This is a genomic window from Paenarthrobacter sp. AMU7, from assembly GCF_041200195.1.
Lineage (GTDB): Bacteria > Actinomycetota > Actinomycetes > Actinomycetales > Micrococcaceae > Arthrobacter.
The window spans coordinates 397,728-454,529 of the sequence record NZ_CP165735.1 but is presented as its reverse complement, the minus strand read 5'-3'; the positions used below and the strand labels follow the sequence as shown (position 1 = coordinate 454,529).

Annotated in this window: 50 protein-coding genes and 2 pseudogenes (2 of these 52 running past the window's edge); 26 read left to right on the top strand and 26 right to left on the bottom strand. The window is 62.8% G+C overall.

Annotated features, from left to right (window positions below; translation table 11 throughout):
• A protein-coding gene (locus ABQM86_RS02185) for a hypothetical protein (protein WP_369745829.1) crosses the window boundary here: on the top strand, window positions 1-423 show its 3' portion. The gene continues 54 nt to the left of window position 1, outside the view; only the last 423 of its 477 coding nucleotides appear in the window; the start codon falls outside the window, past its left edge; the stop codon is at window positions 421-423.
• Between the two features lie 1,136 nt (window positions 424-1,559).
• Window positions 1,560-1,862, top strand: coding sequence for a hypothetical protein (locus tag ABQM86_RS02180; protein WP_280625990.1), 303 nt, complete (start codon window positions 1,560-1,562; stop codon window positions 1,860-1,862).
• Between the two features lie 190 nt (window positions 1,863-2,052).
• Here ABQM86_RS02180 and ABQM86_RS02175 read toward each other — a convergent pair whose 3' ends face one another.
• The 7 genes and pseudogenes from ABQM86_RS02175 to ABQM86_RS02145 all read right to left on the bottom strand — a co-directional run bounded on the left by ABQM86_RS02175 (window position 2,053) and on the right by ABQM86_RS02145 (window position 8,042).
• Window positions 2,053-2,166: a hypothetical protein gene (locus tag ABQM86_RS02175; RefSeq protein ID WP_369745828.1), complete on the bottom strand. Its 114-nt coding sequence runs from the start codon at window positions 2,164-2,166 to the stop codon at window positions 2,053-2,055.
• A 133-nt stretch (window positions 2,167-2,299) separates the two neighbouring features.
• Window positions 2,300-2,563, bottom strand: a pseudogene (locus tag ABQM86_RS02170) (single-stranded DNA-binding protein); the annotation flags it as partial.
• Complete coding sequence (locus ABQM86_RS02165) at window positions 2,529-3,068, bottom strand: DNA-processing protein DprA (RefSeq protein WP_369746615.1); 540 nt, start codon at window positions 3,066-3,068, stop codon at window positions 2,529-2,531. The pseudogene ABQM86_RS02170 and the gene ABQM86_RS02165, both read right to left, overlap by 35 nt.
• Window positions 3,025-3,426: a hypothetical protein gene (locus ABQM86_RS02160; RefSeq protein WP_369745827.1), complete on the bottom strand. Its 402-nt coding sequence runs from the start codon at window positions 3,424-3,426 to the stop codon at window positions 3,025-3,027. Before ABQM86_RS02160 ends, ABQM86_RS02165 begins: the two co-directional genes overlap by 44 nt.
• 865 nt (window positions 3,427-4,291) lie before the next feature.
• Window positions 4,292-5,023, bottom strand: a complete 732-nt coding sequence (locus tag ABQM86_RS02155) for a DEAD/DEAH box helicase family protein (protein WP_369745826.1) — start codon at window positions 5,021-5,023, stop codon at window positions 4,292-4,294.
• Between the two features lie 328 nt (window positions 5,024-5,351).
• Window positions 5,352-7,094 (bottom strand): sigma-70 family RNA polymerase sigma factor, encoded by a 1,743-nt coding sequence (locus ABQM86_RS02150; protein WP_369745825.1) that lies wholly within the window; start codon window positions 7,092-7,094, stop codon window positions 5,352-5,354.
• A 168-nt stretch (window positions 7,095-7,262) separates the two neighbouring features.
• Window positions 7,263-8,042, bottom strand: coding sequence for an SDR family oxidoreductase (locus ABQM86_RS02145; protein ID WP_207595882.1), 780 nt, complete (start codon window positions 8,040-8,042; stop codon window positions 7,263-7,265).
• Between the two features lie 58 nt (window positions 8,043-8,100).
• On the opposite strand from ABQM86_RS02145, the gene ABQM86_RS02140 reads away from it, so the two are divergent.
• The gene (locus ABQM86_RS02140; protein WP_369745824.1) at window positions 8,101-9,426 is read left to right on the top strand and encodes a BNR-4 repeat-containing protein; all 1,326 of its coding nucleotides are present in this window, start codon (window positions 8,101-8,103) and stop codon (window positions 9,424-9,426) included.
• 56 nt (window positions 9,427-9,482) lie between these two features.
• On the opposite strand, the gene ABQM86_RS02135 is transcribed toward ABQM86_RS02140, so the two are convergent.
• From ABQM86_RS02135 to ABQM86_RS02120, 4 genes are read right to left on the bottom strand one after another with little or no spacing between them, the layout of a single operon-like run.
• Window positions 9,483-11,321: an IucA/IucC family siderophore biosynthesis protein gene (locus ABQM86_RS02135; RefSeq protein WP_369745823.1), complete on the bottom strand. Its 1,839-nt coding sequence runs from the start codon at window positions 11,319-11,321 to the stop codon at window positions 9,483-9,485.
• Entirely contained in the window at window positions 11,318-11,908 is a 591-nt protein-coding gene (locus ABQM86_RS02130; protein ID WP_369745822.1) for a GNAT family N-acetyltransferase, read from the bottom strand. The genes ABQM86_RS02135 and ABQM86_RS02130 overlap by 4 nt, the downstream gene beginning before the upstream one ends.
• Complete coding sequence (locus ABQM86_RS02125) at window positions 11,905-13,260, bottom strand: lysine N(6)-hydroxylase/L-ornithine N(5)-oxygenase family protein (RefSeq protein WP_369745821.1); 1,356 nt, start codon at window positions 13,258-13,260, stop codon at window positions 11,905-11,907. The genes ABQM86_RS02130 and ABQM86_RS02125 overlap by 4 nt, the downstream gene beginning before the upstream one ends.
• Window positions 13,257-14,819, bottom strand: coding sequence for an aspartate aminotransferase family protein (locus ABQM86_RS02120; RefSeq protein ID WP_369745820.1), 1,563 nt, complete (start codon window positions 14,817-14,819; stop codon window positions 13,257-13,259). The genes ABQM86_RS02125 and ABQM86_RS02120 overlap by 4 nt, the downstream gene beginning before the upstream one ends.
• 296 nt (window positions 14,820-15,115) lie before the next feature.
• Here ABQM86_RS02120 and ABQM86_RS02115 point away from each other — a divergent pair, with 296 nt between their 5' ends.
• Window positions 15,116-15,493: a hypothetical protein gene (locus ABQM86_RS02115; protein ID WP_207595877.1), complete on the top strand. Its 378-nt coding sequence runs from the start codon at window positions 15,116-15,118 to the stop codon at window positions 15,491-15,493.
• A 49-nt stretch (window positions 15,494-15,542) separates the two neighbouring features.
• On the opposite strand, the gene ABQM86_RS02110 is transcribed toward ABQM86_RS02115, so the two are convergent.
• The 3 genes from ABQM86_RS02110 to ABQM86_RS02100 form a co-directional block, all read right to left on the bottom strand.
• The gene (locus ABQM86_RS02110) at window positions 15,543-15,971 is read right to left on the bottom strand and encodes a hypothetical protein (protein WP_026541746.1); all 429 of its coding nucleotides are present in this window, start codon (window positions 15,969-15,971) and stop codon (window positions 15,543-15,545) included.
• A 90-nt stretch (window positions 15,972-16,061) separates the two neighbouring features.
• On the bottom strand, window positions 16,062-24,794 hold the full coding sequence (locus tag ABQM86_RS02105; RefSeq protein WP_369746614.1) for a hypothetical protein: 8,733 nt from the start codon (window positions 24,792-24,794) through the stop codon (window positions 16,062-16,064).
• Window positions 24,795-25,092: 298 nt separating this feature from the next.
• Window positions 25,093-26,745, bottom strand: a complete 1,653-nt coding sequence (locus ABQM86_RS02100) for a sigma-70 family RNA polymerase sigma factor (RefSeq protein WP_369745819.1) — start codon at window positions 26,743-26,745, stop codon at window positions 25,093-25,095.
• Between the two features lie 108 nt (window positions 26,746-26,853).
• Here ABQM86_RS02100 and ABQM86_RS02095 point away from each other — a divergent pair, with 108 nt between their 5' ends.
• Window positions 26,854-27,471 (top strand): hypothetical protein, encoded by a 618-nt coding sequence (locus tag ABQM86_RS02095; protein ID WP_369745818.1) that lies wholly within the window; start codon window positions 26,854-26,856, stop codon window positions 27,469-27,471.
• A 3-nt stretch (window positions 27,472-27,474) separates the two neighbouring features.
• Here ABQM86_RS02095 and ABQM86_RS02090 read toward each other — a convergent pair whose 3' ends face one another.
• Window positions 27,475-27,831 (bottom strand): GNAT family N-acetyltransferase, encoded by a 357-nt coding sequence (locus ABQM86_RS02090; RefSeq protein ID WP_369745817.1) that lies wholly within the window; start codon window positions 27,829-27,831, stop codon window positions 27,475-27,477.
• Window positions 27,828-29,192: an acyltransferase gene (locus tag ABQM86_RS02085; RefSeq protein ID WP_369745816.1), complete on the bottom strand. Its 1,365-nt coding sequence runs from the start codon at window positions 29,190-29,192 to the stop codon at window positions 27,828-27,830. Before ABQM86_RS02085 ends, ABQM86_RS02090 begins: the two co-directional genes overlap by 4 nt.
• Before the next feature lie 159 nt (window positions 29,193-29,351).
• Here ABQM86_RS02085 and ABQM86_RS02080 point away from each other — a divergent pair, with 159 nt between their 5' ends.
• Window positions 29,352-29,771, top strand: coding sequence for a VOC family protein (locus tag ABQM86_RS02080; protein ID WP_207595872.1), 420 nt, complete (start codon window positions 29,352-29,354; stop codon window positions 29,769-29,771).
• Window positions 29,772-29,786: 15 nt separating this feature from the next.
• Here ABQM86_RS02080 and ABQM86_RS02075 read toward each other — a convergent pair whose 3' ends face one another.
• From ABQM86_RS02075 to ABQM86_RS02055, 5 genes and pseudogenes are all read right to left on the bottom strand, one after another.
• On the bottom strand, window positions 29,787-30,179 hold the full coding sequence (locus ABQM86_RS02075; RefSeq protein WP_207595871.1) for a DUF1304 domain-containing protein: 393 nt from the start codon (window positions 30,177-30,179) through the stop codon (window positions 29,787-29,789).
• A 51-nt stretch (window positions 30,180-30,230) separates the two neighbouring features.
• Window positions 30,231-31,105: pseudogene (locus tag ABQM86_RS02070) on the bottom strand (class II fructose-bisphosphate aldolase).
• Entirely contained in the window at window positions 31,105-32,571 is a 1,467-nt protein-coding gene (locus ABQM86_RS02065) for a GntP family transporter (RefSeq protein WP_280625941.1), read from the bottom strand. Before ABQM86_RS02065 ends, ABQM86_RS02070 begins: the two are co-directional and overlap by 1 nt.
• 102 nt (window positions 32,572-32,673) lie before the next feature.
• Window positions 32,674-33,576, bottom strand: a complete 903-nt coding sequence (locus ABQM86_RS02060) for an NAD(P)-dependent oxidoreductase (protein ID WP_207595868.1) — start codon at window positions 33,574-33,576, stop codon at window positions 32,674-32,676.
• Window positions 33,577-33,602: 26 nt separating this feature from the next.
• Window positions 33,603-35,126, bottom strand: a complete 1,524-nt coding sequence (locus ABQM86_RS02055; RefSeq protein WP_369745815.1) for a four-carbon acid sugar kinase family protein — start codon at window positions 35,124-35,126, stop codon at window positions 33,603-33,605.
• Between the two features lie 129 nt (window positions 35,127-35,255).
• Here ABQM86_RS02055 and ABQM86_RS02050 point away from each other — a divergent pair, with 129 nt between their 5' ends.
• The 5 genes from ABQM86_RS02050 (at window position 35,256) to ABQM86_RS02030 (ending at window position 37,981) form a co-directional block, all read left to right on the top strand.
• Window positions 35,256-36,059 carry an alpha/beta fold hydrolase gene (locus ABQM86_RS02050; RefSeq protein WP_369745814.1) on the top strand — a complete coding sequence of 268 codons (804 nt, stop codon included), beginning with the start codon at window positions 35,256-35,258 and terminating at the stop codon, window positions 36,057-36,059.
• A 72-nt stretch (window positions 36,060-36,131) separates the two neighbouring features.
• Entirely contained in the window at window positions 36,132-36,833 is a 702-nt protein-coding gene (locus ABQM86_RS02045) for a FadR/GntR family transcriptional regulator (RefSeq protein ID WP_207595865.1), read from the top strand.
• A 136-nt stretch (window positions 36,834-36,969) separates the two neighbouring features.
• Window positions 36,970-37,158: a hypothetical protein gene (locus ABQM86_RS02040; RefSeq protein WP_369745813.1), complete on the top strand. Its 189-nt coding sequence runs from the start codon at window positions 36,970-36,972 to the stop codon at window positions 37,156-37,158.
• Window positions 37,159-37,193: 35 nt separating this feature from the next.
• On the top strand, window positions 37,194-37,499 hold the full coding sequence (locus ABQM86_RS02035) for a Fic family protein (protein WP_369745812.1): 306 nt from the start codon (window positions 37,194-37,196) through the stop codon (window positions 37,497-37,499).
• On the top strand, window positions 37,454-37,981 hold the full coding sequence (locus ABQM86_RS02030; protein ID WP_369745811.1) for a hypothetical protein: 528 nt from the start codon (window positions 37,454-37,456) through the stop codon (window positions 37,979-37,981). Before ABQM86_RS02035 ends, ABQM86_RS02030 begins: the two co-directional genes overlap by 46 nt.
• 14 nt (window positions 37,982-37,995) lie before the next feature.
• On the opposite strand, the gene ABQM86_RS02025 is transcribed toward ABQM86_RS02030, so the two are convergent.
• Entirely contained in the window at window positions 37,996-38,919 is a 924-nt protein-coding gene (locus ABQM86_RS02025; protein WP_369745810.1) for an AraC family transcriptional regulator, read from the bottom strand.
• 212 nt (window positions 38,920-39,131) lie between these two features.
• Here ABQM86_RS02025 and ABQM86_RS02020 point away from each other — a divergent pair, with 212 nt between their 5' ends.
• The 7 genes from ABQM86_RS02020 to ABQM86_RS01990 all read left to right on the top strand — a co-directional run bounded on the left by ABQM86_RS02020 (window position 39,132) and on the right by ABQM86_RS01990 (window position 47,402).
• Window positions 39,132-39,281 (top strand): hypothetical protein, encoded by a 150-nt coding sequence (locus ABQM86_RS02020; protein WP_207595862.1) that lies wholly within the window; start codon window positions 39,132-39,134, stop codon window positions 39,279-39,281.
• A 124-nt stretch (window positions 39,282-39,405) separates the two neighbouring features.
• Entirely contained in the window at window positions 39,406-40,194 is a 789-nt protein-coding gene (locus ABQM86_RS02015; RefSeq protein WP_369745809.1) for an SDR family oxidoreductase, read from the top strand.
• Window positions 40,195-40,233: 39 nt separating this feature from the next.
• Window positions 40,234-41,472 (top strand): styrene monooxygenase/indole monooxygenase family protein, encoded by a 1,239-nt coding sequence (locus ABQM86_RS02010; RefSeq protein WP_369745808.1) that lies wholly within the window; start codon window positions 40,234-40,236, stop codon window positions 41,470-41,472.
• Window positions 41,473-41,502: 30 nt separating this feature from the next.
• Window positions 41,503-43,260 carry a flavin reductase gene (locus ABQM86_RS02005; protein ID WP_369745807.1) on the top strand — a complete coding sequence of 586 codons (1,758 nt, stop codon included), beginning with the start codon at window positions 41,503-41,505 and terminating at the stop codon, window positions 43,258-43,260.
• 32 nt (window positions 43,261-43,292) lie between these two features.
• A complete protein-coding gene (locus ABQM86_RS02000; protein ID WP_337340703.1) occupies window positions 43,293-44,930 on the top strand; it encodes an NAD(P)/FAD-dependent oxidoreductase in 1,638 nt (545 codons plus the stop codon).
• 7 nt (window positions 44,931-44,937) lie between these two features.
• Window positions 44,938-45,729, top strand: a complete 792-nt coding sequence (locus ABQM86_RS01995) for a cyclase family protein (RefSeq protein WP_369745806.1) — start codon at window positions 44,938-44,940, stop codon at window positions 45,727-45,729.
• On the top strand, window positions 45,726-47,402 hold the full coding sequence (locus ABQM86_RS01990) for a thiamine pyrophosphate-binding protein (protein ID WP_369745805.1): 1,677 nt from the start codon (window positions 45,726-45,728) through the stop codon (window positions 47,400-47,402). The genes ABQM86_RS01995 and ABQM86_RS01990 overlap by 4 nt, the downstream gene beginning before the upstream one ends.
• Window positions 47,403-47,482: 80 nt before the next feature.
• Here the strand turns inward: ABQM86_RS01990 and ABQM86_RS01985 are convergent, their stop codons facing one another.
• Window positions 47,483-47,914 carry a universal stress protein gene (locus tag ABQM86_RS01985; protein WP_024819067.1) on the bottom strand — a complete coding sequence of 144 codons (432 nt, stop codon included), beginning with the start codon at window positions 47,912-47,914 and terminating at the stop codon, window positions 47,483-47,485.
• Between the two features lie 160 nt (window positions 47,915-48,074).
• Between ABQM86_RS01985 and ABQM86_RS01980 the strand changes: the two genes are divergently transcribed.
• Window positions 48,075-48,881 (top strand): SDR family oxidoreductase, encoded by an 807-nt coding sequence (locus ABQM86_RS01980; protein WP_207595855.1) that lies wholly within the window; start codon window positions 48,075-48,077, stop codon window positions 48,879-48,881.
• Window positions 48,882-48,989: 108 nt separating this feature from the next.
• A complete protein-coding gene (locus ABQM86_RS01975) occupies window positions 48,990-49,199 on the top strand; it encodes a dodecin (RefSeq protein ID WP_011773002.1) in 210 nt (69 codons plus the stop codon).
• A 59-nt stretch (window positions 49,200-49,258) separates the two neighbouring features.
• Here the strand turns inward: ABQM86_RS01975 and ABQM86_RS01970 are convergent, their stop codons facing one another.
• On the bottom strand, window positions 49,259-50,143 hold the full coding sequence (locus tag ABQM86_RS01970; protein ID WP_369745804.1) for a helix-turn-helix domain-containing protein: 885 nt from the start codon (window positions 50,141-50,143) through the stop codon (window positions 49,259-49,261).
• Window positions 50,144-50,358: 215 nt separating this feature from the next.
• Here ABQM86_RS01970 and ABQM86_RS01965 point away from each other — a divergent pair, with 215 nt between their 5' ends.
• From ABQM86_RS01965 to ABQM86_RS01945, 5 genes are read left to right on the top strand one after another with little or no spacing between them, the layout of a single operon-like run.
• The gene (locus ABQM86_RS01965; RefSeq protein WP_207595853.1) at window positions 50,359-51,180 is read left to right on the top strand and encodes an aldo/keto reductase; all 822 of its coding nucleotides are present in this window, start codon (window positions 50,359-50,361) and stop codon (window positions 51,178-51,180) included.
• Between the two features lie 35 nt (window positions 51,181-51,215).
• Complete coding sequence (locus ABQM86_RS01960) at window positions 51,216-52,187, top strand: aldo/keto reductase (RefSeq protein ID WP_207595852.1); 972 nt, start codon at window positions 51,216-51,218, stop codon at window positions 52,185-52,187.
• A complete protein-coding gene (locus tag ABQM86_RS01955) occupies window positions 52,184-53,263 on the top strand; it encodes an NAD-dependent epimerase/dehydratase family protein (protein WP_207595851.1) in 1,080 nt (359 codons plus the stop codon). Before ABQM86_RS01960 ends, ABQM86_RS01955 begins: the two co-directional genes overlap by 4 nt.
• A gap of 30 nt (window positions 53,264-53,293) precedes the next feature.
• Entirely contained in the window at window positions 53,294-54,124 is an 831-nt protein-coding gene (locus ABQM86_RS01950) for an aldo/keto reductase (protein WP_369745803.1), read from the top strand.
• Between the two features lie 2 nt (window positions 54,125-54,126).
• Window positions 54,127-55,176: a lactonase family protein gene (locus ABQM86_RS01945; RefSeq protein ID WP_369745802.1), complete on the top strand. Its 1,050-nt coding sequence runs from the start codon at window positions 54,127-54,129 to the stop codon at window positions 55,174-55,176.
• Between the two features lie 74 nt (window positions 55,177-55,250).
• Here the strand turns inward: ABQM86_RS01945 and ABQM86_RS01940 are convergent, their stop codons facing one another.
• Window positions 55,251-55,481, bottom strand: coding sequence for a hypothetical protein (locus ABQM86_RS01940; RefSeq protein ID WP_207595848.1), 231 nt, complete (start codon window positions 55,479-55,481; stop codon window positions 55,251-55,253).
• A complete protein-coding gene (locus tag ABQM86_RS01935; RefSeq protein WP_207595847.1) occupies window positions 55,478-55,675 on the bottom strand; it encodes a hypothetical protein in 198 nt (65 codons plus the stop codon). Before ABQM86_RS01935 ends, ABQM86_RS01940 begins: the two co-directional genes overlap by 4 nt.
• 355 nt (window positions 55,676-56,030) lie before the next feature.
• Here ABQM86_RS01935 and ABQM86_RS01930 point away from each other — a divergent pair, with 355 nt between their 5' ends.
• Window positions 56,031-56,802, top strand: partial view of an alpha-amylase family glycosyl hydrolase gene (locus tag ABQM86_RS01930; protein ID WP_369745801.1) — the 5' portion only. It continues 1,973 nt past the right edge of the window; 772 of the gene's 2,745 nt are visible here — the first part of the coding sequence; the start codon lies at window positions 56,031-56,033; the stop codon falls past the right edge of the window.

Below are 56,802 nucleotides of genomic sequence, written 5' to 3'. Positions count from 1 at the left end.
GTGGCATCGCTTGCAGCTTGTGGCGGGGAGGTAAAACCGGCTTCAAATAGTCAGGCCTCCGATGCTTCAACCGCCACCGAATTCGCGTCTCTCGAGGCAGCCCGCCAGGCCGTTCATAAGGTCATAGGCTGCGATGAGACACCAACGACTGAACCTATCGTCAACCCTGATCTGGCCGGCCACACGGCTGAATACAGCGTCTGCGCTGACAGGGTGCAGGTCGAGTGGTTCCAGACTGAAGATGCGCGAAACGCTGAGCAGCAACTGTACGCGGACAGCTCGCAACCGTTAGCCCTGGTCGAGGGCAAGAATTGGATGGTTGTAGACCTGTCCAAGGCCCTTCAAGAACCAGCCAGCGGCAGGGACCTAAAGAACCTCGCGGAACAACTCGGCGGCCAATACAGGTCCATCAACGGCGCATAAGAGGCAGCGCGTCTATTCCCCAGAGACTTAAACTCGTGCAGCCGCGTAATATGCGGCTGTCCCGCTCTGTAGCGGCCATATCGGCAGACACTTAAGCATGCTCGGAGCCTCCGCACTCGAATCGACTGCGGTGTTACCAGCACGCCAAGATGCCGCGCGCCACTGCGTTGGGTCTGCCATCGACTTCGCTCAGGTCTCCAGAGCAGCCTAGTGGAGCACTATGGTGCCCATGAACCGCAAATAGTGACCCATAGAAAACCAGAACATAACAATGTAGTAAAAATAGTTTGTCGTTTTGTATGAGTGCTTCTTAAAGTTGTGTTGTATGTCGATGAGTTGCCTTGCAAAGATCCATCTGCGTCTTTAGGATGGCCCCAGAGGTACAGGGTTTCGCAATGATGCGCCTGCCTCTTCAAACCAATCTGGGGGGATTGAGTGAAAATCAGAACCATCATTTCAGCTGTATCAGCTACCCTTGTGCTCGTTTCAGGGGTGGCTCTTCCGGCTTCCGCTACTTCTTCGGCGAACGAGGACGCACCACCCGCTTCGGGCCAAGGAATTTACGTCTTGGGTGCGCCATCCGACACCACAGATGCCGGCAACGAGTTCTTCGCCGTGCCGGAGGAATATCGGGACGCGTTGCTTGTCACTCCTGAGGTCGCTGCTGATCTGGACCTGCCGCCAGGGCCTGTGGCGGCAGCAGATGTTCAAGAGGTGTCGGCGAAGGTCGCCCAAACAGAAGTAGCCGGGCGGGAGGAATCGTCGAGGAGCGCGGACGGCGGTTTCACAACGATGGGCGTAAACGACACAAGATTTACGTACGGACCGGGCCTTGCATGGTTTGGCCCATTTCAGCGACTCACCTCGCTGTCAGGATGCTGCAGCCACACCTACACCTGGTATGTCGATGGGGCATTTAGTACCCAAGCGTGCCTGCAAGGCCAAGGCTATTACACCGGATACAACGGTGGCTCATTTGGCCTATGGGCGGCTTGGTATTCGTTAGGATGCGGCGCAACCGGCGGCTACACAGTCCCGTGGGACAACGTTTCCGCCTACCCTAAAGTCCTGTCACGGTCCCAGTATGGGTACTACGGTGGGGGGATATATAGCTAGCCATAGGAAGGGTCTCGGCAATGGATAACCGCGCGAAGAAATTCATTCTTACGGGAATCATTGTTAGTCTCATCGGTTCGGTAATCGCGGTTTCAGCCGTCTACGTCACTGGATGGGTTGAAGCCTCGATCGATCGAAACCTAGTTTCTGGAGTTTGGTTTGCAAAAGTTATTATCTCGATGGTGCAGTTCGGAATTGCGCCTTTTGGGGCAGCATTGACAGCGATTGGCTTTGCACTCCATTGGATGGGCAACGGTACGTCGCCAGAGCGCACAGCCAGTACCCTCCAGCATGAGGCTGACTTGGGCCGAGACGTCGATTGAAGTGGTGGAGCGCCGGGACCGTCGACAATGGTCCTGGCGCTTTGCCGTCCGGCGGTGTCCTGTTGTACGACTCCGTGCGGGGAAGCACGCCGTTGCTGTGAACGAATACCGGAGCAGCGCACTCACGAACTACGACCGTCCTCATAGCGAGCCGTTTCCTCCCTGGTTCGGCGTCCGGGCCGCAGCCCACCTAAAGGCACGCCAGCCATTTCTTTCCGCCGTTATATTTTCGTTGGACTCTCCGAAGCTCCCGCCTGACGGCTGCTTCGACGAAGTCGTTGACCGAGGCGTATCCCTCCTCCATACCGACAGCCTTTAGGGCCGCACGTATCTGCTCCGCATCATCGCGGGTGAATTTAGCACTGATGGAGCTGTCATCACGTTTAGCCCGCAACACGAGAGTCTTCCGGCTGCGCGTAAGGAGCATCTTGACTGCCTCGCTGCGTCCTGCTGATTCTGGCTTCGGCGAAGCGCAGGCTGGCGCCGATCTCATCCACCTCGAGCTCGATCACGGTGCGTTTCTCACCTTCCTTAGTCTCGAAGGAACGGGACTTCAGCCGCCCTGAGGCGATAACCCTGGACCCCTTGGTCAGGGAGGCAGCGACGTTCTCGGCCATCTCCCGCCACGCGGTAGCCCGAAGGAACAATGTCTCACCGTCTTTCCACTCATTTGAGGCGGAATCGAAGGCTCGGGGAGTCGACTTTCAGGAGCCGGTGGCAGCCTGCGGAGTTCGCGCTGTGCACGCTTCCGGGTACTGCCGCGACGTGCCGGGCGATGGTTTCGGCGTGGTGCGCGGTGTTCAGCGCACCTGAGCGCCACCGGGCTTCGACGACACAAGTCACTCCGGCCAGAGCGGCGATGATCCGGTTCCGGTCCAGGAAGCGTGCCCGCGTGGGTGCGGTACCGATGGGCTGTTCGGAGACGATCAGGCCGGTGGTTTTGATCGCTGCCGCGAGGTCGGCGTTACCGGACGGGTAAACCCGGTCAAGGCCGCCAGCGGCGACGGCGATCGTCGCCGGTCCCGTCCCGGTGCTGCCAGCAAGTGCGCCACGGTGGGCGTGGGCGTCGATGCCGTAGGCAAGACCGGAGATTACGCAGATGCCACGCCGTGCCAGTCCATGGGCCATTTCGGCGGTGACGGCAGCACCGTAGCTGGTGGAATCACGGGATCCGGTCAATGCCGCTGTGCGCTGCGGGGCCGGGATTCCCTGGGCGATGTTCCCGACGTACCAGAGCCCGTGGGGGGGTGGGCAGGTCGTCCAACCCCTCGGGCCAGTGCTCGTCACCGGGGACCAGGAACCCGCCGCCAAGGCGTTCAATGGTCTCCAGCTCGGCCTCGATTGTGTCGGTGTCGAGGTCGCGGGGTGCCGGTGCCCAGCAGTCCAGCCCTTTCGAAAGTTCATCAGCGGTGACGTCCCAGAACGGAAACAGGGGCCGGGCACGGAGGGCCATGCGGTAGGCGGGGTGTGCGCCGTGACGGGCTACGAGCTTACGGGCTACGTCATCGCCCGGGGTGAACATGCGGGTCAGGGCCGCGCGTGCAATGCGGTTTTCGTCGTTCATGGTGTTGCTCCTTCTTGTCCGAGAAGTTGGGTGGGTGGGGCGACCAATGGTGACAGGCCAACGTCCCCGCTCCCCCGATGCTTCTATGTCTTGTCAAGCGTCGGAAAAGGGTGTGGCTGACCGACGGATTGCCCGTCGCCTCGTTGTTTTGTCGGTGGGTGGGGCGCTCGTGGTGAGTGGCCAGCTCCCCTCTCCCCCGCCGTTGTTTTGGCTGCTGGCGAAGCTTGCGGAGCTGTGCCCGACGGAGGCCTGTCTACCCATGGGGCAAGGGACGGGAAATTCCCGAAGGAAATCAGCGCCGCAGGGAAATTCCCGGCACGCAGGCCCCGACGAAGGAGGGGCTAGACCGGGTGGAGCGGGCACGTACAATCCGAAGGACAGCAGCCAAAACGTCGCAGACGAGGACAGGGCCAGGGCGTGCAGGAGCTCTGCGACGGCATGCCCTGGCCCCAACAGCCGACCACGGAGCGAAGCGGAGTGGACGCCCAGACGGGTGCGAGCTCTTCGAGCATGCACTAAGTTCTAGGGCCGTGATGGCCCAGGAACCTGGGTCAGCCGACGAGGGGAATCTATAGTTGTGCTCATAAAAGGGGGAGCCATGGAGTTGTTAGGTGTAGTCATTGCGGCAGGATTGTTGATCGTTGCGTCAATCGCGCTTTACCTGTTGAGGCGGACGGAGCAGAGGCCAGCAGATTCAGATCCGGAGTCGGAACGTGCACTCCGGGATTTCCACCGTGGAAAGACCCTCGGTCACTCCCATTACGTCGGGCTGGACAACACGGGCCACTGGAGGTAGCGGGGCCGGGTATAAACCGGGAAACTGAGGCATGACTGATCCGGCACCTCTGCCCGGAACCGGCCGGGCTCATCGCGGTCTAAGGTGGTTCCGCTTCCTGGCGGTGCGCAGGAACTCGGTCTTCATGTGCAGATCCGACGCCCTGTTGGAGCCCTGGATTGCCGCTCCCAGGATGTTTGACGGCGTGCGGAGGTTCTTGTAGTCGTGCAGCTCGTCCACAACGAGGTAGTCGATGCCGGTTTCCTCGAAGCTGATCCCGGGGTCGGCCGGGGTGTCGAGTTTGGCTTTGAGCGTTTCTTCCTGGGCCAACACTGCCTTTTCCAGCCGTTTGATGATGCTGGCGTTGGCTCGTCCGTTGTCCTCGCCGCTGTCCTTGACCGCTTCAAGCTCGGCCCGCATCTGAATGACTTCAGCATTGATGTAGGCGGCTTCGGCTTCCGGGCTGAGGCTGACGCGTTGGAAGGCGGTGCGGGTCATGATCACGGCGTCCCACTGGTTTGCTGCCGCACGGGCAACGAACTGCCGGCGTTTGTCACCTGCGAGGTCGGCCGATGAGGCGGCGAGGATGCGCGCCTGCGGGTAGATCTGCAGCCATTCCCGGGCGAATTGTTCGAGCATGTGGTTCGGGACGATGACGGCGGGCTTGTTGACCATGCCTAGTCGGCGCAGTTCCATCACGCCCATGACCATTTCTGCGGTCTTTCCGGCACCTACCTGGTGGAAGAGACCGACGGCTGGTTCGGAGAGCATCCGTGCGACGGCTGCGCGCTGGTGCGGGCGTGGGGAGAAGTCTTTGGCCATGCCGGGCAGGGTCAGCCGCTCCCCTTCGGTGCTGTCGTCCCCGGAGCACGATGGAGTTGAAGCGGCGGTTGTATTCGTCGATGAGGCGGTTGGCCCGTTCGGGTTCCTCCCACACCCATTCCCTGAACCGTTCCTGCAGCAGCTGGGCCTTTTCCTGCGCTGCTGCGGTTTCGGTGGGGTTCAGGATCCGGCGTTTGTCTTCGTTTTCGTCGGTGACGCGCACCGGCCTTTGTTCGAGGACCTGTTTGAGGATGTCGGAGGCGGGCATCCGCTGGGTGCCCCAGTTTCCTCACCCGGTTCCCCCGCACTGGAGTCCAGTCAATGTTCCCTAGAAGGTGTTGGAGAATGTGGCCGTCTCAATACCGGTGCCGCTGAATTGGTAATCAAGGGTGGTTGTTTCCCCTTCGTCCTGTTTGGAGACGCCCAGCAAGAATTCCAACGCATCAGGGTCAACAGCATTGCTGCTGCACCGGAATTGCCTGGTGGCAGCGTCATCCGACGAACAGTTCCAGCCTGCCGGTTCGATCAGTTTTCCCGGGATCATGTCCGCGCCGGCAGAAATTGCGAACACAACTTCCGCATTGGAGGGCACCGGCCCGGGCTGAAGTGTGAAGGTGATGGTGATGTTGGTGTCCGAGGCCGTGGTCCCTGGTACAGCACGGAACGTGGCTGTCACAGCGGGCGCCGGTGATGGCGTGGCGGTGGAACTAGGGCTGGGCGTGGCCGTGGAAGTTGGACTTGGCGTGGCCGTGGGCGTTTGTGTCGAAGTTGGGCTTGGGGTCGGGGTTGCGCCCGGGAGCGGAACCAGTGCAGGGAGGGTTGGCGGCCCCGTCGGGGCGAACGTCGGAAACAGTGGATTCTTCCAGGACGGCGAGGGGGCTGGAAACCCGCTGGGCGCTGGTTTCGTTGGTACGGGAAACGGAAACACGGCAGGCTCCTCTACCGCTCCGCTCGAAGGCTCATTGGGGGCCGGAAATTGAGGCTGATCCTGCTCCCCGGCTCCCGGGGCGGCTGGATCAGGACCGTAAGAAACTTGCCCTCGAGGAGTAGGAGATACCTCCGCCACTGGTACCTCAGCTGTGTTTGACCCTGCGCCACTCAAAGCTACGGCTGCGCCCACCGACACTGCTGCCACGGCCATCACTCCAGCGCCTACCTTCAAGAAGAAGGCCATCTCCTTGTGCGGCATGCCATGCACCAAGCCGGCGCCCACCCCTGTTCCGGCGCCCACGGCCGCAAGCGCAGGGAAGACGGAGGTAAACGCTGCTCCTGCTACCAACGGGAAGACCACAGCCCGCATGGCCGATTGCACATCGTTGAGGTCAAGCAGCAAGGCAGTGCACTTGGGGCAGCCCTCAAGATGTGCCCGCACCCTGTCCTGGCTGCGCCTCCTCAGCCCATCGCGGGAGTACGCACCCAACTGTGTTGAGTATTCTTCGCAGCTATCTCCAGTGGATGACGTGATGTGGTTCTGCAGGTACACCTGGCGCAGGCGTTCCCTCGCACGGAGCGCCAAGGCGGAAACCCCATTGGGGGTCAAGCCAATCAGCGGCGAAACCGCAGCGGGTTTCAGCCCCTCAATGTCTACATACCAAAGGACTTCCTGCCACCGTTCAGGGAGGGAACGAAACGCTTGGGTAACGGCCCTGGATTCGAAGTGGGCCACGGCAGGATCATCATGGAACACCGCTGAATCCAACACGAACGACTCAGCAGTAGGGCGGGTACGCGACGCCCCCCGATTGGTTTGATAGGCAAAACGCCGCACGGCTGTCAGCAGGTAGGCGCGGAAGAAAGTGTCGGGCCCCTTCCCTGCGGTGATGCTTTGGTAAACGGACGTGAAAGCGTCAGCCACGACGTCGTCAACGTCTGCAAAGTTGTTCACCTGCGCCGCTGCTACCTTCCGCGCCACCCCTTGGTGCCGCTCGAAGAGCACCTCGAACGCAGTCCGATGGCCTGCGCGAACCTGAAGGACCAAATCCATGTCGCTGTCAGCCACGGCACCATTGCCGTCTCCGCCGAAGCCTGTTCCGTGGCGCCCGTTGCTGTCCGCCGGTGCTGTTCCGCCCATGCTGCTGCCCGTTTCGGACACGGCATTCGTACACGGATCAACGAGACCTTCGTAAGGCCCTGTTTGCGGGGCCACGCTGCTGTAGCCCCCGTGCGGCAGCCGCGCCCGGTGCCACACTCCAGCCCCAGCCTAAATCCGGAAGCCCCCCAAGTGAACACGTTGGCAGCCTTATGGCTCCAGCGGACGCCGAGGCGGGCCCGACGTCAGTTTTGCCGGCAGGACACGTGCGAAGAAGCTGACCACTTTGTACCTGCGCGTCGGAATGGAAACACCTTTGCCCTTGGCGTTGTCCTCCAGCCCTTCACGCACCACGCGCTCGGCTGTGAGCCACAGGAAACGGGGAGCCACTGACTTGTCCATTCCCATACGGTCATGGAATTCGGTATGCGTGAAACCCGGGCATACGGCAGTGACCTGAACGCCGGACTTGGCGTAGGTGATGTTCGCCCACCGGCTAAATGTCACCTGCCATGCCTTGGCCGCCGAGTAGGTGCCCCTGTTGGCAAACGCCGCCACGCTGGCGACGTTGATGATTCGGCCCTTGCCGCGGGCGAGCATGACTTCCAACGCCGCGTGGCACAGTTCCATGGGCGTCTGGACGTGGAGCCGCAGATGGCGCTTTTCTTCGTCCAGGTCATTCCTTTCGAACGACTTCAACAGCCCGATGCCGGCATTGTTGACCAGGACATCCACGGGCCGCGCAGCATCCCGCAAGCGGTCCGCCACCGCTGTAACTCCGACGTCGGTGGTCAGGTCAGCGGAAAGGACCTCCGCCGAGATACTGAAGTCGCGTTCGAGCGCTTCGGCCGTTTCTTTCAGGCGCTGTTCGTCGCGGGCCACCAGGACCAGGTGGTGTCCGGCTTCAGCAAGTTGTCGGGCGAATTCCGCACCGAGCCCGGCGGTGGCACCTGTCACCAGGGCAGTGAGTTCGTTGGCTCGAGTCGTCATGCGCCTAGACTAGTACCCACACCGGAATTGAAACGATGCAAAGCCGCAAAGGATTCCCATGGTCAACACCGTCCCATCACTGCACGTGCCACTACTCCTCAACAACAACGGCGCTTGGTGCTGGTTCCAGGACGAACGTGCACTGATAGACCCCGCGAACAACACCATGCTGGTGGGTTCGGTCGCCGCTCCGGAAGGTCCAGGGGGTGCCGAACGTGGCGGGAACATCGAGGTGGCGGTCTTGGACCTCGCCACCGGCCGGAGCCGCGTCCATGTGCTCCATGGGCGGCTGGAGTCCGATGACCACAATGCCCCGGCCATCCTGATCCGGCCGGATGGTCGCTACGTGGCGATGTACGCCAAGCACAAGACGGACAATTACTCACGTTGGCGGATTTCTACACGCCCTCACGACGCCTCTGAATGGGAGCCGGAGCAGCACTTCGATTGGACCGAACTGGCCGACGGCCGTGGCGCCACCTACTCCAACCTGCATCATCTGCGCGAGGAGGACCGGGTCTACAACTTTGTCCGGGCCATCAACGACGATCCCACGCTGATGATCTCGGACGACCATGGCAGCACCTGGAGCTACGGGGGCAAGCTCTTCACGCGCCCGAAAATCGGCTACGTCAACGGGTATACCCGGTATGTCAGCAACGGAACGGACCGGATCGACCTCATCACCACGGATCACCATCCACGCGATTTCAACAACAGCATCTACCACGGCTATCTCCAGAACGACGCTCTCCACGACGCCGCGGGGAACGTGGTCAGCAAGCCGTTGACCGGCTCGGCGGGCATCAACCAGTCAGTCCTCACCACAGTTTTCGAAGCCGGAATAACGCTCGACGGCGACGTCCTCACCCATGGCTGGACTACTGACCTTCGCCGGCAAGGCAACCAACTTGCCGCGATCGTCACCTGCCGGGCCAACGACGTGAACGGTCCGCTGCAGCGGGAGCAAATGCTCGACGTCGACGATCACCGCCTGCTGTACGCGCGCTTCGATGGCGCGGGCTGGGAGCTGCACCCCCTCGCCATCGCTGGCCCCGGCCTGCTGCCGCACGAACAGGACTACACGGGACTGGGCGCGGTGGACCCCAACGACCTGGACCGCGTCTACATCTCGACGCCCGTGGATCCTGGAACGGGTGCAACCACACCGCACTACGAGATCTACCGGGGCACCACGGCCGATTCCGGTGCGAGTTGGACGTGGGAAGCCATCACGGAGGGATCCACGGTGGATAATCTCAGGCCCATGGTGGTCCCGGGCGATCCGTCAGTTCACGCACTGTGCTGGTTCCGGGGATCGATGACGTCCTCGCAGGCTTACCAAACGGAGATCATGGCGCTAATTTCCTCGCCGAGGGGTTAGCTCTCGACTCTCTCAACACTTGAAAGTGCCGAAAGCCAACCCCTCGCGGGACCTGACTAGGCGAACTTCGCCAGCGGGTTCGCCAGGCGGCCTGCCATCTGGAGCCCACCGGAGGGATCAGAGATGTCGAGCATCTGCTGGTTATTACGGAGCTGCAGCCTGTTGAGGCAGGAGAGCTCGAAGTCCGGGGCAAACAGATCATGCATGGCGAACTGGTCTGCAAGTTCCGGGTGACGCTGCTGGTACTCCCGCAGGACGGCGGCGGCAGTCCCCCAGAACTCGTCCTCGCGCAGTGTCCCGTCCTCCACAAGGATTGCTCCGAGGAAACGGAAGATGCAGTCGAACACGTCCGTGAAGATGGCCAGGACCATTTCCTCTGCGGGGATCTCGGCCTTGATGCGCGAGACTTCCTCCGGCAGTTCCAGCCGCTCCCCCATCACCACGATTTCCTCGGCGATGTCCTTCATGATCGCACGGACGGGCACACCGTCCTCGAGGATCAGGATCACATTCTCGCCATGCGGCATGAACGCGAGCTCGTACTCGAAGAGGCAATGGACCAGCGGCACGAGATAAGCCTCAAAGTAGCGGCGAAGCCACTCCGTGGGAGCCAGGCCGGAGCGTTGAATCAGCGATGAAACCACAGATTCCCCTGCGGCATCCACATGCAGCAGGGAAGCCATGGTGGCCAGCTGCTGCCCATCCTTGAGCAACGGCAGCGGACTTTCCCTCCACAGGGCCGAGAGCATCTTCCGGTAGGGCGAACCCTTGGCCGAAGCAGCCTCGTAGTAGTGGTTGTGGTAGCCGATGGCCGCGGTTTCACGGATCATGGCCAGGCCCCGGTTCTGGAGCTCCTGGTCATTGCCGATCAGTTCCTGCAGCCAGTCATTGATGGCCGGCGTCGCCTTCATGTACTGCGGGGATAGTCCCCGCATGAAGCCCATGTTCAACACGGACATGGCCGTCTTCACATAGGCCTTCTCCGGGTAGTCGGTGTTGAAGAACGTACGGATGGACTGCTGGGCCTGGTACGAGTCTTCACCGGTGCCCAGGTTCACGATGTGGCGCTGGGCGATTTCTGCCGCGAACGTCACCGTGAGCTTGTTGTCCCACTGCCACGGGTGGACCGGCATGAGGAGGTAGTCCTCGGGATTCAAGCCGGAAGCGGACAGTTCCGCGTTGAACCACGCAAGCGTCGCGGGCCCGAGTTCGGCCTCAAAATGCGTCCGGTAATCCAACCCGGCGCTGGACGTAAACACAGCTTTGCTGCGATGCACCGCGATCCACTGCAGTTTCACCGTGGCACCCGTTTCCGGCGCGAACGCGTGGTAGTCGGTAATCCCGAAGCCTAAACGGCCGTTGTTGGCCACAAAGCACGGGTGGCCCTCAGTCATGCTGTGTTCAATGGCTTGGAAATCCGCGGCCCGGTCAGTACCGCCGGTGACGCCGGCAGCCAACTGCGCGGCACTGAACGGCTTGCCCTGCTTGTAGGCGTGGCTGGCCAACGTGCTGCTGATCTCCTCCAAGTACACGGGCAGCATTTCCTGGCGGATGGCCAACGCCTCGTGGAATTCGGCAATGAAGTCCAAGGCGTCCACCGGAAGCTCTTCACCGTCCCGCAGCCGCGAGATGGAGTCTCCGGAGACGGACCAGTGCTCCAGTTGGAGCACCCGGGCACGGAAGCGATATTCCGTAGCGTCGTCATCGCTCACTACCTTGTAAAGCCCGACGCCGTTGCCCTCCTCCCGGATCAGCTCCGGAACCAGGATGCGTTCATGCGAGAACTCGGCGATGGCCTTCCGGACCAGGTGCCGGTTGGCAATCGTCCACCGTTCAGGGGTCAGGTGGGATACGGAATCAACCGCAGTGGTCACGGTATCGGCAGTGGTGGTCATAGGGATTCTCCTCTGGTCGCCGCGGCAGGCGCGGCCAGAATCGGGGTGAGGGTGGCGAGGAAATCCTCGCGCGTGCAGAAGCTCAGCAGGCCCTGCTTATGGTCTTCGGCAGGATCGACGGCGGGAAGGGTCACCACACCGTGCGGCCGGAACCCCACCTTCTCGTTGAGAACATGGATCTTGTGGTTGCGGGCGTCAGGTTCGACGACGACCCGCCGGGTTGCGGGGTCAGCGAACAGTTCGGCCATGACGGACTGCATGACGGCGGTGGTGAAACCAGGCTGGGGCGCGCCGGTGGGAGGTGACACCAGGAGGTGCATGCCGACATCGCCTTGACGGACCTCGTAGACGTCCGCCAACGGCGAAGACTCCGGCCGGTACCGTTCCATCAGGAAGGCAGGGGCGCCGTCGTCGAGCCCCAGGAACGCCTGGTGGTGGCCGGACTCAGCGATCTTCGAGTACTCCTCCACCACGTCCTGCTCGGTGGCCGAAACCATGCCCCAGAACCGGGCGTATTCTTTGCTGACCCAGCTGTGGAGGACAGGTGCGTCCGTTACCGGATCGACGGGACGGAACGTGAAGCTCATACGGTGGCCCCAGCGGTTTCGGGGACGGCGGCAGGTTCTGCGGCAGCCGCCGGAGCGGGTGCACCGAACTGCTGGAACGCGATGCTGCGCTCGATCGGGTAGACCTCACGGCCGGTGATTTCCCTCAGGATGCACGAGTTGCGGTAGGCGGCCATGCCAAGGTCAGGCGTCACAAATCCGTGCGTATGCAGCTCGGCGTTCTGGACGAAGATCTCGCCGGGTTCCACCCCGGTGCCGTAGTTGCGCTCGACGTCGAACCGGCCTTTGGCGTCGCGGCGGATCCGGTTTTGGATGCCCGCCAGGAAGGTGGGCTCCTTGTAGGTGTAGCCGGTGGCCAGAACCACGGCTTCGGATTCCAACGAGTAGCCCTGGCCGTGTTCCTCGTGGTGCAACTGGAGTGTGTGCGTGCCGGTGGTGGCATCCCACTCTGCGGCAGTGAGCGAGGAATGCGTGTGCAGTTGGGTGTCCACCATGCCGGAGAGGCTCTTGGTATAGAGGAGATCGTAGATGTCGTCGATCAGGTCCGAGTTGATGCCCTTGTACAGGTTCTTCTGGCTCTTGATCAGGGAATCGCGCTGCTCGCCGGGAAGCGAGTGGAAGTAGTCAACGTACTCCGGCGACGTCATCTCCAGCGTGAGCTTGGTGTACTCCAGCGGGAAGAAACGGCCCGAGCGCGTCACCCAATTGAGCTGGTAGCCATAGACGTCGATTTCCTGAAGCAATTCGTAGTACAACTCCGCAGCGCTCTGGCCACTGCCCACGATGGTGATGCTGCGCTTGGACTGCAGCTCACTCTTCCTCGACAGGTAGTCGGCGTTGTGGAGGACAAGTCCGCCAGCCTCCACTATGCCTGCACAGGAGTCCGGGATATACGGGGATGTGCCCGTGCCCAGAACCAGCTTGCGGGCGCGAAGCACCTCAGCGCCATCCGGACCCTGCACAGAGAGCCGGTACACGCCGTCGTCGTACGTCACATCCAGCACATCCGTGCTAAAACGGACGGAATCCAGCTGCCCGGCCACCCACTGGCAGTACTGGTTGTACTCGGCACGCAGCGGGTAGAAGTTCTCGCGGATATAGAAGCGGTAGAGACGCCCCGTCTGTTTCAGGAAGTTCAGGAACGAGAACGGCGATGTCGGATCAGCCAGCGTTACGAGGTCCGCCATGAACGGCACCTGCAGGTGGGCCGGCTCGAGCATCATGCCCGGGTGCCAGTCGAAGGACTCGCGACGGTCCAGAAAAACACAGTCCAGGTTGTCGACCGGCTCACTCAGCGCGGCCAGGCCCAGGTTGAAAGGCCCGACGCCGATGCCTGCGACGTCGTAGATCTTGCCGTTGTCTTGGGTGCTCACGCTGCAGCCTCCGTGGTGTTCGCCAGCAGGCTGTCGCCCGTCCGGCGGATAAGTTCGATGATTTCCTGGATGTCCCTCAGGCTCGCCTCGGCGTTGAGGAGGGTGAATTTGAGGTAATGGCGGCCAGCAACTTTGGTGCCGGCAACCACGGCCTCGCCTGAAGCGAAGATGGCTGCGCGGATGGCGGGGTTGAGTACATCTGCAGTGTCGTCATTGAGGGGTGCACCATCAACCATTGGGCGGTAGCGGAACACCAAGGTGCTCAACTGCGGTGCGGCAGCGAGCTCGAACTCGGCGTCATCAGCCAGCAGGGTGCCCACCCGGGCGGCGAGGTCGATCGCTTCGTCGAAGAGCGCACCAATGGCGTCGGCACCCATGATGCGGAGGGTCAGCCATAGCTTCAGGGCATCGAAGCGGCGCGTTGTCTGGATGCTCTTGTCCACCTGGTTGGGGATCTCGGCCTTTGCGGCGCTTTCCGGGTTCAGATAGTCCGCATAGTAGGTCACGTGTCCCATCATGGAGCCGTTGCGAACCAGGACTGCGCTGGAGCTGACGGGCTGGAAGAACGTCTTGTGGAAGTCCACCGTGACGGAATCCGCCAGGTGGATGCCGTCCAGGAGGTGCCGGTGGCGGCCGGACACGATGAGCCCGCCACCGTAGGCGCCGTCCACGTGCAGCCAGGAATCATAGGCGCGAACCAACGCGGCCATTTCGGACAAGGGGTCAACCGAACCGAAGTCGGTGGTCCCGGCAGTGGCCACGACAGCCATCGGCACCAGGCCGGCATCGTGCGCTTCCGCCAAAGCAGCCGCCAGAGCGGTGGGGTCCATGCGGTGGTCTTCGGTGGTGGGGACCGCGATGACGGCGTCGAAGCCCAGGCCCAGCATGGAAGCGGACTTTTGGATGCTGAAGTGACTGTCCGCGGACGTAAAGATCCGGAGGCGGTCAAGAAGGTGGGGCAGGCGCGCGTCCCCATTCGTCACACGCAGTTTGGCGACAGCGTGGTTGCGGGCAATCAGCAGCGCCTGGAAGTTGGACTGGCTGCCGCCGGACGTGAACACGCCATCAGCTTCGGCGCTGAACCCGATGCGCTCGGCGGTCCAGTCAATGAGGCGGCGCTCGATCATGGTGGCTCCCGCGCTCTGGTCCCAGGTGTCCATGGAGGAATTCACGGCCGAAAGCACGGCTTCTCCAACCAGCGCAGGGATAACCACCGGGCAGTTGAGGTGCGCAGCGTAGCGGGAATCATGGAAGTAGATGGCGTCCTTAAGGTAGAGCTCATCGAGCTCTTCCAGGGCCGCAGCCGTGTCCGGCAGCGGACGTTCAAGGTCCACAGCGCCAACCTTGGCTTTCAGTTCAGCGTGCCCGACGCCGGTAAACGGCTGGGTGGTCCGCTGGACCTTGGTGGAGACAGCGTTGACTCCCTGGAGAACCTGCGCGACGTAGCTGGGCGAATTTCGTGCGTTGAACAGCTGGTTGGTGGCAGCGAGGGCCAGTTCCACTTTGGAGCCAAAATCCTGCTCCTGAGCGATCCGCTCTTCGACACTGGGTGACGTCACGTCAGCTTCCTTCCATTGCGTTGGGGCGCTTGTTAGCAAGGTAAGCCTTACTTAGGTAAGCCTTTCCGTCAAACTTTTGTGACCTATTTCGCTCAGAAGGCGCTTTCTCGCCTGTGTACCGCCCAGTTGCGCGTCATTGACTTTCTTTCAGACTGCATTGGGTGCAAAATGTGGCACTCTTTTCGGCCATGGAGTGTCGGCAATGGGCCATGCCTGGGCGTAGCTCTTCCTTGTCGGGCTTCGCGACTACAGGAGTAGAGTGCAAGGACTATCCGCAGTCAACGGTTGGGGGACCTATGAAGGACCACGTCCACGAGCGCATCGGCTTCCGCGAAATCGACGAGCATGGCAACGCTGTGCAGGCCGTCAGCCCCCATGTGCCGGAGCCTGCGGACCGGGAACGCAAGCGGACTCCATTCAACCCGTTCATCATTGCGTTGTGGGTCATGGACGCCGGCTTGGCCTGGCTTGGAGTCTGGGCGCTGGCTACGTCAGTCGGTGCGATAGTGAGCTCTCCGCAATTCGTCCAGCCCGCCGAATCCGCCGAAGCAGCCCAAATGAAGTTCATCCTGCTTTCCAACGCGCCCTACGTACTGCTGGCCGCCTTGCTGATCACTGCGGGCCTGCTGTTCTGGCACGCGGTTCAGTGGCAAAAAAAGCGGCCGACCAGGTAGTGGATACCTGACCGACCGCTTCAGCGTGGTATTTGCTTGAGCTGACTGGTTACAAAACCGTGGCCCCCAGGACGCACTTGATCTCCGTGGCAGGCTTGGTCACCTCTGCGTTGGCTACCCAGTCAAGGGCTTTGCCCGCTGCGGCGTCCTTGAAGGTTTGCTCTCCGCGGGCGAGGACGGCCGAGGTTTTCGGATCCACCCAACTGACGGTGATCTTGACCGTGCCCTTGGTTCCCTCGGGAGGAGTCACGGTCCCCTTTGCCGTCACCTTTCCCTGCGCAGTATCGCAGGACGTCATTTTGGTGGCCTCGATGATGCCGGTGCCCGGGTTGGCAGGTTTTGCCTCACCGGTGGTGGCGGCCTGGGTTGTAGTTGACGACGGCGATGTCCCCGCCTCGTTGCTCGGGGACGATGAACAACCGGCCAGTGCGGCTGCCGAAACCAGCACTCCCGCAATGCACGCAACAGTCTTCTTCATGGTGTGGCTACCTGGTTCTTTCTGGGTTGTACGTTTGTTGAAAATGCGCGGCAACCGGGGTTGGGGCCCCGATTGCCGCGCACTTTTGTCCTATGCCTCGGAACGCTTGCGGCGTCCAACGAGGAACAGGAACAGCCCCGCGCCAACTACCAGCAGGCTGATGGGCAACACAGTGAGCACAGCTCCCGTGTTGGCCAACGGACCTGAAGGCTGGCTCGGAACTACCGGCGGGAAGGTCACAACAGCACTTGCAGGTGGTGTGGTGACCGGCGGTCCCGTCGGAGGTGTGCCCGTTGCGGTCGCAGTATTAGCGACCTCACCGGCATTGATATCCGCCTGGGTGATCGCATACGTTGCTGTCGCGGTCACGGTCTCACCGGGCAGCAGGGTTCCTGCAACGCCGGGCCAGGTGTAAGCCAGAGCCGAGAGGCCCGGCATCGGATCGTTGATGGAGACGTCCGTCAACGGCACGTTCCCGGTGTTCTTCGCGGTGAACGTGTACGTGATCACGTCACCCACCTGGGTGGGGTCTCCCACGGCCGAGGCATCGGCCGTCTTGGTGAACTCCAAACCTGCCGCTGGGGTCAACGGTGTGTCCGTTTCACCCGGAGGAGGCGTCACCGGAATACCGATGGGCGGAGTGCCGGTGGTGGTCGCCGAGTTGGCGACGTGACCGGCGTTGATGTCAGCCTGCGTGATGGCGTACGTTGCCGTAGCCGTCACCGTCTGACCGGGCAGCAACTCACCGGGGGTGCCCGGCCAGGTGTACTCGAGGGCGGACAGGCCAGCCAGCGGATCCGTGATGGACACGTCGGTGAGCTTCACGTTGCCGGTGTTCTTGGCCGTGAAGTTGTAGGTGATCACGTCACCCACCTTCGATGGACCATCCGTTGCCGGAGCCACGGCGGTCTTGCTGAAGTCCATGGCCGGAGCCGGAGTCAACGGAGTGTCCGTTTCACCCGGAGGAGGCGTTACCGGCGGACCAACGGGCGGGGTACCCGTGGTGGTTGCCGAGTTCGCCACGTGACCGGCGTCGATATCAGCCTGGGTGATGGCGTACGTTGCCGTCGCCGTCACTGTCTCACCGGGCAGCAGTGTTCCTGCAGCTCCGGGCCAGGTGTATGTCAGTGCCGAGAGGCCAGCCAGCGGATCCGTGATGGACACGTTGGTCAGGGTCACGTTGCCGGTGTTCTTGGCCGTGAAGTTGTAGGTGATCTTGTCCCCTGCAACTGTGGGGTCCTGAACAGCCGAGACGTCCGCGGACTTGGTGAACTCCATTGCCGGAGCCGGGGTCAACGGAGTATCCGTCGTTCCCGGAGGAGGTGTGACAGGAGGACCAACAGGCGGGGTACCGGTAGTGGTCGCCGAGTTGGCGACGTGACCGGCGTCGATATCAGCCACGGTGATGGCGTACGTTGCCGTAGCCGTCACGGTCTGACCGGGCAGCAGCTCGCCGGGGGTGCCCGGCCAGGTGTATGCCAGGGCAGACAGGCCTGCCAGTGGATCGCTGATGGACACGTTCTTCAGCGTCACGTTGCCGGTGTTCTTCGCCGTGAACGTGTAGGTGATCAGGTCACCTGCAACGGACGGATTCTGAACTGCCGAGGCATCAGCCGACTTAGTGAACTCCATCGCCGGCTTCGGGGCCAACGGAGTATCCGTGGTTCCCGGAGGAGGCGTGACAGGAGGACCAACAGGCGGGGTGCCGGTGGTCGTGGCGCTGTTCGCGACATGACCGGCGTCGATATCTGCCTGGGTGATGGCATACGTTGCCGTAGCCGTCACCGTCTGACCGGGCAGCAACTCGCCGGGGGTGCCCGGCCAGGTGTACTCAAGGGCAGACAAGCCTGCCAGTGGATCGCTGATGGAAACGTTCTTCAGCGTGACGTTGCCCGTGTTCTTCGCAGCGAAGGTGTACGTGATGACGTCACCGGCCTTGGAAGGATCCTGGACAGCCGAGGCGTCAGCGGACTTACTGAACTCCATCGCCGGAGCCGGGGTCAACGGAGTATCCGTCGTTCCCGGAGGAGGCGTCACCGGAGGACCGGTGGGCGGAGTACCAGTGGTCGTGGCGCTGTTAGCAACATGACCCGCATCGATATCAGCCTGCGTGATGGCGTACGTCGCCGTAGCCGTCACCGTCTGACCCGGAAGCAGCTCACCCGGATTGCCCGGCCACGTGTACGTCAGAGCCGAAAGACCAGCCAGAGGGTCGGTGATCGTGACGTTCTTCAGCGTGACGTTGCCCGTGTTCTTCGCAGAGAAGGCATACGTAATGACGTCGCCAACCTTGGAAGGAGCCTGTACGGCCGAGTCATCCGCAGACTTGCTGAACTCCATTGCCGGCTTCGGGGTCAACGGGGTGTCCGTGGTTCCCGGAGGAGGCGTTACCGGCGGACCGGTGGGCGGAGTGCCAGTGGTCGTGGCGCTGTTGGCGACATGACCGGCGTCGATATCAGCCTGCGTGATGGCGTACGTTGCCGTAGCCGTCACCGTCTGACCCGGAAGCAGCTCACTGGGGGTTCCCGGCCAGATGTACTCGAGGGCGGACAGGCCAGCCAGCGGATCCGTAATGGACACGTTGGTGAGGTTGACGTTGCCGGTGTTCTTCGCCGTGAACGTGTAGGTGATCTTGTCACCTGCAACGGACGGGTCCTGAACAGCGGAAGCGTCAGCCGTCTTGGTGAACCGCATCGCCGGAGCCGGAGTCAACGGAGTATCCGTCGTTCCCGGAGGAGGCGTCACCGGAGGACCAACGGGCGGAGTGCCCGTAGTGGTTGCCGCGTTCACTACATGGCCTGCATTGATGTCAGCTTGGGTAATCGCATACGTTGCCGTAGCGGTCACCGTCTGGCCCGGCTGCAACTCGCCGGGAGTACCCGGCCAGGTGTATTCCAGTGCCGAGAGACCAGCCAAAGGATCGTCAATAGTGACGTTCTTCAGCGTGACGTTGCCCGTGTTCTTCGCCGTGAAGGTGTAAGTGATCTGGTCACCAACAACTGCAGGTTTCTGAATGGCGGAGGCATCCGAACTCTTGGTGAACTCCATCGTCGGAGCCGGGGTCAACGGAGTATCCGTCGTTCCCGGAGGAGGCGTCACCGGCGGACCAACAGGCGGAGTGCCCGTAGTGGTTGCCGAGTTGGCGACATGACCGGCATCGATATCAGCCTGTGTAATGCCATACGATGCCGAAGCCGTCACCGTCTGGCCCGGAAGCAACTCGCCCGGAGTACCCGGCCAGGTGTAAGCCAGTGCCGAGAGGCCAGCCAGCGGATCCGTGATGGAAACGTTGGTCAGCGTGACGTTGCCGGTGTTCTTGGCCGTGAAGGTGTAGACGATGCGATCGCCCACAACCGATGGGTCCTGAACACCGGAAGCGTCTGCCGTCTTGGTGAACTCCATGGCCGGAGCCGGGGTCAACGGGGTATCCGTCGTTCCCGGAGGAGGCGTGACAGGAGGACCAACCGGCGGAGTACCAGTGGTCGTGGCGCTGTTCGCGACATGACCGGCGTCGATATCAGCCTGCGTAATGGCGTATGTTGCCGTAGCCGTCACGGACTGGCCCGGAAGCAGCTCGCCGGGGGTTCCCGGCCAGGTGTAGCTGAGCGCGGAGAGGCCAGCCAGCGGGTCCGTGATGGACACGTTGGTGAGCTTCACGTTGCCCGTGTTCTTCGAGGTAAAGGTGTACGTCATAACGTCACCAACCTGTGAAGGATCCTGGATTGCCGAAGCATCCGCCGACTTGCTGAACTCCATAGCCGGAGCCGGGGTCAACGGAGTATCCGTCGTTCCCGGAGGAGGCGTCACAGGGGGTCCAACAGGCGGGGTGCCGGTAGTGGTTGCCGAGTTGGCGACGTGACCTGCATCGATATCAGCCTGCGTAATGGCGTACGTCGCCGTAGCCGTCACGGTCTGACCCGGAAGCAGCTCGCCGGGGGTACCCGGCCAGACGTACTCAAGGGCAGACAAGCCGGCCAGCGGGTCATTGATGACCACACCAGTGAGCTTCACATTGCCCGTGTTCTTCGAGGTAAAGGTGTACGTCATAACGTCACCCACTTTCGAAGGGTCCTGGACAGCCGAAGCGTCTGCCGTCTTGGTGAACTCCATGGCCGGAGCCGGGGTCAACGGAGTATCCGTTGTTCCCGGAGGAGGCGTCACCGGCGGACCAACAGGCGGGGTGCCGGTGGTCGTGGCGCTGTTAGCAACATGACCGGCGTCGATATCAGCCTGGGTAATGGCGTACGTCGCCGTAGCCGTCACGGACTGACCCGGAAGCAACTCGCCCGGGGTACCCGGCCAGGTGTACTCAAGGGCAGACAAGCCGGCGAGCGGATCCGTGATGGATACGTTCTTCAGCGTCACGTTTCCGGTGTTCTTGGACGTGAACGTGTAGGTGATCTGGTCGCCCACAACCGACGGATCCTGGATTGCCGAGGCGTCGGCGGACTTGCTGAACTCCATCGCCGGTGCCGGGGTCAACGGAGTATCCGTTGTTCCCGGAGGAGGCGTCACCGGAGGACCAACAGGCGGGGTGCCCGTGGTGGTCGCCGCATTGGCGACATGTCCGGCGTCGATATCAGCCTGGGTGATGGCGTACGTTGCCGTAGCCGTCACCGTCTGACCCGGAAGCAACTCGCCCGGAGTGCCGGGCCAGGTGTACGTCAGAGCCGAAAGACCAGCCAGCGGGTCCGTGATGGACACGTTGGTGAGCTTCACGTTGCCCGTGTTCTTCGAGGTGAAGGTGTAGGTAATGACGTCACCCACAACCGAAGGATCCTGGATTGCCGAAGCATCCGCCGACTTGCTGAACTCCATAGCCGGAGCCGGGGTCAACGGAGTATCCGTAGTTCCCGGCGGAGGCGTAACAGGGGGTCCAACAGGCGGGGTGCCGGTAGTGGTTGCCGAGTTGGCGACATGACCTGCATCGATATCAGCCTGCGTGATGGCGTACGTCGCCGTAGCGGTCACCGTCTGACCTGGCAGCAACTCGCCCGGGGTACCCGGCCAGGTGTAGGTCAGAGCCGAGAGGCCAGCCAGCGGATCCGTGATGGACACGTTGGTGAGCTTCACATTGCCAGTGTTCTTGGACGTGAACGTGTAAGTGATCTGGTCACCCACAACCGACGGATCCTGAATTGCCGAAGCATCAGCGGACTTGCTGAACTCCAAGGCGGGGCCAGGAGTCAGCGGGGTATCCGTACCAGCCGGAGGCGGCGTTACCGCGGGACCGGTGGGCGGAGTACCCGTAGTGGTCGCAACGTTCGCAACATGACCGGCGTCGATATCAGCCTGCGTAATGGCATATGTTGCCGTAGCCGTTACAGACTGACCCGGGAGCAGCTCGCCGGGGGTACCCGGCCAGGTGTAGGTCAGAGCCGAAAGACCCGCGAGCGGATCATTGATGACCACACCAGTCAGCTTCACGTTGCCTGTGTTGGTGGACGTGAACGTGTAGGTGATCTGGTCACCCACGACCGACGGATCCTGAACACCGGAAGCATCAGCTGTCTTGGTCAACTCCATGGCCGGACCAGCCGTCAACGGAGTGTCCGTACCAGCCGGAGGCGGCGTCACCGCAGGACCGGTGGGCGGAGTACCCGTAGTGGTCGCAACGTTCGCAACGTGACCGGCGTCGATATCAGCCTGCGTAATGGCATACGTTGCCGTAGCCGTCACCGATTGACCCGGGAGCAGTTCACCAGGAGTGCCCGGCCACGTGTAAACCAACGGCGACAGACCCGCCAGCGGGTCATCAATGACCACGCCGGTGAGCTTCACGTTGCCCGTGTTCTTGGACGTGAACGTGTAGGTGATCTGGTCACCCACGACGGACGGATCCTGGATGTCCGAAGCATCAGCCGACTTGGTGAACTCCATGGCTGGAGCCCTGGTCAGCGGAGTATCTGTGGTTCCCGGAGGAGGGGTTACCGGCGGGCCAACAGGCGGGGTGCCCGTGGTGGTCGCTGCATTGGCGACGTGACCGGCGTCGATATCAGCCTGGGTAATGGCGTACGTTGCCGTAGCCGTCACGGTCTGGCCCGGAAGCAGTTCACCAGGAGTGCCCGGCCAGGTGTAAACCAGAGCCGAGAGACCAACCAAGGGATCATTGATGGACACGTTGGTCAGCGGAACGTTGCCGGTGTTTTTGGATGTGAACGTGTAGGTGATCTGGTCACCCACAACGGACGGATCCTGAATGGCGGACGCGTCAGCGGACTTGGTGAACTCCATGGCCGGAGTTGACGTCAGCGGAGTGTCGGTGGTGCCCGGAGGAGGCGTCACCGGAGGACCAACAGGCGGGGTGCCCGTCGTGGTTGCCGAGTTTGCCACATGACCGGCCGTGATATCAGCCTGCGTGATGGCGTACGTTGCCGTAGCCGTCACCGTCTGGCCCGGAAGCAGCTCGCCCGGAGTTCCCGGCCAGGTGTAAGTCAGGGCAGACAGGCCAGCCAGCGGATCGTTGATGGATACGTTGGTCAGCGGAACGTTGCCGGTGTTCGTGGAAGTGAACGTGTAGGTGATCTGGTCACCAACAACCGACGGATCCTGAATGCCCGAAGCATCCGCGGATTTGCTGAACTCCATGGCCGGAGCCGGAGTCAGCGGGGTATCCGTACCAGCCGGAGGCGGCGTTACCGCAGGACCGGTGGGCGGAGTGCCAGTGGTAGTCGCCGTGTTGGCGACGTGGCCGGCGTTGATGTCGGCCTGCGTAATGGCGTACGTTGCCGTAGCCGTCACCGTCTGGCCGGGCAGGAGCGTTCCTGCAACACCGGGCCAGGTGTAGGTCAGGGCTGACAGGCCAGCCAGCGGATCGTTGATGGACACGTTGGTCAGGGAGACATTGCCCGTGTTCGTGGAAGTGAACGTGTAGGTGATCTGGTCACCCACAACCGACGGATCCTGGATTGCCGAGGCATCAGCGGACTTGCTGAACTCCATGGCCGGAGCCGGAGTCAGCGGGGTATCCGTACCAGCCGGAGGCGGGGTGACAGGAGGACCTGTCGGAGGATTACCCGTGGTGGTGGCAAGGTTCGCCACGTGCCCTGCATCGATGTCAGCCTGGGTGATGGCGTAGGTGGCCATAGCCGTCACGGTTTCACCGGGCAGCAAGGTGCCCGGAGTTCCCGGCCAGGTGTAGGTCAGGGCAGACAATCCATCGAGGGGGTCGTTGATGGTGACACCCGTCAGGGGCACGTTGCCCGTGTTGGTGGACGTGAACGTGTAGGTGATCTGGTCACCCACAACAGACGGATCCTGGATGTCTGAAGAGTCAGCGGACTTGGTGAATTCCAATTCCGGTGCCGGAACGGCCGTGTTGGTGAGAACACAGCTGATATCGGCGCCGGCAACAGGCACCAAGGAGTAAGCAGCATCTACTACCGCTCCGTTGGGCAGTCCGCCCTGGAGACCGTTGGCGTCAACACAGGTGATCACCTTGCTGTAACCGGACAGGTTGGTACCCGACTCCGTCAGGTAGTACGTTGCCCCGGCGTCAGCGATGTATTCGCCAGTGACACCTGTACCCGCAGTGACGGTGGAACCCGTACCGGTGGTGGTGGCGTTGGCAGTGTTGCTGACAACAGGTCCCGTAGCCGAGCCGGTGCGGATCTCAGTGGTGAACTGATCCGAATCCATCAGGCGGGTGGCATCCAGCGCCTTGCTCAGTTCGAGGCGAGGGGCCTTGACTACCAAGGTTGCGTCAGCCGGCGGGTTCAGGTTGGTGGCAATGTTGGCCGGACCGTTGACATAGGTGCCCTCGGCTGCTGCCGTGACGTCAACTTCGATGGTGCAGGAGGTCATGCCCACGGCGAGGTCCCCGCCGGTCACCGCGATGGTGTTGCTGCCGGCAACGGCCGTGCGCACCAGGGGATTGGTTCCGGCGGCTTGTACACAGGTGCCACCAATATTGGGGGTACCGGCAACAACTACGCCGGCAGGGAGGGTATCCGTGATGAACCAGTCATTCTTGGCCATCAAATCGTCTGTGTTGGTCACCGTCAAGGTAACTTTGGACGTTCCGCCGGGGCCGATGAGGGACGGGGTGAAGGACTTATCCACCTGGGGGGTAACGTCCACGATCTGCGGAAGGTCAAAAGCGACATCGTTACCGGCACCGCTGGTGGCTTCGTTCCTCAGCTCGAGTCCGAGGGAAGGAGACGTGCCCATGGGAATCTGGTAGGCAGCAGACTGGAGCTTGGTGACATGGACCCGCGCAAGGGTGCTGGTGCCGCAGGGGTCGAGCCCGGTGCTGAGCACCTGGCGTGTTCCGTTGATGAGCAGGCTGAACGTCTCTTTGGCGTGAGTCGCCTGGCAGTTCACCTGAGCGAAGTACCCGGATACTGCGTAGTAATGGCCCGCAATCGCAGGAATGGTGTTTGACTCGGTCCGGAACTGAACGCCCGGGGCAATCAGACCACTGGGGCTGTTCGTGTACTCGGACAGAGCCTGGTTGCTGGTGGCCTCGGTGGCTGTTTGACCCTGTGCTTGGCCGAGCGCCGTGGCCATTTGCCGGATCTGGCCCCGGCCTGCCGGCTGGTTATTGACGCAGCCGGCGTCGGAGGTGGGCAGCGGAGTGGAGGAATTGAGGATCCATCCGTTGCACTGGCCACCGGCCGGCGTGTAGGGGGTGTCTGCGTAGTACGTTTCGTTGGCAGCTTCAGGGCCGCCGGTGTAGTTGAGGATGCTGATGGCACCGCTGGTGGCATTTTGGTTGGAGAAGTCCTCGGTGTAGACCGGCGTTCCTGGTTGGGCAACACCCGGGGACCCCGGGACTGTCGCCAAGGCCGGTGGCGCTAAGGCGCCACCCACCCCCAGCGACATGATCGCTGTGGCGACGACGGCCGCCAACAGCTTTTGTGGACGTGTGTGTTTCACGGTTCTCTCTCGCTTTTCGTTGTCACGCACGAGGCCGACCCACAGAAGCGAATCGGCGTCGAGCTAGGCTACTCGCCAGTACTCCAGTGGATGGAGGCATCTCTTCGTGACGCGAAAAAAGGTAGAGAATCCAGAAATCTTTAAAGGCCCCGGAAAGACAGGGCAAAGAAGGCAGCCGGCGCGCCGAAAGACAGAGCCGCCCGGGCTAGCCCTGGCTGCAGGCCATGGGGCTGGGTCCGAGTGCCTAGCTGAACGTATTGGTGAAGTTCTTGGTGATGACACCCTGCGCGGCAAACCGGTAATCCAACGTTCCAGACACGGCGGCAGCTGGCAGGGCAACTCCCACGGTGAATGCGAGGTCGGTACCATCCACGGAGTCGGTGCTGCACCGGATCTGGCGTTCTTCCCCAGAGACACCGACGCAGGTCCACCCTGCGGGAGCGACAGTTCTTCCAGCCAGGAACGTTGCCCCATCCGGCAGGGTGAAGTCCACTTGGCCGGCAGTCGGGCTGCCTTGTCCCTGAAGCGAGAAGTCCACTTTGAGGGTCCGTTCCGTCGGGTTCGCCCCTTGCGTAGCCGCGAACTTGGCGTCAACCGTTTGGGTAGCGGGTGCCGCAGGAGGCACACCGCCGGGTGCCGGCGTCGACGTCACCGTACCGGAGTCCACTACAACAGCCTTCCGCTGCGGGGCCGGGGCTGGTGGAATCACGACGGCGGGTGGTTCCGGCAGCAGTGCCACCGGACTGTCGGGAGAGGGATTTGCCCGTGGAGCCTCGACGGCCGGAGGTTCCACCACTTCGGGCAAGGACGCGGCCGGGAGTGGGGTCGCCGTGGCCAACGAAGTCTCCTGGGCTGGCGGGAGGTTGGAGACGGCCTCGGACGCAGTGGACTGCGACGCCGGGCTGGGCTGAAGGAACCACATGAGGGTCCCTGCCAATGCCATGACGCCCACTATCACGGCGGCCGTCAACTTCCACACGTTGCTGAGGCCACGGATACCCTGGGCAGCGACATTTCCGGGTGCAGCGGTACTCCCGGCGACACCGTTGGCCGCACCCGTAGACGTGCCACCGAAGCCGATCGCCCCCGCTGCCGCCGGAGTGAAGGCGATCCCTGTCAGCAGGGGGAAGAGGATGGAGCGCATGCCGCCCTGGATGTCATTGAGTTCAATCAGCAAGGCCGTACATTTCGCGCAGCCTTCCAGATGTGCGCCTACCTTCTCGGCGGAAGTGCGCTTCAACGCATTGCGGGCGTACTTACCCAGCTGGCTGGCATATTCGTCACAGGCCTGATCCACTGTCCGGCTGATGTGCTGCTGAAGATAAGCCTGGCGCAGACCTTCCCTGGCCCTGAGCGCCAACGCCGAGACACCATTGGGGGTCAGGCCCACGAAGGGAGCGGCTGCTGCAGGCTTCAGACCCTCGATATCAAGGTGCCACAGAACAGCCTGCCAGCGCTCCGGCAGGGACTTGAAAGCCTTGGCCATCATGCTCGACTCAAGTTCGCTGACTACTTGATCGTTGTCCAGGACCGGAGCATCGAGGATGGCGTCATTCTCCGCCGTGGGCATCCGGCGGGCTTTGCGGTTTCGATCGTGTGCGGTACGCCTCACCACGGTGAGGAGGTAGGACCGGAAAAACTCCTTGGGTCCCTTGCCCTCCGTCAGCAGCTGAAAAATCGTGGCGAAAGACTCGGCCACCACGTCATCCGCGTCGCTCGGGTTGTCCGTTTGGGACCGGGCAACGAACTGTGCCACTTTCATGTGCCGCTGATAGAGAACGTCGAAGGCCTCCGTGGCGCCTTCACGCACCAAAGCAATGATCTGCGGATCGCTGGCAGAGGCCGTCACCGAAAGTGGTGACGCCCCATCGGCGCCGACCGCAACTACTTGATCCATAAACAATAGTGTGACACCAGAAACCGTGTGACTTGAACCGGGCGTCGCGGGCCTGTAGAGAACTCCAACTTTCGCGTCACGATCCCAACCTTGGCCGCACTAATAAACATGACCCTCCTGAACCCTGGCGCGAATCGAGGAACCATGGACGTCCGCCGCCCCCGCCCCTTCCTAAAACTGATGCGTGCTGTCCATAAGGACGGAACGCATCAACCGAGCGCCATTGTCCGTGGATTGCCGCCGCACAGATCAGGTCCACTCACCCGCAAGAAGAATGCGGGCCGCGCCACCTTGGTCTACGGAGCGGACCGGCCGGTGGCCATTCCAGGAGATACCGTCATCTTTACGGCATGGATCATCAACCGCTCCGCAAGCCATTTGCGGGACGTGACGCTGGTACCCCGGTCCTTCACCAACGAGGGCATGGAGGTGCTGCGCTATACCTCGGAACCGGTTGAGCGCGACCTCCGGATCCGGCTGCTGGCCCCTGGGGAGTCCGTGATGCGGAGTTTTACCTATTTAGTGACCGACGCCGATCATATCCACGGGGGCAGCCTGGTCAGCGCCATGCAGGTCCATGCCAGCTGCCGCGGCCAAGTCGTTTTCGATGAAAATGACGCAATCGTCTCCCTCAGCGGCGCACGGAAAGACTGGCCCTTCCCTGCGGACAGGGCAGGCCTGCCACTGAAGAGAAGGAAGAACTCAGAGCAGCCAGTGCCCGCTTAGGCCTTATTCGTTGCCCGGTTCGCCCACGGGCTTCTCGGCGGGCCAGTCAACATCCTGCTCATAGCCTTCGTGCTTTTTCAGGTACGCGGCGATATACGGGCAATGCGGGATGATGCGCTTGCCGGACGCCACAACATCGTCCAGAGCAAAGTGCGCCAGGACTTTAGCCAGGCCCTGGCCGTTGAACCCGGGCTTGGTTTCCGTATGGATGAAATCAATGTGACCGGGCCGATCAAGGAACTGGGAAATCACGGCCAAATCGCCGTCTACGTACAGCTCATAGCGGTGGAATTTGTCGTTGCGCACCGTAGTGACGCCAGGGCGGAACGCCTCTGCCAGTGAATCCGTGTACTCGGTCATGGTTCGAGATTGGCACTTAAACCCGGCTCCCGCAACGTGGGGACCTGATAGCCGCGCCGCTCATGGATCCCAAGGTCGGGCGATAGCGGCAGCACCGGCGTCGGAACCCTGCCCAGCAACAGGACTGAAAGGGCAAAGCACGCCGCTCCCCCACCCAACAAGGCAAGCGTCAGGCCGTTTAATGCGGCGTCCGCAAGCGGGATCAAAACGACGACGGCGGCCGTCACCACAGCGGTACGCGAGGGACCCCGCGCGTGGCTTGCCGCCGTCGGACGGTCCTCCAACCAGCCACAAAGCCACACCACCGGCACCAGCAAGGCGACCACGGCAAGGAAAACAGGGATCCGGGCCCACCACCATTCGGGCGTGCCACCTGCGGGCTTGGGCACGTCGGTGAGCAACAACAACCCTGACATGCCCACCAGCAGCGGAAGATGCCACAGATAAACCGTCATGGACCTGCGGCCGGCTACGGCAATGACTGCCTGGATCCAGCGGACTCCCGCGAGCCATTCAATTCCGTTGCGGAGGATCTGAAGCGTTGCGGCCTGCGAGATGCCCAACAGCAGCAAGCACAGGTTGGGCGGGTTGATATTGACCACCATGTTGCCCGGATAAACAGCCACTCCTGTGACCAGCCCCAGCATCAGGTTGCTGGAGACAATGACACTCATTAACCAGGTACGGCTGCGCTGTTCCAAGAATCCATCCGCTATGAGGAAACCCAACTGCTGGACCGCACACCACACAAAGATCAGGTTGGTGAACGCGAGCACGGGAAGCGCTCCTCGAAGGGAGTCAACCGTGATGATCAGCGCCACCAACATGGCGAGGGTCAGCAGTGGTGCGCGTTCGTGGAACCTGGCCAGGAGTGGAACGCTGAGCTGCGCCGTGAGATAGGCGGCCAGGAACCACAGCGGCATGGCGGCGCCGGTGGCCATGAGCTGGATGACCTGCGGGTGGACACCCAGCAGCAGCGCGACCCACAGCCCTCCCCACATGACGGCGAGCAATGCCATGGCGGGGCGGACCAGTCGGAGGAGCCGGAGTTGGGCGAAGTCGAGTCCGGTACCGCCGCGGGCTCTCAGGCGCCGCCACGACTGCAAGCCCGTCACACCACCCAGCACGAAGAACAGTGGAACGATCATGAGGGCCCAGGCCACAGGTGTGAACCAGCTTTGCTCCATGAGTACGTTCTCCGTGGTGACCGTCCCGTCCTTCTGCAGAACAGGGTTGGCCATCATGCAATGCGCAGCAACCACCAGGAGCAGGCAGGTGAACCGGACAAGGTCGATCGCCGGATCCCTCTGCGCCACCGCGTCCCGGCCTGCGCGGTGGTTCGCTTCCGATTCCCGCTCCATGGCTCTCCCTTGGAACCCACGCACCTGCGTGTTGACTCCATTGTCCGCCCGTCGAAGGGGCGGAGCCAGCAGGCTGGATATGGCTGGGTATCGGCGGGTCATCCACCACTGGTTTTTGGGGTCTGGACGGGACGGCGAAACAACGGCAGGATCGAAGCCATGACTACGTCCATATTCGTGAACCTCCCCGTCAGCGACCTCGAGGCGTCCAAGGCCTTCTATACGGCCCTTGGCTACTCCATCAATCCAAACTTCACCGATGAAACCGCCGCTTGCGTGGTCTTCAGCGACACCATTTTCGCCATGCTCCTGACCCACGCCAAGTTTGCCGAGTTCACCAAGCAGCCCATCGCGGACACCCAAAACTCGACGGCGGCAATAGTCGCCATTTCGGCCGACAGCCGTGAAGAGGTGGACGCCTTGGCCACCAAGGCCCTTGACGCCGGAGGTTCCGAAACCTACGACCCCATGGACATGGGATTCATGTACAGCCGGGCGTTCCGTGACTTGGATGGGCACCACTGGGAAGTGGTCTGGATGGACGAAGCCGCAGCCCAGGACGGACCGCCGGAGTCCTAGCCGGGAGCTTGGGTCCTAGCCAAGAGTCAGCGCCAGGACACCAAGCACGACGGCGAGCAGCGGCGTGGTTCCTTGGAGGGTCGCTGCGCGGAGGTACTTCTTGCCGCTTGCGGCGAGGACCAAAGCTGCCAGAAGCATGGAACCGCAACTGCTGAAGACGAGGGTCCAGCCCACCTGCGGGGCGCCCATGGCCACTGCGACGATTCCGATCAAGGCTCCGATAGCCAGGAAGAGATTGTAGAAGCCCTGGTTGTAGGCGAGCGGTTTGGTGGTTTCCGCGTCAGCCTGGGAGGTGATGCTGAACGTTTTCCAGGTCTTGGGCTTGGTCCAGGTAATGGACTCCATGGTGAAGATGTAAACGTGGAGCAGGGCAGCTATCGACGCAAAAATCAGGGAGGCCAGGATCATGGTTTGATCCTAGCCTCCCTGTCATGCCGGTATCGGGTGCCGCGCTGCCCGTCAGGCGCTGAGCAACTCCAGTGTGGCACCGGCGAAGGTCGCCGCAGAGACGTTCCACTTGGACAGCAGGCCTTGCAGATTCTCGCCATCGGCCCTGTGCGCTGCGGTTTCAGATTCCAGCGTGGACAGGATTCCGGTGCGCAGTTCAGTGTTGAAGTTCACCTTGCCAACCCGCAACGAAGGGGCTTTGCGAGCTCATCGGCGGGGATGCCGGAAGCACCGTGGAGCACCAGCGGAACGTCGGTCCGTGCTGCGACGTCCTGCAGCACGTCCCAGCGGATGGTGGGCTCGCCCTTGTACTTGCCGTGCACGTTGCCCACTGCAACGGCCAGGAGCTGCGCCCCTGTTCGTTCAACGAAGTCAGCCACCTGCGCCGGGTCAGTGAGCCCCGCAACTGACGTTGCGGCGTCGTGCGCTGAATCGTCAGTACCGAACGCCCTGTCCTCGTCGCCGGCAAGGCCGCCGAGTTCTGCTTCGATCACGACGTCGGCAGCACCTAGCGCGTCCAGCGCGGCTCGGACTTCGCAGACCAGGGCGATGTTGTCCTCGTAGGGCAAGGACGAACCATCGGCGAGCACCGCGTCAGCACCGGCAGCCACGGAATCACGAATGACCTGTAGATCCGACGCGTGGTCAAGCTGGACAGAGACGGGAACACTCGCGGAGTCAGCCAGGCCACGCAGGGCCGTGATGAGCCTCAGGCCGTTGGCAGTGGACGCAGTCTTCGGAGCGACCAGCAGGATCACGCCAAGACGGGCATCCTCAGCGGCCGCAACCACGGCAAGGGCTGTAGTGAAGTCGTAGCAGGTGAATGCCGGAACTGCGGAGCCATCGGCCAGCGCAGAGGTGACCAGGTCATCGAGTGTGGTGCGCATCAGTGGGCCAGGCCCCCTACCAGGATCCAGGCGACGTACGTCAGCGCGAAGCCGGCCAGGCCAAGGATCGTGGTGAGGACGGTCCAGGTCTTGAGGCCGTCGGACACGGTGAGGCCGTAGTAACGGACCACGGTCCAGAAGCCTGCGTCGGTGACGTGTGAGAGGCCGAGCGAGCCAAATCCGATGGCGATCACGATCACGGCGATCTGCGCAGGGGTGTAGCCGCCTTCCATCACGGCGGAGGTCAGCAGGCCGGTGGTGGTCACGATGGCGACGGTTGCAGAACCCTGCGCGGCGCGGAGGGCGAGCGAGATGATGAAGCCGAGCACGATGACCGGCAGGCCAAGGCTGTCCAGGGTATGCGACAGGGCTGCGCCGATGCCGGATGTGCGGAGCACTTCACCGAACACGCCGCCGGCTGCGACCACCATGAGGATGGAAGCAATGGGAGGGAGTGCGCCTTCGAAGATCTCGCCGGTTTCCTTGAGGGACCAATGACGGCGGACAGCGAGCAGGAAGAAGGACAGCGCAACGGCGACGAGCAGGGCGAAGAACGGGTTGCCAATGAACGCGGCCACGCCGTACCAGTAGTTGTCCTTGGGGATGGTCAGCGTGCCAACCGTGCCAAGGAGGATCTGGACGATCGGAGCGGCGATCAGGAACATGATCAGGCCGGGACGCGGAGGAGCGATGGCGCGGGCACCCGGACCGTCGTGGCCGACGTGGACCAGGGATTCAGAACCGAACTCGTCCACCTGCTGCTTGACGCCCGGGAGCAGCTCGTACTCCTTGCGGTTCATGATGCTCGCAACCCAGTAGGACAGGAAACCGAGTGGAACACAGATGATCAGGGAGATGAGGGTAATCAGCCCAATGTCGGCGCCGAAGACACCGGCGCCGGCGACGATGCCCGGGTGCGGCGGTACGGCGACGTGGATGGACAGCATGATGCCCGCCATGGGCAGGCCGAACTTGATGGGGTGGACGTTCGCGATTTTGGCGAAGGCATAGACGATCGGGACCAGGACGATCACGCCCACCTCGAAGAACACGGGGATCGCCACAAGGAAACCCACGGCGGTCAGTGCGATAGCGACGCGTTTCGCGCCAAGCTTCTCAGTGAAGTGGGTAGCCAGGGACTGCACGCCCCCGGAAACCTCGATCATGCGGCCGAGGATGGCGCCGAGGGCAATCAACAAGGCGACCTTGCCCATGGTGCTGCCAACGCCCGTGGTTACAACGGTGAAGATGTCCTTGAGCGGAATCTGGGCGGCAACACCCACCACGATGCTGACTGCCAGCAGCGCAACGAAAGCCTGGATCTTGAAGCGGATGATCAGCACCAGCAGCAAAGCGATTCCGGCTGCGGCGATGGTCAGCAGAAGGGGTGTTCCCAGTTCCACTGCGGGTTTGATGGCGGGGGCGTCGGCCGCCTGAACCATCAACGAGTTAACGAGGGGATTCATGGGGGGTGTCTCCTTTGACATACCAGTCTAGGCAAGACCGGCGGGAGGTGACGGCGACGGCGAAGGGGGGATCGCCGTCGTCGCGGGTTCTTATGGGGGTGGTTAGGCGGTGCGCTTTGCGGGCGCGACAACCTTGATGACGGCGGAGTCGTCGGCAGCGGCGAGGCCTTGGGCCTGGCCGAGAAGGTAAAGCTGTTCAGCTGCGGCGGCAACGGGTGCTGCGAGGCCGGCGGCGCGCGTCGCTTTACCCACGATGCCCATGTCCTTGACGAAGATATCGAGGCGGCTGAGGACTTCGGCGCCGTCCTCGGAGTAGGCCTCAAGGATGCGCGGACCACGGTTGGACAGCATGAAGGAACCGGCCGCTCCGGCTTCGAGGGCGGCGAGGGTCTTCGCCTGGTCCAGGCCGAGGGCGTCGGCAAGGGCCATGGCTTCGGCAGCGGCGGCGATGTGCACGCCGCAGAGCAGCTGGTTGACGGTCTTGAGGGCTTGGCCGTCGCCGGGCTTGTCGCCCACGATGCTCAGGGTGGAGGCCAGCAGCTCGAGTGCGGGGCGCGCCTTTTCAAGGGCCTCCGGCTCGGCACCGACGACGATCAGCAGGTCGCCTTCACCGGCACGCTTCGGACCGCCGGACAGCGGAGCGTCCACCAGTGCGACGCCGTACTCAGCGAGTTTGGCGACCGTGGCGGGGATGGCTTCGGTGCCAACGGTGCTGCCGAGGATCACGACGGCGCCCGGCTTCAATACCGAGGCGACGCCATTCTCACCGAACAGGACATCGTTGAGCTGCTCGCCGTTGCGCACGGCCAGGAGCAACGCGTCCGCGTCCTGGGAAGCCTCGCGGGCTGAGGCGAAGGTCTTGATGCCGGCTTCTGCGGCGAGTTCAAGGCGCGGCTCGGCAATGTCGAAGCCGTGAACCGTGAGCTCGGATGCGAGGCGGGTAGCCATGGGCAGGCCCATGGCCCCGAGGCCCAGGACGGTGATGGTGTAGTTGCTGCTGGTCATGGTGTTCTCCATTGAATTTCGGGATTCTAGAATGTGTTGCTGAGCTTGCGGGTGACCTGGGTCAGGGACTGGTCGTCTCCGACGTTGCCGGCAAACACGACGTACGGGATGCCCTTTGCGGGCCCGTCTACCGGCTCCCACAGCGAGACGATGCCTGGCAGCATGGGCCCGCGGACGATCGCGTGGCGGATTTCCAGACCATGCGCTGCCACATCGGAGGAGGTGATACCGCCCTTGGCGATGACGAAGCGCGGCGGGAAGGTCTTCAGAGTCCGGTTCACCACAGCGACGACGGCGGCAGAGACGGTGCGGGCGATCTTCAGGCTCGCGGCGGCGTCGTCGGTCTTGATGAGCAGGCGGCTGGTGTGGACGATGACGTCACCGGAGTGGAGAGCGTCCACGACGTCGGACACCACGGTTCCGATGTAGGCGTCGGCCTCTGCTTCACCCGCGGTTTCGGTACCGGCGATGAGTTTCTCGACGTCGATCTCAATAGTCTTGGCCGAGCTGTGCTCGGCTGTGAGGTCGTTGAGCTGGCGGGTGGTGACACCAACGTGGGAGCCGACCACGATCAAGCCGCCGGCTGCAGAGGGAGTATTGCCCGCGAACGCCTCTTCGGAGGTCAGTGCGGTACGGATTTCCTGGCCGATCCGGCCGCGGACAAACGGCGGGCCCACGCGGTAAAGGAGTCTCTTGCCGCGCCGTTCGGCTTCTTCGAGGCCCAGGGCAAGGGCGCGGAAGTCGTTCTCGGTGACGATATCGGCCACGATCGGAGTGGAGTTGGTGGCGGACTCCAGAGCGTCGGCGATGGCCTTGGCGGAGATGGTGGGGTCCTGGGCAGACGCGCCGGCGCGGATGATGTTCAGGTCAAGGACGATCACGTCGCTGGCAGGGAAGCGGCCCTGCGACTTCTCCTCCACATACTTGGCCATGTCAGAGTTCTTGAAGCCGAAGCTCGCATCCTTGGCGAATTCCGTCTCGGCCACAGGGGTAAGTGTGCCGAGGTTTTCTCCCGTGCCGCGCATGAAGTGGACACCGCCGATAGTGACGCGGCCGGCGTCGGGGAACGCCGGAACGATCACGACGCCGTCGGTGGGTTCGCCGGTTTCCGCGGCGACGGTAGCGGCGATGACGTCCGGCTCCAGGGGGTAGTGACCACGGAGGGTGGAGTCGCTGCGGCTGACGAAGCCGAGGCGCAGCCGAGGACCACCACCGTTGCCCGACGCCGCAGCGAGGGCGTTGCGGACAATCTCCTCGTTGCGGGCAGCGGCTTCGGCGGGGTCCAGGCTGCGGGTGTTGGTGAGGACGTAAACGGCGGCCTGGGTCTGGTTCTCACGGATGTGGGTGAAGGCCCAGGTGAAGTCCTCAACCTCCCAGCGGGTGAGCACGGCGAGATCCGCAACGGACTGCGTGCCTGTGGGGTCGTCGTCGAGGACAACCAAAACGCGCGGGGTGGTGGCGGCGGACGCGGCAACGGCGTCGGCTACCAGCTGAGCGGGAATCCGGACTTCCGGCGGGAAAGCGGCCAGAACGTCTGCTTCAAGGGTCACTGTGCACTCCATCGTGGGAAATCTGTGTAGCGGTTTAGTGAATGTAAGATGTCAGACATCTAACATTTGAATTAGTGTGACACACGGCTCCTCACCGCGCAAGATGCTCCACGTCACTAGGCTGGGGTCATGGCTGACAGCGTGGTTCCGCTCCCGCACGTGAACGTCCTCACCCCTGCCATTCCCGCAGGTCAGCCGTTGCCCGCAGTGCTGATCCACGGCTGGGCATCCGGCTCGGTGTACTGGGAGCCTCTCGCCAGGAAGCTGCTCGACGCCGGCCGCGAAGTCTGGATTCTCGACCTCCCCGGCTACCATTCGGGAGATTTCCTGCCGTCGGATTTCGAATGGAACCTGGACTCGGCAGCGGCTTCGGTGGGGGCAATGCTTGAAGCACGGGCCCAAGGTCCCGTGCACATCGTGGGGCATTCGATGGGTGGCAGTGTTTCACTGACGCTGGCGGCGGCCCGCCCCGAGCTGGTGGCTTCACTAACCCTGGTGGGCATGGCGCCGGTGCCGCAAAATCAGGGGTTCAAGGATGTGCTCAGGTCACAGCTGGACCAAGGTTTCTTCGATTCCGGAACCATCGCGAAGCTCATGAACGCCTGGTACGGGGTGTTGCCGGCAGCAGACATGGTGCGGCTCAGCACCGGATTCAATGTCCCCTTCCCCGTTCTGTCCGCCAGCGCCTTGGCGGCCATGACCGGCGTCGAACCTTCAGTACCCGGGCGCGTCCACGCGCCGTTGCTGGTGCTCGCCGGAACTGAAGACCGGGTTCGGCCCATAGGGCACCTGCGCGCGTTCGTGGCCGAAAGCCCCCAGCGTCGACTGAAGGCCATTCCCGGCGCGGGCCACAGTGTCCACTGGGAGAAGCCGCAGGAATGTGCCGAGGCGCTGCATGAATTTTGGGAAACAAGCTGGCCACCGCCAGCGTAAGATGTCTGACAACCATCCCACCCCGGGAAGACGCGGGACCAAGGGTGGTCGGAGTACAGGAAATGGGGATACATGGCACGCAAGTCGCTGGTCGGCGTCGTCGCTGATGAGTTGCTGGACCGCATCATCGCGGGTGAATTTCCGCCCGGAACGGTGGTCCCCGGTGAGCTTGAGCTCAGCGCCAAGCACGAGGTGAGCCGCATGACCGTGCGTGAGGCCATGAAGACCCTCGAAGCGCAACGGATTCTCAGCGTAGAGCGCGGCCGCGGCACGTTCGTCAACCCCCTGAATCAGTGGGCATCGCTGGAAGCCGTGCTGCGGGCGGCATCTGAGGGCACCAAGGACGCGGCCGCCGCGATCCAGCTCATTGAGCTCCGCCGCATGCTGGAAACCGGCGCCTGCGAACTCGCCGCCGAACGTATCTCCGACGAGGAACTCACGGCACTCAGCGAACACGTCGACAAGATGCAGGCCGCCCACGAAGTCAACGATCTGGCGGCCTTCGTGGAAGCCGACCTCGCCTTCCACGACGTGATTCTTCACGCCTCCGGCAACGTGTTTGTGGCTGTGCTCTTTGAGCCGCTGCACCGGGTCCTCGAAGCGCGCCGCACCGAAACATCGGCTTTCCCGGAGATTCAGGAACACGCTATTGGCCACCATCGGAAGATTGCCTCGGCGCTGGAATCCCGCAACCCCAACGAGGCCCGACTCGCGATGGACGCGCACATGCAGCAGACGCTGGACGACCTGAAGACGTACGTGCTGGAGGCGTAACTGGCACAGGCGCCTTAATTGTTGGACTCGGATAATTTAATTCCTGCACGGGCCGGGTCTAGCGAAATCACTGATTTCTAGGGAATAATCCGGCCATGCTCTTAATTGTTGGAAACCTCTCTGGAACATTCTCCCCGTGAACCCACTCAATTTTCCCGAGTTCCCCTTTAGCTCTCCACTGGCGAAAGCCATCATCGACCTTGAACGGGTTCGCGCAGATTTAGGTGAAGGAACCACCGCTCCCGAGGTCTTCACACAGTTGCGAACCAGCTCCAAGAAGCAACGGCTTTCGTCGACTCCGCCGTCGGCCGGGGGACGATACTGACGCACGGGTTTGTCCGGGAGCTGCACCGCATCTCCGTGGCCGGTTTGGAACGTGAAGGGGACCACACACCTGGTGCCTACAGGCTCGCCGATGTCACCATCAGCGGCTCATCGCACCGACCACCCTCGCCAGGGAGCGTGCACGGAGACATGACGGCACTCCTCGACTTCATCAATGCGGACGTAGATCAAAACTACGAGCTCCTCAAGATTGCGCTCGCCCACCATCGGTTCGCCTGGATTCATCCTTTCGGCAATGGCAATGGTCGCGTCGGGAGACTCATGACTACGCCGCCATGCGGCGGCAAGGGTTCTCCGACACCGCCGGATACTGGGCGCTGAACCCAACGGCCGTATTTGGGGAGAACCGCGCCCTCTACTACGAACGACTCGAAGACGCCGATTCCCTCGAACCCGAGTCCCTGATTCGCTGGTCGACGTATGTCCTCGAAGGACTACTGACAGACCTCAGTAGGTTGGCGAAACTCGGTGACAAGGACTTCGTTACGGAAGGCCTGTTGGTTCCCGCAATCGCAAGAGGCCTCGCCTCGTCGCGCTTCATGGCGGACGAAGCCCTGGCTTTGACCATCATCGCGCGGAAAGTTGACGTGAAGGCCGCAGACCTTAGTTCAGCATTCACAGGTTCAGCTGCGACACGAAGTCAAGACATTCGAAAGCTCCTGGACCGCGGTGTCATTGAACCGATCGCCAAGGGGAAGAGATCCTACCGGCTTCGGCTGGCCCCGAGTGAACTAACGCCACTTCTGGTTCGGGAATTGGATCAATTGGGATTCCTGCCCCGCATTCTGCGCGATTCAGAATAGTCTCCGCCTCCTGCCTAGCGGCGCAAGCTCTCGCTTGGTAATTCGCCGAAGGCCTTCACATAGAGCGCAGAGAAGCGCCCTTGGTGAGTGAAACCACACAACTCCGCCACCGCCGTGACACTCTGCTCCCGCGGGCTCGCTTCCAGCAGCATCTCCCGGGCCCGGTCCAGCCGGATACTGCGCAGCAACTCCGACGGCGTCGCGCCCGTTTCTGCCCTGAGCGCGGTCTGTAGGGTCCGGACCGAAACTCCCAGGCACTCGGCGATGTCAGGGACAGTGAGTTCTTCGGCCGCGTGACGCTCCAACAACTCGCGGCATTCGCGGACCAGCCGGCCCTCCGAGGCCGCGTCCCGGGCCTCCACGCCTGGCGGCTCCATCGCCATCAGCAAGCGCGAGATCATGCTGTCCGCCAACAACCCCTGAACAAAGGCGGGAGCCGCGGACTGCGGCTGGCTGATCATGTCGTCATGAAGTTCGACGACGGCCCTCAAGAACGCGCGCCCGGCGCCACCTGAAAGGTCCATGCCATAGCCCAGCCCACCAAGTGCCGCGCCGTTGAGATGCCACGCCACCCGCTCCAGCGCTGCCCGCCGCACGTACACAATGAGGTGCGGGCTGCCGCTGTCCCAGCTCATGGAGAAGGGCCTGTCGAGCGGGGGAACGGTGGCCATCGCCGGACTCGATTCCACAGTGCTCGCGCCCACCTTCATGGATGCGTGCCCCGCCAACGGGATCTGCACTAAATGGAAGTCCTGGAGACCCTCCGGCTCAATCCGAACGTCCGCGCCGTAGTCCAGGAACTCGATTCCCACATCGCCACGGTGGAGGGAACGCAACTTCATGTCCACCGAGGACTGGCGCGTCCGCGGCGACAGCTCGTGACTGCAAAAAAGCTCAGCAATTTTGGCGTGCGCTTGGTCCACGTCGGTGGTGGCCAAGGTGGGCCGCCCCCGCAGAACGTCACGAGGAAGAATCCTCACCATCCGCCACCTACTTCACCGTTTTCCACTACACAGGGTCTTTTCGCTTTTCGGATGATCCCCGCGCCGAGCGGATATTCCGGAGTGCAGCTACTGCCTAGAGTCGCTTTCAGGACAAGTATGACGCAGCTCACAGAACCACAACAGTGACGGAAGCGAGGTGAGCACAAGTGAAGAACATCAAGGCTGTTCATGACCGCCGGGACGAATGGGACCGGAGTCACTTCGAACTCTGGACGGCAGAGCTTCGGGCCGGGGAACCCCGCCTCATTTCCGCGGCTTGGGTCGGCTGGCATGAAGAAGAGGAAGACCCTGCGTAATTCGGATAATCCTCGCGCCACGTGGATATTCCGGACGACGGCGGCTGCCTAGAGTCGCTTACAGGACAAATATGACGCACGTCATATTTGCGTAACATCATCATCGCGGGAAAGGGTTCGGCACATGTCAGCACTCAAGGGCAGGACAGCGATCGTCACCGGTGGAGCCACCAAGGTGGGCCAGGGCGTGGTCATGGCTTTGCGGGACGCCGGGGCCACAGTGGTGGTGGCCGATATAGCTCCCGACGGCGACACGCTCACCAAAGCACTCGGGGAAGGGGTCCACTTTTCCCACTCGGACATCACCGACGACGCCGCAGTCAGCGAACTCGTTGAGGAAACCGTGGCCCTCTACGGCGGGCTCGACATCTTGGTGAACCTTGCCTGTACCTACAAGGACGACGGCGCGGCTTCCGGTCGTGCCGACTGGCTCGAGGCGCTCAACGTCAACCTCGTGAGCGCCGTCGTGGCAAGCAACGCGGCCCGCCCGTACCTCAAGGCTTCGGGGCGCGGCGCCATCATCAACTTCACCTCCATTTCCAGCTCCGTTGCCCAGACAGGCCGATGGTTGTACCCCGCCAGCAAGGCTGCTTTGGTGCAGGTGACCCGCAGCATGGCAGTGGACTTCGCATCGGATGGGATCCGGGTCAACTCGGTCAGCCCGGGCTGGGTGTGGAGCAACATCATGGACTCCCTCAGCAACGGGAACCTGGAGAAGACGGACTCCGTGGCGGCACCGTTCCACGCACTCAAGCGCGTCGGCCGCCCGCACGAGGTGGGTGACGTCGTCGCGTTCCTCGCCAGCGACCAAGCCAGCTTCGTGACCGGCGCCGATTGGGCCGTCGACGGCGGCTACTCCGCTTTGGGCCCGGAGCGGGCCGAAGAAACCATTCCCTTGCTCGCCGCCAACTGACACGGCCTCACAGCAACTCGACAGACAAGGACAAACACCATGACGCAACGCCACATCACCATCGTCGGAGCAGGACAGTCCGGGCTGCAGCTCGGCATCGGGCTTTTGGACGCGGGCTTCCACGTGACCACCATTTCCAACCGCACCCCGCAGGAAATCCAGGAAGGCAAAGTGGCCTCAAGCCAGTGCATCTTCCATAACGCGCTGGAGCACGAACGCGCATTAGGGCTGGACTTCTGGCCCGACGCCCCCACGGTGGACGGCATCTCCTTCACCATCCCCCACCCTGAACTGCCAGGTCAGAAGGCCATCAGCTGGGCATCCCGCCTGGATAACCACGCCAAGTCCATCGATCAGCGGGTGAAATTTCCGCGGTTCATGGAGGAGTTTGTTGCGCGCGGTGGTGAGCTGATCTTTGACGACGCCGGGATGGACCAGCTGGAGAAATACACGCAGAACTCGGACTTGGTGATCGTGGCGGCCGGTAAAGGCGAGATCGCTCAACTCTTCACCCGCGACGCCGAACGCAGCACCTACGACGCCCCGCAGCGCGCCCTTGCCTTGACCTACGTGAAGGGCCTGAAGCCCCGCGAAGAGTACTCGGCGGTCTCGTTCAACCTCATCCCCGGAGTTGGCGAGTACTTCGTCTTCCCAGCCCTCACCACCACCGGCCCCTGCGAAATCATGGTCTTCGAAGGAGTGCCGGGCGGGCCTATGGACACCTGGAAGGGCCTCACACCGGAGGACCATCTGGAGAACTCCAAGAACATCCTGCGCACCTTCCTGCCGTGGGAAGCAGAGCGGGCCACGGACGTCGAGCTGACCGATCCCAACGGCGTCCTCCAAGGCCGGTTCGCGCCCACCGTCCGCCACCCCATCGCCACGTTGCCCAGCGGCAGGCAGGTACTGGGGCTGGCCGACGTCGTGGTCTTGAACGATCCCATCACCGGCCAGGGGTCCAACAACGCAAGCAAGTGCGCGGCGTCGTATCTGGCCAGCATTATTGAACACGAGGCGCAGCCGTTTGACGCTCCGTTCATGCAGGCCACCTTCGAGCGCTATTGGGATTACGCCCAGCACGTTGCACACTGGACAAATGCCCTCCTGGCCCCACCGCCGCCCCACGTCCTTGAACTCCTGGGCGCCGCGAACAACGAGCCGGCCATTGCCCACCGCTTCGCCAACGGCTTCAACCACCCTCCGGAATTCCAGGACTGGTTCATGTACCCGGACAAAGCTGCCGACTACCTGGCCGGCCTCTCCGCCGCCAAGGTTTAATAGCACACCCGCGCCAGCAAGGACTTAACCATGCGAAAAATTGCAATCGTCGGGGCCGGGGAATCCGGTGCCCAACTGGCTTTGGGCCTGCAGCGGGATGGCTACGCCGTGACGCTCCTGTCCGACCGCTCCGCGGCCCAGATCCGCAGCGGCAAAGTCATGTCCAGCCAGTGCATGTTCTCCACAGCCCTCGACGCCGAAGCCCAGATGGGGACAGCGCTCACGGAATTCTACGAGTCCGGCTCCGTCCCGGGCATCACCTCCATCCGGCTGCGCGTGGAAGCGGAAGAACCCATCGGATGGGAGGCCCCCTTGGATGGGCCGGCCCGCTCCATCGACCAACGGATCAAGAGCGCACTCTGGATCGAGACGTTCGTGGCCGCCGGGGGCGACTTCCGCATTGAGAAGGTCACTCCGCGCATGCTCGAAGAGCTCGCCCGCGAGTACGAGCTGGTGATTGTCAGCACCGGCAAGGGCGAGATCGGCCAGATTTTCCCGCGCGACAAGGCAAAGTCGCCCTTCGACCGGCCGCAGCGGGTCCTGGCGCTCACCTACGTCACGGCCGACAGCTGTGCTGTCGCGGGCGACGCGTCACCGGACAGCACCTCCAGCAGCGGCGCCGCCATCCGCATGTCCATGGTCCCCGGCGTCGGCGAGTTCTTTACGTTCCCGGGCCTGACCGTCTCCGGGCCGTGCCGCATGATGGTGTTCGAAGGCGTGGTGGGCGGCCCCATGGACCGGTGGACCGACGTCGGGACCTCGCAAGAGCACCTTGCGCGATCGCTGGAGATCCTGAGGGAGCACTTTCCGCACGAGGCAGAGAACTTTGCCACCGCGGAACTGACCGACAGCGGCGCCACGCTTCTGGGGCGCATCACGCCAACGGTGAGGTCCGCCGTCGGGGAGTTGGCCAACGGCAAGCTGGTGTTCGGCTTGGGTGACGCAGTGGTCCTCAACGATCCTCTCACCGGGCAGGGCTCAAACAATGCGACGCTGGCGGCCAAATACTACCTCGATGCGATAGTTCGCAGGGGCCGGCAGCCGTTCGACCGCCACTGGATGGAGCGGACGTTCGATGAGTTCTGGCGTGGATGGGGCCAGTGGGCGGTTGAATGGACCAACGACCTCCTTAAGCCCCGCAGGGACCACCAGAAAACCCTCCTCAGCGAAGCCGCTGAACACCCGGCCCTGGCAGCGGGCATCGTGGCCGGGTTCGATGATCCCCGGACGTCCTACCCGTGGTGGTTCGATCCCACTGCCGCAGCCGATTTCATGCAGGCCCGCAAAGAGGAAGACTCCTCGGTTTTTGATGTCCGGGATTTCAGGGGCGCGTTGGGGCAATTCGCCACAGGCGTTACCGTGGTGACCACTGTTGCTGCCGACGGCCGGAAGGTGGGGATGACCGCGAATTCATTCACGTCAGTTTCCATGGAACCGCCTTTGGTGCTGTGGTGTCCCAGCAAACGGTCGCCCAGCCTGGGTGACTTTGAGAACGCCACGCATTTCGCCATCAATATCCTGGCCAGCAACCAGCATGTCCTGTCCCGCCAGTTCGCAACCCCCGCCATCGACAAGTTCGCCGGCACGGACACCACCGAGGGCATCGCCGGTGTTCCGCTGCTGGACGGCGCGGTGGCCTCCTTCCAATGCCGCACGGTCTCACGGCACGACGCCGGCGACCATGTCATCTATGTGGGGGAAGTGGAGAGATACGACTACGAGGGCGGCGCTCCCTTGGTGTTCCACGGCGGCAAATACCACGCAACCGCCAGCCACCCGGACTTCTAGCCACATTCTGAGCACTTCTGAAAGGAGCGGAGATGGTCGATTCCGTTGACGTCGCGATCATTGGCTCGGGTATCAATTCCCTGGTCGCGGCAGCTGAGCTCGCCATGGACGGGAAGCGCGTCTGCATCATCGAGCGTTCGGACCGGCTGGGAGGTTTCATTCATTCCTCCGAGCGGACCCTGCCGGGCTTCGTGCACGACTCCTTCTCTTCCTGGCACCCGTTGTTCGTGTCAGGTGGTGCGTACGCGGCTTTGGGCAAGGAACTGCATGCCAGGGGTCTGGAGTACTGCAACACCACCGGCCCGGTGACCGCGAGCGTCGCCGCAGATCCGGCCACGGGCGCCCACCGCGTTGTCATTGCGCAGCGGGATCCGGGCGAGACGGCTGCCGCTTTCAAGGTCACCGGCGACCAGTCCGCCTACCTGGCCATGTTGAATGACCTTGAGCGGAATGCCGGCACGGTTTTTGGGGCGTTCGGGGCGGAGCTTCGATCATTCAGGGAGGTTGCGAAGATTGCCTTCGGAGCCGTCCGGCGTGGACGTTTCTCCGGGACAGAGTCTTTCGTCCGGGACGCGGTGATGAGCGGCCGGAACTACACCCGCAGCCGCTTTGATGGGTGGGAAACGGACCAGCTGTGGTCACCGTGGCTCCTGCACGCAGGGCTTGGCCCGGACCAGGCAACAGGTGGGGTGATGTTGCCGGTGATGGCCATGACCATGCACGGCTTTGGGCTCCCGGTGGTGAAAGGTGGGGCGTCGAGGTTCGTGGCGGCGTTTGAGTCGTTGCTGCGGGACAACGGGGTTCAGATCGTGCTGGGCGCTGAGGCGGAAGAGGTCCTGGTGGACAGCGGTTCAGGCAGAGTCACCGGTGTTCGCACTGCGCAGGGCGTGGTCGCTGCCAGCACCGTGTTGGCCAACGTCTCGCCGCAGGCACTGTATACCCGGCTGCTCAGCCAGCCACCGGCCGCGACCGCGGCGGCGGCCGAACGCTACCAGAATGGCCGCGGCGCCCTGCAGATCCACCTCGCCTTGGACAAGCCCGTGGAGTGGCTCGATCCGCGACTCAACGAAGTTCCGCTGGTGCACATCAGCAACGGCTCGGACAGCACGGGAATCGCCTGCGCCGAGGCCGAAGCCGGCCTGCTGCCCAGCGAACCCACGGTGGTGGTCGGGCAGCAGTGCGTGCTGGATCCGTCCCGCGCTCCAGAGGGCAAAGCCACGCTGTGGCTGCAACTGCAGGAGGTTCCGTTTTCTCCCGTAGATGATGCGGCCGGCGAACTGTCAGTGGAGGAAGGCTGGACCGAGGAGCTGAAACAGGGCTATCTGGAGCGGGCCCTTGCCCGGCTGGAGCAGTTCGCACCGGGAACCCAGGCCACGGTTCTCGCTTCAGACATCATCGCCCCCACGGACCTGGCCGGCGCTAATCCCAATGCCGTCAACGGCGACCCCTATGGAGGGTCCGCTGAGCTCTTTCAAAATTTGCTCTGGCGTCCGTTCCCCGAGGCGGCAGGCCACCAAACCGCCGTCGAAGGCCTGTGGCATATCGGCGCGTCAACCCACCCTGGTCCCGGCCTCTCCGGTGGCTCGGGACATTTGGTGGCCCAAAAACTAACGACCAAAACTTCACGATTTTCGCGTCTTCAAGCAGCACTTAAACCAAGAAAGCGATAGGAGAACAATGTCTGTTCTGGCCGGGCTCACTGCAGCCCTTTCGAATGGCTCGGTGGAGATCATCGACCTCACGACGCCCCTCAGCTCCGAAACCCCCATCCTGAACCTGCCGCAGCCCTTTGCGAACACGGTGGGATTGTCCGTCTCGCCGGTGAGCAATTTCGACGACGCCGGACCGGCTTGGGCGTGGAACGACGTCACCGTGGGTGAGCACGCCGGGACGCACCTGGACGCGCCCGTCCACTGGATCACCGGCAAGGATGGCAAATCCGTGGACCAGATCGAACCCCACCGCCTGGTGGGGCCCATCGCGGTGATCGACAAGACCGCAGAGGTCTCCGCGGACCCTGACTTCCTGCTGGAACCTGAGCACTTTGAGCAATGGCAGGAACAGCACGGCGCTTTTCCGGAAAACTGCTGGATCATCTTCCGGACGGGTTGGGCGGCCCGCGGCGCTGACGCTGCGGCTTTCGTCAACGCGGACGACGCCGGACCCCACACTCCCGGTGTCTCTGCGGCAGGTGCCAAGTGGCTTGCCGGTAACACTTCGATCAGCGGTTTCGGTGTTGAAACCGTGGGGATCGATGCCGGGCAGGCCGGCGGGCTGGATCCGATGTTCCCCGTGCATTCGTTCCTCCTCGGTGCGGATAAATATGGCGTCACCTCGCTGCGGAACGTGGACCGGCTCCCGGTAGTAGGGGCAACCCTGGTGGTGGCACCCCTGCCGATCGTGGGCGGCACCGGCAGCCCGAGCCGCGTGTATGCGCTGATTGAAAAAGACGCCGGGGTAACAGCATGAGTGAGCAGGTACGGGTTTCCACCCTGGTGGGCAGGACACTGGCGAAGCTTGGCGTCGGGCATGTTTTCGGAGTGGTGGGCAGCGGCAACTTCGATGTCACCGGCACCCTCATGGCCGAAGGAATCCCTTTCACCGCCACCCGGCACGAAGGCGGTGCTGCGACCATGGCCGACGCCTACTCGCGGATGTCCGGCAAGGTGGGAGTGGTCACCACGCACCAGGGCTGCGGGCTCAGCAATGCCATTACGGGAATCGGTGAAGCCGCGAAGAGCCGCACTCCCATGATCGTGCTGACCGCCGACACCCAGGCTGCAGCGATCCGGTCCAACTTCAAGATCGACCAAGACGCGTTGGCCCGAAGCGTCGGCGCCGTGGCCGAACGGATCCACTCCCCCGCCACAGCTGTGGCAGACACTGTCCGGGCCTTCCGGACCGCGGTGAACGAGCGCCGAACGGTGGTCCTGAGCTTGCCGTTGGACGTCCAAAGTGCCAGCGCCGCGGATGAGGTGAGTGCCGTCGTCGTGACTGAGCCGCTAAAGACCCGCCCGGACGCTGCCGCAGTGGAGCAGTTGGTGGCCCTGATTTCCGCCGCGGAACGGCCCGTGTTCGTCGCGGGACGCGGCGGACGGGGCGCCCGGGACGAGATCCTGGAATTGGCACGGCATGCCGGTGCGCTGGTGGCAACGTCGGCAGTGGCGAGCGGACTGTTCAACGGCGACTCGCACAACCTGGGCATCTCGGGTGGTTTTTCGTCGCCCACCACGGCGGAACTCATCAGCGGTGCGGATCTGATTGTGGGGTGGGGTTGCGCGCTGAACATGTGGACCATGCGGCACGGGCGACTCATTTCCACCGGCACCAACGTGGTGCAGATCGACGTCGAAGACTCCGCGCTCGGCGCCAACCGACCCATCACCCTGGGGCTGCTGGGTGATTCGGCGCTGACTGCTGTGGACACCCTGACGGCGCTGCGGACCGTGCAATCCGAGCCCGCTGGGAAGTACCGCACCGAAACCAACGCCCTGGCCATCAAGCGGGGCTCGCGGTGGCGGGACGTTTCCACGGCGGACCTGTCCACGGCGACCTCCATCGATCCCCGCGTCCTCACCCGGGAACTCGATTCGATGCTCCCATCCGAGCGGATCGTGGCCGTGGATTCCGGCAACTTCATGGGCTACCCCAGCCAGTACCTCGCTGTTCCGGACGAGTTCGGGTTCTGCTTCACGCAGGCATTTCAGGCGATCGGGCTGGGGCTTTACACAGCTATTGGCGCCGCGCTTGCCCAGCCTCAGCGCCTGCCGGTGCTGGGCGCGGGCGACGGTGGGTTCCTCATGGGCATCAGCGAGTTGGAGACCGCCGCGAGGCTGAAACTGCCCCTGGTGTGCATCGTTTACAACGACGCTGCCTACGGGGCCGAGGTCCACCACTTCGCGTCGGAGCACTCGGAGGCCGAGCTCTCCAGCGTCGTGTTCCCGGAAACGGACATCGCCGCCATAGCCCGTGGATTCGGCGCCGAAGGTGTGACCGTACGGACCGTGGGCGACCTCGATGCTGTGCGCCCGTGGATCGCGGCCTATGAAGCCGGGACACAAGACCGGCCCCTGGTGATCGACGCCAAGATCGCGTCCGACGGTGGTTCGTGGTGGCTGGCGGAAGCGTTCCAGGGACACTAAGCGCGGGGGCGCCCAACTGGGTAACAGCAAACGTCGCTATGAGCGGTCATAGCGACGTTTGCTGTTACTTACTTGGGTGGTTACGCGTCGACGTCCGTGTTGACGATGTACACGTCGCACGGCGCACCGTGGGCAACGCTGTTGGCGATGCTGCCCAGGACGCGGCCCAGGCCCTTCATGCGCTTGTTGCCGACCACGATCAGCGAGGCGTTGTTGGTTTCGGCGTAATTGATGAGGGCGTTGGCCGGAGTACCGCGCGCCGCGAAGTACTTGATGTTTCCGGCAGGAACGTCCAGTTCTTCGGAGACCTTGCGGGCAACGTATTCCGCTGAGTCGGCGGAGGAGACGGTGATGCGGTCGCTGCCGCTGCCGAATTCTTCGATGCGGTCATCGGAGAAGCCGCTGATCACGTGCAGTTCGGCGCCGAGAGCGGTGGCGAACTTCGCTGCTGCCACTGCTGCGCGCTTGGCGGTCTCACTGTTGTCGACGCCGACCACAATAACTTCTGACATGAGGACTCCTGGTTGTGGGGATCACTGGGTGCTGCTGCAAGAAAATCTACACTCCATCATCATCTGCCGGGATGACCCTTTGCGCCGGGAGTGTTTATGCCCAGTATCACTGGGTAGGGGTACATCTATCGAAATGATCACCCGAGCGAAAGGCAGGACCATGAGCGACGCATCATTTTCCCCGCAGACAGCCATTGTCACGGGGTCGGATTCAGGCATCGGACGGGCCACGGCGGTGGCTCTGGCCAAGGCGGGCATGGACGTAGGCATCACCTGGCACACGGACCAGAAGGGCGCCGAGGAAACCGCGGAAGAAGTCCGTGGCCTCGGCCGTAAAGCCGTAGTCCATCAACTCGACACCACAGACGTCCAAGGCACGGTGGACGCAATCGACAAACTCGCTGAGGAACTCGGTGGCGTGGACGTCTTCGTCAACAACTCCGGAACCGGCGACGGCACCAAGTTCCTGGACCTCGACTACCAAACCTGGATGTCCACCTTGGACACCAACCTCAACGGTGCGTTCGTAGCGATGCAAACAGCGGCCAAGCGCATGGTAAGGGCAGGCCGCGGCGGGCGCATCATCGCCGTCACCAGCGTGCACGAATTCCAACCGCGGGTAGGGGCCTCCGCCTACGATGCTTCCAAACACGGATTGGGCGGCCTCATCAAAACCATGGCCTTGGAACTCGCCGAGTACGGAATCACCGCCAACAACGTGGCACCGGGCGAGATTGCGACGCCCATGACCGGCCAGGAAGACGAGGATCCCACGCAGAAGGAAAGGCCCGGGGTTCCGTTGGGACGCCCCGGTGACGCACGTGAAATCGCCGCCGTCATCGCCTTCCTCGCATCCCCGGCGTCGAGCTACGTCAATGGAGCGTCCTGGCCCGTGGACGGCGGAATGCTGCAGATGGGACCGCAGGCCGGTTCGCACATCACCAGCAATGATTGGCGCGAAAGCTAAGCCAGCGCAGGCTCTGGCCGCACGGAGATCCGTGGGCTAGTCTGCTTGGACGGCCTGCCTGGCGGGTCGGATTTTCCAGAGATTCGTAAGACGTTGATGAGGAGCACCATGGCTGGCCACACATATAGCGTTTCCGAAATTGTAGGAACTTCCACCGAAGGCGTTGACGACGCGATCAAAAACGGCATCGCAACAGCCTCCCAGACGCTGCGGAACCTGGACTGGTTTGAGGTCAAGGAAATCCGCGGCCACCTCGAGGACGGCGCAGTGGCCGACTGGCAGGTCACCATCAAGCTCGGTTTCCGCCTGGAGCGCTGACTCCCCCTCTACCCACACGAGATGGCAGTTGATGACAGTTCCGGAGCTCCGGATTGTCATTAACTGCCTTCTCGGCGGGCGGGTTCAGGTGCCGAGACTTCAGCTTGGGTGCCCATGTCGCCAAAGTTCAAGAGCGTCAGAGCGTCCGACGACGGCGAACCTGCCTTCGCCGAATAGACCCGCAGGAGCTGGTCGGGGTCGTCCGGGAGACTCAGGGTTTCAAAGTTCAGTTCCAGGTCGCCTACCACCGGGTGGTGCAACCGGACCGTTCCCGCGGAGCGCGTGGCAACCCTGTGGCCGGCCCACCACTGACGGAAATGCTCGCTGTGGACAGCAAGTTCGCCCACCAAATGGTTGGTTTGGGGATCGTTGGGGTGCCGGCCCACATCCATGCGCAGCGCCCCGACAGCCTCAGCGGCCACTGTCTTCCAATCCCTGAACAACGCTCCGGCCGCTGGATCCAGGATGATCCAGCGCGTCAGGTTCCGCTCGGCTGCAGGCAAAGCCGCGAAATCGGCGAACAGCAGGTGGGCCAGCCGGTTTCCGGCCAGCACATCCGCGCGCCTGCCCAGCACCAGGGCGGGAACATCTCCGACGGCGTCCAGCAGCTGCCGAAGGGCCGGCCGCACCTTTTGCACGGGGCCGGGACTTCCTGCAGAGCTGGCACAGTGCTCCAGCAGGTCCATCATGTGTGCCTGCTCCCCCGCGTCCAGGCGGAGTGCGCGGGCCACGGAATCGAGGACCGCCTTGGAGGGGTGGATATTCCGGCCCTGTTCCAGGCGTGTGTAGTAGTCAGTGCTCACACCGGAAAGGCGTGCAACCTCCTCGCGGCGGAGTCCGGGCACCCGTCTGGCACCGCCGGACTCCTGCGCCCCGGCGTCGTCGGGTGAGAGGCGGGCACGCATGACTTTGAGGAATTTACCGAACTCGGCGCTTTGACCCATCCGTCCATTCTGCCGTTGCGGACGTGTGAAACACCACCATTGTGGGTAGGACTGACAGACCTAGGAAAAACAGGATCAGGTTGGACTGCTGACTCTGCCGGCAAAACTGCATAGGCTCAGTCAGAGCCTCCGAAAACGCTTTCTGGAACCCGGGAAATTACGGACCCAGAATGCCGGAGCGTCACCGCCATAACCATCCGTCGAAGGAGACCGTCATGCCAGAGCTGACATTGAATAACGGCGTCACCATCCCCCAGCTCGGATTTGGTGTCTTCCAAGTACCTGCGGACGAAACCCAGAAGGTCGTGGAAGATGCCCTGGACGCCGGCTACCGTCACATCGACACAGCAGCCGCCTACCGCAACGAAGCCGGCGTTGGTGCCGCTGTCGCTGCATCGGGAATCCCCCGGGAAGAACTTTTCATCACCACCAAGCTTCGCAATGGGGAGCAGGGCGAGGCTTATGACGCCTTCCAGCGAAGCCGCGATGCCCTGGGCCTGGAAGTCATCGATCTCTACTTGATCCACTGGCCAGTCCCATCGCAGGGCCTCTTCACGCAGGCGTGGAAGGACATGGAAAAGCTGTACCAAGACAAGCAGATCCGGGCCATCGGCATTTCCAACTTCCTCTCCGACCACGTGGACACACTGCTCAAGGAAGCAGAAGTGGTTCCGGCCGTGAACCAGATCGAAGTCCACCCGACGTTCCAGCAGGGCGAACTGGCCAACAAGTGCCGCGACCTGGGCATTGCCGTTGAGGCCTACAGCCCGCTGGGCCAGGGCAAGGACCTGAACGCCGAGCAGGTGGCCCTCGTCGCAGCAGCACACGGCACTACTCCTGCACAGGTAATCCTGGCCTGGCACCTGGCGCAGGGAACCATCGTCATCCCCAAGTCAGCGGACTCCACCAGAATGCGGGAGAACTTCGGAGCAGCCGACCTCTCCCTCACCGAATCCGAGCTGGCAGCCATTACGGCACTGGAGGCGGGCGCACGCATCGGCTCCGATCCCGCCGTCGCAGCTTTCACCCAGCTCTAAGCCCTGACTGTACAAAACAAAGGACCTCATCAACCATGCAGTACACCCACCTTGGCCGCTCCGGCCTGAAAGTCTCCCGCCTCTGCCTGGGCACCATGAACTTCGGTCCCCAGACCGACGAAGCAACGGCCCACTCGATCATGGACTCCGCACTGGATTCCGGCATCAACTTCTTTGACACCGCCAACGTATACGGCGGAGCCGGGCACCGCGGCTGGACCGAGGAAATCATTGGCCGCTGGTTCGCGAAGGGCGGCGAGCGCCGCGAACGGACCGTTCTGGCCACCAAGCTGTACGGCACCATGACGGACCGGCCCAACGAGTCCAAGTTGTCGGCACTGAACATCCGGCGGGCCCTGGACGCGAGCCTGAAGCGTTTGCAGACGGACTACATCGATATCTACCAGTTCCACCACATTGACCGCGATACTCCCTGGGACGAGATCTGGCAGGCCATTGACGTCGCCGTTCAGCAGGGCAAGATCATCTACTCGGGCAGCAGCAACTTTGCGGGTTGGCACATTGCCCAGGCGCAGGAAGCGGCCAGGAGGCGGAACTACACCGGCTTGGTCAGCGAGCAGTCCATTTACAACCTCTTCCGGCGCGAGCTGGAGCTTGAGGTCATTCCGGCGGCCCAACAGTACGGCCTGGGCCTGATTCCGTGGTCGCCGCTGCAGGGCGGGCTGCTGGGTGGCGTTCTCAAGAAGGAGGAGCAGGGAGTTCGCCGCGCTGAGGGCCGGGCCTTGGAAACCCTCAAGCAGCACGAGGACCAGATCCGCCAGTACGAGGATTTCGCGGACGAGCTGGGCCACGCGCCCGGCGACGTAGCCTTGGCTTGGCTGCTTCACCAACCGGCCGTCACAGCACCGATCGTGGGTCCACGCACGCAGGAACAACTGGATGCAGCCATTCGGGCGCTGGACGTCACACTGAACGAAGACGCCCTTAAGCGGCTGGATGACATCTTCCCGGGCCATCGCCCTGCCCCCGAAGACTACGCCTGGTGAGCAGCCTCCGCGCCCACGGCTTCCCCGACGTCCTCGGAGCGGCGGCGGACACCGTTTCGCCGCGGAACATCCTGTTCATCGGCGGAACCGGCGTCATCAGTGCGGCGGCGGCTGAACGCGCCGTCGCACTGGGCCACCGGCTGACCATCCTCAACAGGGGACGGTCAGCCGGGCGACCGGTTCCCGACGGTGCGGAGGTCCTCCATGCGGACATCCGCGACCCGCTCGCTGTGCAGGAAGTACTGGGGAGAAGAGAGTTCGACGCCGTTGCGGACTTCATCTCCTTCACCCCGGACCAGGCGCTGGCCGGGATCGAATTGTTCCGTGGGCGGACGGGTCAGTACGTGTTCATCAGTTCTGCTTCGGCGTACCAAAAACCGCCAACAACACTGCCTATCCGGGAATCCACCCCGCTGAAGAACCCGTTCTGGCAGTACTCCCGGGACAAAATCGCCTGTGAGGAACTGCTGTTCGAGGCCTACCGCGAACAGGACTTTCCGGTGACGGTGGTGCGGCCATCCCACACCTACGACCGCACCAAGATCGCCATGGTGGGCGGGTGGACCGACATTCACCGCATGCGCGCGGGGATGCCCATCCTGGTTCACGGAGATGGAACCTCGCTCTGGACTTTGACCCACAGCAGGGATTTCGCCAAGGCCTTCGTCGGGCTGCTGGGCAGGCCGCAGGCCATTGGCGAGAGCTACACCATTACCTCGGACGAGTTCCTGCCGTGGAACCAGGTCTATCGTCTTTTCGCAAGGGCAGCCGGCGTCGCGGAACCCGAACTATTCCACGTTTCCTCAGAAACCATCGCCGCCCACAGCCCGGAGCTGGGCCCCAACTTGCTGGGCGACCGCTCGCACTCGGTGGTCTTCGATAATTCGAAGATCAAGGCGCTGGTTCCTGATTACCGGGCCACTATTCCGTTCGCGGACGGCGCCCGGGAGATCGTGGAGTGGCACGATGCCCACCCGGAGCTGCAGGTTGTGAAGGAAGATTTCATGGAGTTGAGCGACCGGCTCCATGACTGGTCACGACGATCACTGTTGCCAAGCAGCCAGCGGCCAGCGTAGAAACAGAGAAACCCAGAGGAGACCCAGCCCATGGCACTTGCCCCACTGATCGAACTGAACGACGGTTTCAAGATCCCGCAGCTGGGACTCGGCACGTGGCCTTTGAATGATGCCCAGGTTGCCGACGCCGTAGTGGAGGCGGTGTCACATGGCTACCGGCATGTGGACACGGCAAAGAAGTACGGGAACGAGACGGGTGTGGGCAACGGCATCCGCGCCTGCGGAGTGGGTCGTGAAGAACTGTTCATCACCACCAAGCTGGATGGCGAATTCCAAGGCTCCGGCAAGGCCCTCGACGGGCTTGAGGGATCGTTGGATCGCCTCGGCCTCGAGTATGTCGACCTGCTCCTGATCCACTGGCCGCTCCCCCGTCGTGGAGAGTTCGTCTCCACGTGGAAGACCTTCGAGGAACTGCAGGCCTCCGGCAAAGTCCGTTCCATCGGCGTCTCCAACTTCAAGCCAGCGCACCTTGACCAGTTAATCCGGGAAACGGAGGTGGTACCGGCGGTCAACCAGATCCAGGTCAGCCCTTCCATTCCCCGTCCGGCCGCCCGGGCCTACAACGATCGGCATGGCATCATCACCGAGTCCTACAGCCCGTTGGGTGCCAGCAGCGACCTGCTCAACGCCCCGGTGCTGGCCGCCATTGGTGGAAAGTACGCGAAGACTCCGGGCCAGGTGGTGCTGCGCTGGCATGTCCAGCAAGGGCTGGTTGCCATTCCCAAGACCGCCAATCCGGAACGCATGCAGGAGAACCTGGACGTGTTCGATTTCGAACTGGACCAGGAGGACCTTTCCAAACTGCAAACGCTCGACGCCGGACCTGACGCAGGCGTCGACTCGGACGTACAGGGGCACTAAGAATGGAACCGAAAAGCACTGAAACGCTGATCTGGGTAGGGTCCTACACGGCAGACCGGAGCGGCAACGGCAAGGGCATCTCCGTGCTCTCGGCAGACGACCACGGGCAACTAACGTCCACTGGCCTGGCGGTCGCCGCCAATTCGCCGTCGTTCCTTGCGCTGCACCCCAAGCTTCCGCTGGTTTACGCAGTCGCCGAGGAAGGTAGAACGGTCCGGGCCTACCGCCGGACGGGCGCGGCAGAGCTGGAAGCTTTCGGTGAGCCGTGGCCGGCCGGAGACGCCACCTGCCACGTTGCGGTGGATCCCCACGGCCGTTTCATAGTGGCCACCTGTTGGGGCGATGGCCAGGTCATCCTTTACGAACTGGACCACGACGGCGCCATCACCTCGCGCACCAGCGCGGCAGCCGCCGTCGATCCCCACTTCACGGCAGCCACTGACGGCGGACGTCCCAGTCGCGCGCATTCGAGCCTGATGCTCCCCGACGGACGGGTGATGACCACCGATCTTGGGCATGACCTGGTCCGCGTGTGGACGTACGCTCCTGGCGAAGGCCTGCAGCCCGATCACGAGGTGGTGCTGCCCAAGGGCTCGGGGCCGCGGCATATGGCACGGCATCACAGCGGATCCGTGTTCGTGGACACCGAGTATTCGGTGGAGGTGGCCATTGTCAGGATGGAACCGGACGGCACGTACGAGCTCACCGGAGTTGTTCCGGCCAGCATCAACAAGCCATTCGACGGCGACTCCGGGGCCGAGATCGCGCTGTCACCGGATGGCCGGTTCGCGTATGTGGGTGTTCGGGGATCCAACCGTATCTGCGTCCTGAAGGTAACCCACGACGGCAAAGAACTTGAGCCCCTCGCCGACGTTCCCTGTGGCGGCGACTGGCCCCGCCATCACTTGGTCCGCGAAGGCTGGCTGTACGTCGCCAACGAAGGCTCGGATGACGTCGTGAGTTTCAGGCTGGACCCAGCCACCGGTTTGCCGGACGGCCCCGTCAGCCGCGTGGAGACCGGCTCACCCAGCATGCTGATAGCCGCCGTCTAACTACCGCCGAGGTGGCACCCAATACGTATGATCCGCTCAGACATTGGTATTAAATGCCACCTCGGCGAGTCTTTCTAGACGGACCAGACCTGGACGTCGTCCGTGCCGCAGAGCAGCTTGCGGCCCGTCGGCTCAAGTACCACCCAGAGCAGTTCCTGGTGCTTGGAGACATCGTCAACGCGGCCCGTACCGGCGCCCCATGCGACGTCGTAAATCCACACAGGATCGCCGGAACTAAGCTCGGACCACTCCGCGGCAGGAACGTGCCGGTAGCCTGCGGGCCGGTTCAGGATGGAGCTGGTCACGCTGACACTTCAGCAGCAGTGCGGCGCCGCCAGACAGTCGCCACTCCGTTGTGGGCAGGAAGCACGTGGCCCTCGGGGAACACCTGGACGGCGTCCGGATCGGAGTCCGGGCTCCACAGGCCCGACGCCGGGCAATGGGAACCGGTAGGCATGGTGCGGGTGGCTCGTTCGCGCAGGAGGGCGATGCTCTTCATCGTTGAAACTCATCCTTGGGGATAGATCGGGGCACTGCGTAGTGTGAAGCAGATCTCTTCAACCCTATGCAAGTCACACGTGCTCTGTTATGGCCAAATGCATAGCATTCCAGCCGACGCTGATGCAGGTGCACAGTGCCGATTCCGCGAAGATCAAGCTATACCGGCTGCAAACGCTTCCATAAATTGGCGCAACTCACTTTTCTTCACATCCCGTAACTCTGAAATTCTCTGGATTAAGGGTAAGCAAGCGCTTACAGTTGTGACGTGTCCCACAGCACTGTCGCTTAGCGGAAGGTTCCATCACTTGTTAGCTCGCAGCCATAGACCCGACCTCCCCCAACAACGCCGCCCCTTGGGCCGCCTCGCCGCCGTCGTCCTGACGACGGCGGCCCTCACTGCCACAGCTGTCCTCCCCGCGGGCGCCGCTCCGGTCACCAAGACACCGGAACCCGCAGCCCAGCACTCCATCCGGGGAGGAGTCAGCGATCAGAATTTCTACTTCGTCATGGCGGACCGCTTCAACAACGGCACCAAGGCCAACGACGACGGCGGGCTCGGTGCCGATCCGATGGTGTCCGGCTATGACCCCACCCGCAAGGGGTTCTTCAACGGCGGGGACTTGAAGGGTCTCCAAGACCAGCTGGACTACATCCAAGGGTTGGGAACCAACGCCCTCTGGCTCACGCCGAGCTTTAAGAACAAAGCAGTCCAGGGTGACGGAACCCTGGCGAACAGTTCCGCCGGATACCACGGTTACTGGGTCACGGACTTCACGCAGATCGACCCGCACTTAGGCACCAATGCCGAGTTGAAGACCCTCATCGATGCCGCCCACGCGCGGGGCATGAAGGTGTACTTCGACATCATTACCAACCACACGGCGGATGTCATCCAGTACCAGGAGACGCAGTCCGCGCCCTATATCTCCAAGGAAACCGAGCCCTACCGGACAGCTGCGGGCGAGGTTTTCGACGACCGCGATTACGCCGGAACGCAGGACTTCCCGGCCTTGGACCCGGCGACGTCGTTCCCGTACACGCCCGTGGTGCCGGCCGCCGAGAAGGACGTCAAGGTTCCGTCCTGGCTGAACGACCCCACGCTCTATCACAACCGCGGCAACACCA

What these genes read in the sequence shown, in the direction of transcription:
- ABQM86_RS02180 (WP_280625990.1), top strand. Translation starts at nt 1,560, where the DNA reads ATGGATAACCGCGCGAAGAAATTCATTCTTACGGGAATCATTGTTAGT.
- ABQM86_RS02175 (WP_369745828.1), bottom strand. Translation starts at nt 2,166, where the DNA reads ATGGAGGAGGGATACGCCTCGGTCAACGACTTCGTCGAAGCAGCCGTC.
- ABQM86_RS02160 (WP_369745827.1), bottom strand. Translation starts at nt 3,426, where the DNA reads ATGAACGACGAAAACCGCATTGCACGCGCGGCCCTGACCCGCATGTTC.
- ABQM86_RS02155 (WP_369745826.1), bottom strand. Translation starts at nt 5,023, where the DNA reads ATGGCCAAAGACTTCTCCCCACGCCCGCACCAGCGCGCAGCCGTCGCA.
- ABQM86_RS02150 (WP_369745825.1), bottom strand. Translation starts at nt 7,094, where the DNA reads ATGGGCGGAACAGCACCGGCGGACAGCAACGGGCGCCACGGAACAGGC.
- ABQM86_RS02145 (WP_207595882.1), bottom strand. Translation starts at nt 8,042, where the DNA reads ATGACGACTCGAGCCAACGAACTCACTGCCCTGGTGACAGGTGCCACC.
- ABQM86_RS02140 (WP_369745824.1), top strand. Translation starts at nt 8,101, where the DNA reads ATGGTCAACACCGTCCCATCACTGCACGTGCCACTACTCCTCAACAAC.
- ABQM86_RS02135 (WP_369745823.1), bottom strand. Translation starts at nt 11,321, where the DNA reads ATGACCACCACTGCCGATACCGTGACCACTGCGGTTGATTCCGTATCC.
- ABQM86_RS02130 (WP_369745822.1), bottom strand. Translation starts at nt 11,908, where the DNA reads ATGAGCTTCACGTTCCGTCCCGTCGATCCGGTAACGGACGCACCTGTC.
- ABQM86_RS02115 (WP_207595877.1), top strand. Translation starts at nt 15,116, where the DNA reads ATGAAGGACCACGTCCACGAGCGCATCGGCTTCCGCGAAATCGACGAG.
- ABQM86_RS02110 (WP_026541746.1), bottom strand. Translation starts at nt 15,971, where the DNA reads ATGAAGAAGACTGTTGCGTGCATTGCGGGAGTGCTGGTTTCGGCAGCC.
- ABQM86_RS02105 (WP_369746614.1), bottom strand. Translation starts at nt 24,794, where the DNA reads ATGTCGCTGGGGGTGGGTGGCGCCTTAGCGCCACCGGCCTTGGCGACA.
- ABQM86_RS02100 (WP_369745819.1), bottom strand. Translation starts at nt 26,745, where the DNA reads ATGGATCAAGTAGTTGCGGTCGGCGCCGATGGGGCGTCACCACTTTCG.
- ABQM86_RS02095 (WP_369745818.1), top strand. Translation starts at nt 26,854, where the DNA reads ATGACCCTCCTGAACCCTGGCGCGAATCGAGGAACCATGGACGTCCGC.
- ABQM86_RS02090 (WP_369745817.1), bottom strand. Translation starts at nt 27,831, where the DNA reads ATGACCGAGTACACGGATTCACTGGCAGAGGCGTTCCGCCCTGGCGTC.
- ABQM86_RS02085 (WP_369745816.1), bottom strand. Translation starts at nt 29,192, where the DNA reads ATGGAGCGGGAATCGGAAGCGAACCACCGCGCAGGCCGGGACGCGGTG.
- ABQM86_RS02080 (WP_207595872.1), top strand. Translation starts at nt 29,352, where the DNA reads ATGACTACGTCCATATTCGTGAACCTCCCCGTCAGCGACCTCGAGGCG.
- ABQM86_RS02075 (WP_207595871.1), bottom strand. Translation starts at nt 30,179, where the DNA reads ATGATCCTGGCCTCCCTGATTTTTGCGTCGATAGCTGCCCTGCTCCAC.
- ABQM86_RS02065 (WP_280625941.1), bottom strand. Translation starts at nt 32,571, where the DNA reads ATGAATCCCCTCGTTAACTCGTTGATGGTTCAGGCGGCCGACGCCCCC.
- ABQM86_RS02060 (WP_207595868.1), bottom strand. Translation starts at nt 33,576, where the DNA reads ATGACCAGCAGCAACTACACCATCACCGTCCTGGGCCTCGGGGCCATG.
- ABQM86_RS02050 (WP_369745814.1), top strand. Translation starts at nt 35,256, where the DNA reads ATGGCTGACAGCGTGGTTCCGCTCCCGCACGTGAACGTCCTCACCCCT.
- ABQM86_RS02045 (WP_207595865.1), top strand. Translation starts at nt 36,132, where the DNA reads ATGGCACGCAAGTCGCTGGTCGGCGTCGTCGCTGATGAGTTGCTGGAC.
- ABQM86_RS02030 (WP_369745811.1), top strand. Translation starts at nt 37,454, where the DNA reads ATGCGGCGGCAAGGGTTCTCCGACACCGCCGGATACTGGGCGCTGAAC.
- ABQM86_RS02015 (WP_369745809.1), top strand. Translation starts at nt 39,406, where the DNA reads ATGTCAGCACTCAAGGGCAGGACAGCGATCGTCACCGGTGGAGCCACC.
- ABQM86_RS02010 (WP_369745808.1), top strand. Translation starts at nt 40,234, where the DNA reads ATGACGCAACGCCACATCACCATCGTCGGAGCAGGACAGTCCGGGCTG.
- ABQM86_RS02005 (WP_369745807.1), top strand. Translation starts at nt 41,503, where the DNA reads ATGCGAAAAATTGCAATCGTCGGGGCCGGGGAATCCGGTGCCCAACTG.
- ABQM86_RS02000 (WP_337340703.1), top strand. Translation starts at nt 43,293, where the DNA reads ATGGTCGATTCCGTTGACGTCGCGATCATTGGCTCGGGTATCAATTCC.
- ABQM86_RS01995 (WP_369745806.1), top strand. Translation starts at nt 44,938, where the DNA reads ATGTCTGTTCTGGCCGGGCTCACTGCAGCCCTTTCGAATGGCTCGGTG.
- ABQM86_RS01990 (WP_369745805.1), top strand. Translation starts at nt 45,726, where the DNA reads ATGAGTGAGCAGGTACGGGTTTCCACCCTGGTGGGCAGGACACTGGCG.
- ABQM86_RS01985 (WP_024819067.1), bottom strand. Translation starts at nt 47,914, where the DNA reads ATGTCAGAAGTTATTGTGGTCGGCGTCGACAACAGTGAGACCGCCAAG.
- ABQM86_RS01980 (WP_207595855.1), top strand. Translation starts at nt 48,075, where the DNA reads ATGAGCGACGCATCATTTTCCCCGCAGACAGCCATTGTCACGGGGTCG.
- ABQM86_RS01975 (WP_011773002.1), top strand. Translation starts at nt 48,990, where the DNA reads ATGGCTGGCCACACATATAGCGTTTCCGAAATTGTAGGAACTTCCACC.
- ABQM86_RS01970 (WP_369745804.1), bottom strand. Translation starts at nt 50,143, where the DNA reads ATGGGTCAAAGCGCCGAGTTCGGTAAATTCCTCAAAGTCATGCGTGCC.
- ABQM86_RS01965 (WP_207595853.1), top strand. Translation starts at nt 50,359, where the DNA reads ATGCCAGAGCTGACATTGAATAACGGCGTCACCATCCCCCAGCTCGGA.
- ABQM86_RS01960 (WP_207595852.1), top strand. Translation starts at nt 51,216, where the DNA reads ATGCAGTACACCCACCTTGGCCGCTCCGGCCTGAAAGTCTCCCGCCTC.
- ABQM86_RS01950 (WP_369745803.1), top strand. Translation starts at nt 53,294, where the DNA reads ATGGCACTTGCCCCACTGATCGAACTGAACGACGGTTTCAAGATCCCG.
- ABQM86_RS01945 (WP_369745802.1), top strand. Translation starts at nt 54,127, where the DNA reads ATGGAACCGAAAAGCACTGAAACGCTGATCTGGGTAGGGTCCTACACG.
- ABQM86_RS01935 (WP_207595847.1), bottom strand. Translation starts at nt 55,675, where the DNA reads ATGAAGAGCATCGCCCTCCTGCGCGAACGAGCCACCCGCACCATGCCT.